48 protein-coding genes are annotated in these 57671 nt (G+C 64.1%); 26 read left to right on the top strand and 22 right to left on the bottom strand.

Annotated elements, in window-relative coordinates; all coding sequences use genetic code 11:
• Nucleotides 1–354: 354 nt before the first annotated feature.
• The 5 genes from RBB31_RS15570 to RBB31_RS15550 all read right to left on the bottom strand — a co-directional run bounded on the left by RBB31_RS15570 (nucleotide 355) and on the right by RBB31_RS15550 (nucleotide 6343).
• The gene (locus tag RBB31_RS15570; RefSeq protein ID WP_306130225.1) at nucleotides 355–1710 is read right to left on the bottom strand and encodes a TRAP transporter large permease subunit; all 1356 of its coding nucleotides are present in this window, start codon (nucleotides 1708–1710) and stop codon (nucleotides 355–357) included.
• Nucleotides 1711–1715: 5 nt separating this feature from the next.
• Nucleotides 1716–3038, bottom strand: a complete 1323-nt coding sequence (locus tag RBB31_RS15565) for a TRAP transporter small permease subunit (RefSeq protein ID WP_306130224.1) — start codon at nucleotides 3036–3038, stop codon at nucleotides 1716–1718.
• 66 nt (nucleotides 3039–3104) lie between these two features.
• On the bottom strand, nucleotides 3105–4205 hold the full coding sequence (dctP, locus tag RBB31_RS15560) for a TRAP transporter substrate-binding protein DctP (protein ID WP_103762274.1): 1101 nt from the start codon (nucleotides 4203–4205) through the stop codon (nucleotides 3105–3107).
• Nucleotides 4206–4385: 180 nt separating this feature from the next.
• On the bottom strand, nucleotides 4386–5351 hold the full coding sequence (locus RBB31_RS15555) for an ABC transporter ATP-binding protein (RefSeq protein WP_306130223.1): 966 nt from the start codon (nucleotides 5349–5351) through the stop codon (nucleotides 4386–4388).
• On the bottom strand, nucleotides 5348–6343 hold the full coding sequence (locus tag RBB31_RS15550) for an ABC transporter ATP-binding protein (RefSeq protein WP_306130222.1): 996 nt from the start codon (nucleotides 6341–6343) through the stop codon (nucleotides 5348–5350). The genes RBB31_RS15555 and RBB31_RS15550 overlap by 4 nt, the downstream gene beginning before the upstream one ends.
• A 158-nt stretch (nucleotides 6344–6501) precedes the next feature.
• On the opposite strand from RBB31_RS15550, the gene RBB31_RS15545 reads away from it, so the two are divergent.
• Nucleotides 6502–6669 carry a hypothetical protein gene (locus tag RBB31_RS15545; protein ID WP_306130221.1) on the top strand — a complete coding sequence of 56 codons (168 nt, stop codon included), beginning with the start codon at nucleotides 6502–6504 and terminating at the stop codon, nucleotides 6667–6669.
• A 38-nt stretch (nucleotides 6670–6707) separates the two neighbouring features.
• On the opposite strand, the gene RBB31_RS15540 is transcribed toward RBB31_RS15545, so the two are convergent.
• The 3 genes from RBB31_RS15540 to RBB31_RS15530 form a co-directional block, all read right to left on the bottom strand.
• A complete protein-coding gene (locus RBB31_RS15540) occupies nucleotides 6708–7664 on the bottom strand; it encodes an ABC transporter permease (protein WP_306130220.1) in 957 nt (318 codons plus the stop codon).
• Entirely contained in the window at nucleotides 7664–8650 is a 987-nt protein-coding gene (locus RBB31_RS15535) for an ABC transporter permease (RefSeq protein ID WP_306130219.1), read from the bottom strand. The genes RBB31_RS15540 and RBB31_RS15535 overlap by 1 nt, the downstream gene beginning before the upstream one ends.
• A 97-nt stretch (nucleotides 8651–8747) precedes the next feature.
• The gene (locus RBB31_RS15530; protein ID WP_306130218.1) at nucleotides 8748–10328 is read right to left on the bottom strand and encodes an ABC transporter substrate-binding protein; all 1581 of its coding nucleotides are present in this window, start codon (nucleotides 10326–10328) and stop codon (nucleotides 8748–8750) included.
• A 219-nt stretch (nucleotides 10329–10547) separates the two neighbouring features.
• Here RBB31_RS15530 and RBB31_RS15525 point away from each other — a divergent pair, with 219 nt between their 5' ends.
• The gene (locus RBB31_RS15525; protein ID WP_306130217.1) at nucleotides 10548–10694 is read left to right on the top strand and encodes a DUF2256 domain-containing protein; all 147 of its coding nucleotides are present in this window, start codon (nucleotides 10548–10550) and stop codon (nucleotides 10692–10694) included.
• Here the strand turns inward: RBB31_RS15525 and RBB31_RS15520 are convergent.
• From RBB31_RS15520 to katG, 4 genes are all read right to left on the bottom strand, one after another.
• The gene (locus RBB31_RS15520; protein ID WP_306130216.1) at nucleotides 10691–12019 is read right to left on the bottom strand and encodes an AarF/ABC1/UbiB kinase family protein; all 1329 of its coding nucleotides are present in this window, start codon (nucleotides 12017–12019) and stop codon (nucleotides 10691–10693) included. The genes RBB31_RS15525 and RBB31_RS15520 overlap by 4 nt on opposite strands.
• Entirely contained in the window at nucleotides 12016–12414 is a 399-nt protein-coding gene (locus RBB31_RS15515; RefSeq protein WP_306130215.1) for a thiol-disulfide oxidoreductase DCC family protein, read from the bottom strand. The genes RBB31_RS15520 and RBB31_RS15515 overlap by 4 nt, the downstream gene beginning before the upstream one ends.
• A gap of 1 nt (nucleotide 12415) precedes the next feature.
• Complete coding sequence (locus RBB31_RS15510; RefSeq protein WP_306130214.1) at nucleotides 12416–12970, bottom strand: response regulator transcription factor; 555 nt, start codon at nucleotides 12968–12970, stop codon at nucleotides 12416–12418.
• 153 nt (nucleotides 12971–13123) lie between these two features.
• Complete coding sequence (gene katG, locus RBB31_RS15505) at nucleotides 13124–15343, bottom strand: catalase/peroxidase HPI (RefSeq protein WP_306130213.1); 2220 nt, start codon at nucleotides 15341–15343, stop codon at nucleotides 13124–13126.
• A 187-nt stretch (nucleotides 15344–15530) separates the two neighbouring features.
• Here katG and RBB31_RS15500 point away from each other — a divergent pair, with 187 nt between their 5' ends.
• On the top strand, nucleotides 15531–16430 hold the full coding sequence (locus RBB31_RS15500; protein ID WP_306130212.1) for a hydrogen peroxide-inducible genes activator: 900 nt from the start codon (nucleotides 15531–15533) through the stop codon (nucleotides 16428–16430).
• Here RBB31_RS15500 and RBB31_RS15495 read toward each other — a convergent pair.
• Together RBB31_RS15495 and RBB31_RS15490 are read right to left on the bottom strand one after the other, a co-directional pair.
• Entirely contained in the window at nucleotides 16424–20674 is a 4251-nt protein-coding gene (locus tag RBB31_RS15495; protein ID WP_306130211.1) for a translocation/assembly module TamB domain-containing protein, read from the bottom strand. The two genes, RBB31_RS15500 and RBB31_RS15495, sit on opposite strands and share 7 nt — an antisense overlap.
• Nucleotides 20674–22467, bottom strand: a complete 1794-nt coding sequence (locus tag RBB31_RS15490) for an autotransporter assembly complex family protein (RefSeq protein WP_306130210.1) — start codon at nucleotides 22465–22467, stop codon at nucleotides 20674–20676. The genes RBB31_RS15495 and RBB31_RS15490 overlap by 1 nt, the downstream gene beginning before the upstream one ends.
• Nucleotides 22468–22839: 372 nt before the next feature.
• On the opposite strand from RBB31_RS15490, the gene RBB31_RS15485 reads away from it, so the two are divergent.
• The gene (locus RBB31_RS15485; protein ID WP_306130209.1) at nucleotides 22840–23910 is read left to right on the top strand and encodes an AI-2E family transporter; all 1071 of its coding nucleotides are present in this window, start codon (nucleotides 22840–22842) and stop codon (nucleotides 23908–23910) included.
• Between the two features lie 33 nt (nucleotides 23911–23943).
• Here the strand turns inward: RBB31_RS15485 and RBB31_RS15480 are convergent, their stop codons facing one another.
• Nucleotides 23944–24870, bottom strand: a complete 927-nt coding sequence (locus RBB31_RS15480; protein WP_306130208.1) for an isoaspartyl peptidase/L-asparaginase family protein — start codon at nucleotides 24868–24870, stop codon at nucleotides 23944–23946.
• Between the two features lie 189 nt (nucleotides 24871–25059).
• Here RBB31_RS15480 and RBB31_RS15475 point away from each other — a divergent pair, with 189 nt between their 5' ends.
• From RBB31_RS15475 to RBB31_RS15455, 5 genes are all read left to right on the top strand, one after another.
• Nucleotides 25060–25920, top strand: a complete 861-nt coding sequence (locus tag RBB31_RS15475) for a cyanophycinase (protein WP_306130207.1) — start codon at nucleotides 25060–25062, stop codon at nucleotides 25918–25920.
• The gene (cphA, locus tag RBB31_RS15470) at nucleotides 25907–28549 is read left to right on the top strand and encodes a cyanophycin synthetase (RefSeq protein WP_306130206.1); all 2643 of its coding nucleotides are present in this window, start codon (nucleotides 25907–25909) and stop codon (nucleotides 28547–28549) included. Before RBB31_RS15475 ends, cphA begins: the two co-directional genes overlap by 14 nt.
• A 65-nt stretch (nucleotides 28550–28614) precedes the next feature.
• Nucleotides 28615–29913, top strand: coding sequence for an acetyl-CoA carboxylase biotin carboxylase subunit family protein (locus RBB31_RS15465; RefSeq protein ID WP_306130205.1), 1299 nt, complete (start codon nucleotides 28615–28617; stop codon nucleotides 29911–29913).
• Between the two features lie 183 nt (nucleotides 29914–30096).
• Nucleotides 30097–32109, top strand: a complete 2013-nt coding sequence (locus RBB31_RS15460) for a CocE/NonD family hydrolase (protein ID WP_306130204.1) — start codon at nucleotides 30097–30099, stop codon at nucleotides 32107–32109.
• A 541-nt stretch (nucleotides 32110–32650) separates the two neighbouring features.
• The gene (locus RBB31_RS15455) at nucleotides 32651–35284 is read left to right on the top strand and encodes a phosphoenolpyruvate carboxylase (protein WP_306130203.1); all 2634 of its coding nucleotides are present in this window, start codon (nucleotides 32651–32653) and stop codon (nucleotides 35282–35284) included.
• 5 nt (nucleotides 35285–35289) lie between these two features.
• Here the strand turns inward: RBB31_RS15455 and RBB31_RS15450 are convergent, their stop codons facing one another.
• Complete coding sequence (locus RBB31_RS15450) at nucleotides 35290–36120, bottom strand: LysR family transcriptional regulator (protein ID WP_306130202.1); 831 nt, start codon at nucleotides 36118–36120, stop codon at nucleotides 35290–35292.
• 106 nt (nucleotides 36121–36226) lie between these two features.
• On the opposite strand from RBB31_RS15450, the gene RBB31_RS15445 reads away from it, so the two are divergent.
• From RBB31_RS15445 to RBB31_RS15365, 17 genes are all read left to right on the top strand, one after another.
• Nucleotides 36227–36826, top strand: coding sequence for an amino acid synthesis family protein (locus RBB31_RS15445; RefSeq protein ID WP_306130201.1), 600 nt, complete (start codon nucleotides 36227–36229; stop codon nucleotides 36824–36826).
• Entirely contained in the window at nucleotides 36798–37586 is a 789-nt protein-coding gene (locus RBB31_RS15440) for an alpha/beta fold hydrolase (RefSeq protein ID WP_306130200.1), read from the top strand. The genes RBB31_RS15445 and RBB31_RS15440 overlap by 29 nt, the downstream gene beginning before the upstream one ends.
• A complete protein-coding gene (locus RBB31_RS15435) occupies nucleotides 37583–38497 on the top strand; it encodes a flavin reductase family protein (RefSeq protein ID WP_306130199.1) in 915 nt (304 codons plus the stop codon). Before RBB31_RS15440 ends, RBB31_RS15435 begins: the two co-directional genes overlap by 4 nt.
• Nucleotides 38498–38499: 2 nt before the next feature.
• Complete coding sequence (locus tag RBB31_RS15430; RefSeq protein ID WP_306130198.1) at nucleotides 38500–39534, top strand: LLM class flavin-dependent oxidoreductase; 1035 nt, start codon at nucleotides 38500–38502, stop codon at nucleotides 39532–39534.
• Between the two features lie 8 nt (nucleotides 39535–39542).
• Nucleotides 39543–41021: an aldehyde dehydrogenase gene (locus tag RBB31_RS15425; protein ID WP_306130197.1), complete on the top strand. Its 1479-nt coding sequence runs from the start codon at nucleotides 39543–39545 to the stop codon at nucleotides 41019–41021.
• A 111-nt stretch (nucleotides 41022–41132) separates the two neighbouring features.
• Nucleotides 41133–42050, top strand: a complete 918-nt coding sequence (locus RBB31_RS15420) for a diacylglycerol kinase family protein (RefSeq protein ID WP_306130196.1) — start codon at nucleotides 41133–41135, stop codon at nucleotides 42048–42050.
• Nucleotides 42047–42871, top strand: coding sequence for a metallophosphoesterase (locus RBB31_RS15415; protein ID WP_306130195.1), 825 nt, complete (start codon nucleotides 42047–42049; stop codon nucleotides 42869–42871). The genes RBB31_RS15420 and RBB31_RS15415 overlap by 4 nt, the downstream gene beginning before the upstream one ends.
• Nucleotides 42872–43195: 324 nt before the next feature.
• Nucleotides 43196–44368 carry an ABC transporter substrate-binding protein gene (locus RBB31_RS15410; RefSeq protein ID WP_306130194.1) on the top strand — a complete coding sequence of 391 codons (1173 nt, stop codon included), beginning with the start codon at nucleotides 43196–43198 and terminating at the stop codon, nucleotides 44366–44368.
• A gap of 92 nt (nucleotides 44369–44460) precedes the next feature.
• Nucleotides 44461–45243 (top strand): ABC transporter ATP-binding protein, encoded by a 783-nt coding sequence (locus RBB31_RS15405; protein WP_306130193.1) that lies wholly within the window; start codon nucleotides 44461–44463, stop codon nucleotides 45241–45243.
• Nucleotides 45240–45947, top strand: coding sequence for an ABC transporter ATP-binding protein (locus RBB31_RS15400; protein WP_306130192.1), 708 nt, complete (start codon nucleotides 45240–45242; stop codon nucleotides 45945–45947). Before RBB31_RS15405 ends, RBB31_RS15400 begins: the two co-directional genes overlap by 4 nt.
• Entirely contained in the window at nucleotides 45948–46958 is a 1011-nt protein-coding gene (locus RBB31_RS15395; protein WP_306130191.1) for a branched-chain amino acid ABC transporter permease, read from the top strand. It begins immediately after the preceding gene.
• Nucleotides 46955–48253: a branched-chain amino acid ABC transporter permease gene (locus RBB31_RS15390; RefSeq protein WP_306130190.1), complete on the top strand. Its 1299-nt coding sequence runs from the start codon at nucleotides 46955–46957 to the stop codon at nucleotides 48251–48253. The genes RBB31_RS15395 and RBB31_RS15390 overlap by 4 nt, the downstream gene beginning before the upstream one ends.
• 267 nt (nucleotides 48254–48520) lie before the next feature.
• Nucleotides 48521–49318 (top strand): sterol desaturase family protein, encoded by a 798-nt coding sequence (locus RBB31_RS15385; protein ID WP_306130189.1) that lies wholly within the window; start codon nucleotides 48521–48523, stop codon nucleotides 49316–49318.
• Between the two features lie 75 nt (nucleotides 49319–49393).
• Nucleotides 49394–49765, top strand: coding sequence for a hypothetical protein (locus tag RBB31_RS15380; protein WP_306130188.1), 372 nt, complete (start codon nucleotides 49394–49396; stop codon nucleotides 49763–49765).
• A 58-nt stretch (nucleotides 49766–49823) separates the two neighbouring features.
• Nucleotides 49824–50018, top strand: a complete 195-nt coding sequence (locus tag RBB31_RS15375) for a hypothetical protein (RefSeq protein WP_306130187.1) — start codon at nucleotides 49824–49826, stop codon at nucleotides 50016–50018.
• A complete protein-coding gene (locus RBB31_RS15370) occupies nucleotides 50015–50320 on the top strand; it encodes a DUF6166 domain-containing protein (protein WP_306130186.1) in 306 nt (101 codons plus the stop codon). The genes RBB31_RS15375 and RBB31_RS15370 overlap by 4 nt, the downstream gene beginning before the upstream one ends.
• Nucleotides 50321–50607: 287 nt before the next feature.
• The gene (locus tag RBB31_RS15365) at nucleotides 50608–51297 is read left to right on the top strand and encodes a GntR family transcriptional regulator (protein WP_306130185.1); all 690 of its coding nucleotides are present in this window, start codon (nucleotides 50608–50610) and stop codon (nucleotides 51295–51297) included.
• On the opposite strand, the gene RBB31_RS15360 is transcribed toward RBB31_RS15365, so the two are convergent.
• The 6 genes from RBB31_RS15360 to RBB31_RS15335 form a co-directional block, all read right to left on the bottom strand.
• Complete coding sequence (locus tag RBB31_RS15360) at nucleotides 51278–52420, bottom strand: NAD(P)/FAD-dependent oxidoreductase (RefSeq protein WP_306130184.1); 1143 nt, start codon at nucleotides 52418–52420, stop codon at nucleotides 51278–51280. The two genes, RBB31_RS15365 and RBB31_RS15360, sit on opposite strands and share 20 nt — an antisense overlap.
• Nucleotides 52410–53726, bottom strand: a complete 1317-nt coding sequence (locus RBB31_RS15355) for a TRAP transporter large permease subunit (RefSeq protein ID WP_306130183.1) — start codon at nucleotides 53724–53726, stop codon at nucleotides 52410–52412. Before RBB31_RS15355 ends, RBB31_RS15360 begins: the two co-directional genes overlap by 11 nt.
• Before the next feature lie 3 nt (nucleotides 53727–53729).
• Nucleotides 53730–54245, bottom strand: a complete 516-nt coding sequence (locus tag RBB31_RS15350; RefSeq protein ID WP_306130182.1) for a TRAP transporter small permease subunit — start codon at nucleotides 54243–54245, stop codon at nucleotides 53730–53732.
• 76 nt (nucleotides 54246–54321) lie between these two features.
• Complete coding sequence (gene dctP, locus RBB31_RS15345) at nucleotides 54322–55401, bottom strand: TRAP transporter substrate-binding protein DctP (RefSeq protein WP_306130181.1); 1080 nt, start codon at nucleotides 55399–55401, stop codon at nucleotides 54322–54324.
• Nucleotides 55402–55834: 433 nt separating this feature from the next.
• Nucleotides 55835–57118, bottom strand: a complete 1284-nt coding sequence (locus RBB31_RS15340) for a TRAP transporter large permease (protein ID WP_306130180.1) — start codon at nucleotides 57116–57118, stop codon at nucleotides 55835–55837.
• Complete coding sequence (locus RBB31_RS15335) at nucleotides 57111–57638, bottom strand: TRAP transporter small permease (protein ID WP_306130179.1); 528 nt, start codon at nucleotides 57636–57638, stop codon at nucleotides 57111–57113. Before RBB31_RS15335 ends, RBB31_RS15340 begins: the two co-directional genes overlap by 8 nt.
• Between the last annotated feature and the right edge of the window lie 33 nt (nucleotides 57639–57671).

The raw sequence follows: 57671 nt of genomic DNA, 5'->3' as shown, positions 1-57671 counted from the left end.
GACAAAATCCCTGCGCTGCAGTGAGACGCGTTGAAACCCGTTGAGATGTCGCGAGACGGATTTTGAGTTTCTGGGAGACGACCCAATATCTTTAATATCAACTGTTTAGCCGTCGCAGACTCACTCAGATTGCCTCACGCGTTCTCAAGGCGTCGCAAGCTTATGAGATCATAGCAGAGGATTGAAAATCCTCGTGTCGGTGGTTCGATTCCGCCCCCGGGCACCACTTTTTCCAGATTTGAAGGAGTGATACGCTCGTTGAGCGCGTCGCGTGGCAATTGGCGTTTCATGGATGCGAAAACGGCCCCCGCAGTGCGGAGGCCGTTTGAGAGGCCGGCGAGTTTCGGCCCGGTATCAGCCGTAGATCAGCCTTGGCAGCCAGGTGATGATCTGCGGAAATACCATGCAGAGCACCAGCCCGACGATTTGCAGGAACAGGAAGGGCAGGGCCGATTTGAAGATGTCCGTCATCGGGATTTCCGGCGGCGCCACCCCGCGCAGGTAGAAGAGCGCGTAGCCGAAGGGGGGCGACAGGAAGCTCATCTGCATGTTCACCAGATAGAGCACGCCGAACCACAGAACCAGGTCCTCGGGGCTGTCAAGGCCGAAGGCGGCCGCGCCAAGCGCCTTGATGATCGGCACGAAGATCGGCACGCAGAGCAGCAGGATGCCGACCCAGTCGAGGAACATGCCGAGGATCACCAGCAGGATCTGCATCAGGATCAGGATGCCCCAAGGGCCGAGGCCGGTGGCCGCCAGCGCGTCCTGCACGAATTGTTGCCCGCCTTCCAGAACGTAGAGCCCGACGAAGATCGTGGCGCCGAACATGATCCAGATGACCATGGCCGAGGCCTTGAGCGTGGTGGTGCAGGCCTCGCGGATGGTGGGCCAGTCGAGCTTGCGGTGGATGGCGGCGACGATGAAGGCGCCGAAAGTGCCGATGCCCGCGGCCTCGACCGGCGTGGCGACGCCCGAGAAGATGATGCCGAGGACCACCGCGACCAGCGTGATGGGGGCGGCCATCTTGCCGATGAGTTGTACCTTTTCGCGGTTCGAGACGCGCTCCTCGACGGGGATGGCGGGGCCGAGGGCCGGGTTGATGTAGCTGCGCATGACCACATAGGCGATATACATGCCCGACAGCATCAGGCCGGGAATGACCGCGCCGATGAAGAGCTCGCCCACCGATTGCTCGGCCACCACGGCGTAGATGATGGCGAGAATCGAGGGCGGGATCAGGATGCCCAGCGTGCCGCCGGCCATGATCGAGCCCATGGCGATCTTGGGATCGTAATGCCGTTTCAGCATGGCGGGCAAGGCGATGATGCCCATGGTCACGACCGCCGCGCCGATCACGCCGACCATGGCAGCGAGGATCGTCGAGGCGATGATGGTGGCCGCGGCCAGCCCGCCCTTGAGCCCGCCCATGACCTTGTAGATCACGTCGAACATGTCGTTGATGATGCCCGCCCTTTCCAGCATCGCGGCCATGAAGATGAAAAGCGGGATCGCCGAGAGCTGATAGTTGGTCATCAGCGGGAAGATTCGGCTGGGCACGATGTTGAGCGCGCGTTCATCGCCGAGGATGAACAGGAAAACGCAGGCCAGGCCGCCGGTGACGAAGGCCAGTGGCAGGCCCGCCATCAGCAGCGCCAGAAGGCTGCCGAACATGATGAGCGTGAGCCACGCGATGTCGATTTCAATACCCATGTGCCTCAGTTCCCCCGTGCGATTTCACGGATGTCTTTCGACAGTTTCGAGATGCCTTGCAGGACGAGCAGCAGCCCGCCCATGACCATGACCCATTTCATCGGCCAGAGCGGCACTTCCCATTCGTTGAAGCTGATCTCGCCCCAGCGGATGTTGGGATTGGTCCACTGGTCGAGGCCGAAGCCCGAGACCATCTCGCCGAAGGTGATCTGGCCGCGCGCCCAGTCGGAGATGACGGCGTTGCCCGACGGCACCGCGATGGCGTCCATGGCGAAGATCCAGGAGGTGACCAGCAGCGTGCCGGCGAAGATGAAGAAGAAGATCGAGGTCAGCAGGTCGACCCATGCCTTGTTCTTTTTCCGCATCGGGGCATAGAAGATGTCCACGCGGACGTGGGTTTCGGTCAGCATCGCGTAGGCCCCGGCGATAAGGTACTGCATCCCGAACATCAGGTACATCGCCTCGTGCGCCCAGTTGGTGGGCGAGCCGAAGACATAGCGCGCCAGAACCTCGTAATAGTAGACGAAGACGGCGATCACGGCCCAGTAGGCCACGAACTCGCCGCAGAAGAGCGAGAGGCGGTCTATCCAGTTCTCGGCATAGTCGCTGTCGTGTTTGGGGCCTTCCTCCTGCTCGTGGGCGGCGAGGGCCTTTTCGGTCTCGGACACTTCCTCGGGCGGGATCTGCCGGTTCGCGCGGCGCACCAGCATGGGCATCAGCAGCAGGTCGATGGCCAGAAGGGCGAGGATGGCGTAGAAGGCGTAGCCTGCGGCGTTGTCCCACCAGGCGCGGGCGCGGAACGCCTCGACCTGTTGCGGGCGGATCTCTTCCAGCGAGGCCTGGGCCTCCTCAAGCCGGGCCGCGCCGCTGTCTAGCGTCTCCTTCGCCCGGTCCAGGCGGCGTTCGGCGGCGCGCTGGGTGAAGCTGCCTTCCTCGGCCTCGTCATAGGCGGCCTGAAGGTCGGGCAGGTCGGCACGGGCCTCTTCGACGCGGCCCTGTTCGCGGTCGATCACCCTCTGGGCCACGCGCAGCTCGTTGTCGAAGCCCGACAGGATGGTGCGGGCGTCCTGGGTCTGCGCGTTGGCGTAGAGGATGAACAGGAAGATCGGGATGAAGACCAGGCCCCACAAGCTCTTGAGATAAAAGCGGTGCAGGCCGAGGATGCCGCCGGTGACGGCGATCATGTAGGCCAGTGGCAGGGTGTAGCGTTTCTCTTCGGGCTGTGGTCGGCGCGACAGGATCATCGCGATGATGGGGAAGATTATCAGTCCTACCCAGTACAGCCAATGCGGCAGCGTGAAGCTGAGCCCCGGCATTACGGTCCTCACTCGTTGAAAGCGTTGAAAAATGCCGCCCGCGGGCACGTGGCCCCCGGGCGGCGGATCGGTCGGGGATCAGAGCTTGAGCTCGAGTCCCTCGGTCAGTGCCGGGTCGACATAGCCCAGCGAGCCGGACTGCATGTAATCAAGCTGAATCTTGAAGACACGGGCGGCCTGCGGGTCGCGGTTGGCGTAGTCGAACCAGATCGGCACGGCGACCTCTGTCATCAGGGCCACGTCGTCTTGTGACAGGCGGGTGACCTCGGTGCCGTCGGCCTCGAACTTTTCCCAGGCTTCCTGGTCGGCGGCCTGGATCGCGGCGTGGTGCATGTCGGAATAGACATGGGTTTCCATCTCGACGAATTGCTTCATCTCGGGCGAGAGGGCCTCCCACGCGTCCATGCCCACGGTGATGTCCATGGTGTCGACCGGCTGATAGAGCGACATGAAGCCCGGAGGGCCCATGACGATGTAATCGGTGACCTGGCTGAAGCCGAGGGCGTAGTTCACGGCGGGGCCCACGTAGTCGGCCACGTCGATGGTGCCTTTCTCCAGCGCCGGGAAGATTTCCGAGCCGGGCAGAACCGTGGTTTCGGCGCCGATCTCGTTGAAGATCTCGGCGACCATGCCGCCGGGCAGGCGCATCTTGCGGCCGGCGAAGTCGTCGATCGAGCGGATCGGAACCTTGGAGTGGATGATGTTCGGGCCGTGGTGCACGGGGCCGACGAAATGCAGGCCCTGTGCGGCGTAGAGCTCGCGCGCGATGTCGATGCCGCCGAGGCCGTAGTAGAACACGTCGAATTCATGCGGGTTGCGCATGCCGAGCGGGATGGACGTCAGGAACGTCGCCGCCGGAATGATGCCCTGGGCGTAGATGGTGAAGGGGTTCACAGCCTCGAGCACGCCGTTCTTCACCGCGTCGTAAAGCTGGAAGTCGCCCACGACGTCATTGGCGCCGAAGGGCTGGAACGTCAGTTCGCCGCCGGTTTTCTCGGCGATGGTGCCGCACCAGTCGCGGAAGATCTGAAGTCCGGCGCCGCCGGGCCAGCTTGTCTGGATTTTCCAGGTGGTGCCGTTGGCCTGAGCGCCTGCGACATGGGGCGCGGCCAGGGTGGCGGCACCCGCACCGGCAATCGTGCGCAGCGCGTTGCGCCGCGTGGTCAATTTGTTGGTCATGTGTTTCCTCCCATTCGTGCCGGTCCTGTATTTTCAGGTTTCCGACGCTTCCGAGCGTAATGGCAAACCGGCAAATTGGTAAAGTGATATTTCCAATATGCGGTAATGGCGCAAAATGTCCTGCCTTGAAAACAAGGTCTGGCGCGCGGGGCGGAGGGGGCGCCTCGGCCTTCGGGTCTCTTATTCCGCCCGGTGGCAGGCGACGCGGGTCTGGCCCAGAAGGCGCATTTCGGGGCGTTCCTTGCTGCATCTGTCGATGGCGATGGGGCAGCGCGGGTGGAAGGCGCAGCCCGATGGCGGGTTGATCGCGTCGGGAATCTCGCCCTTGGGGGGATCGACCTCGCGCCCGAAGGCATCCATGCGGGGGGCCGCATCGAAGAGCATCTGCGTATAGGGATGCTTGGGGTCGGTGAAGAGCGCCTCGCGGGGGGCTTCCTCGACCAGGCGGCCGAGATAGAGTACGCCGATGCGGTCGGCCATGTGGCGCACGACGGTCAGGTCGTGGCTGATGAAGAGATAGGTAAGGCCGAATTCCTCGCGCAGGTCGGACATGAGGTTGAGGACCTGGCTTTGAACCGAGACATCAAGCGCCGAGGTGGGTTCGTCGCAGACGATGATCTTGGGTTCGGAGGCGAGCGCGCGGGCGATGCAGATCCTCTGGCGCTGACCACCGGAGAACTCGTGCGGGTACTTGGAGGCGTCCGCCGCCGAAAGCCCCACCTGTTCCAGCAGGCGTTCGGCAAGGCCGGATGTCTCGCCGCCCTTGGCCGCGACGGGTTCGGCGATGATGTCGCGTACCCGCCAGCGCGGGTTGAGCGAGGCGTAGGGATCCTGAAAGATCATCTGGATCTCGTCGCGGACGGCCTCGATCTTGGCGGCGTCGGTTTCGGTCGCCAGATCGGTGCCGTTGATCTTTACGCTGCCCTCGGAGGGGGGCGTGAGGCCGACGACGATCTTGCCGATGGTGGACTTGCCAGAGCCGCTTTCGCCCACCAGCGCATAGACGCTGTTTTCCTCGATATCGAAGGAGACGTCGGACACGGCCGTCAGATACGCCTTGTTCAGCCGCTCGATCACGCGGTTGAGCCAGGGTTTCGAGACGTCGAAGCGGCGGGTGAGGTTGCGGATGGAGATCAGGGCGCTCATGCGACGGTGTCCTCCTTTTGCGTGGTGCCGAGGGGGAACCAGCAGGCGGCGCGGCCATCGCAGGCCTGAAGGCTGGGGCCCGGATCGCGGCGGCATTTGTCCTGCGCGTATTCGCAGCGGGGATGAAAGGCGCAGCCGTCGGGCAGGGCGCCCAGGCGCGGCATCGCGCCGGGGATCTGTTTCAGGCGCTTCTGGCCCACGCTGGCGAGCGGCGTGGAGGCCATGAGGCCCGCGGTATAGGGGTGGTGCGCGTTGGTGATGACCTCGCGCACCGGGCCAAGTTCGGCCAGGCGGCCGGCATACATGACGGCGACGCGGTCGGCGGCCTCGGCGATCACGCCCATGTCGTGGGTGACCAGCATGACGGCGACGCCGCGTTCGCGGCAGAGGCGTTTCAGAAGCGCCACGATCTGGGCCTGGACGGAGACGTCGAGGGCGGTGGTGGGCTCGTCGGCGATGACCAGTTCCGGTTCGGCGCAGAGAGCGAGGGCGATGACGACGCGCTGGCGCATGCCGCCGGAAAACTCGTGCGGGTAGCTGCCGATGCGGGCGGAGGCGGCGGGGATGCCGACCTCGTCCAGCGCCGCGATGGCGCGTTTGCGGGCCTCGTCCTGGCCCACGTTCAGGTGTTCGGTAATGGTTTCGGTCAGCTGGTCGCCGATGGTCAGCAGCGGGTTCAGCGACGTCAGCGGGTCCTGGAAGATCATGCCCATATGCTTGCCCCGCAGGCGGCGCAGCCTGGCGCGGGGGATGTCGTGGATCGGCTCGCCCTTCAACAGGACCTCGCCGCCGGTGATGCGGGCGGGCGGGTCCAGCAGGCCGATCACGGCGTTGCCGGTCATGGATTTGCCCGCGCCGGATTCGCCCACGACGCCCAGGATCTCGCCGGCGCGGATGTCGTAGCTGACATGATCGACGGGGCGCAGGATGCCGTGGCGGGTGGGGATTTCCACGGTCAGATCGCGGACGGAGAGGGTGGGGGTGTCGGTCATGCGGGGCGACCTTTCGCAGGCTTCACGGAGTGTTGCCCCGGCTTTTCGGGACATTCGGGCGGCGCACTGTATCTTAACCAGTGGGACGTGCGCGCCGTTGCATGATGGCGGAAGGCGCTGAAAGCGCCGACGAGGCGCGGGCCCGAAGGAGGTGTGTCATGTGTTTGACCAGCGAAGCGTTTGCGCTGTTCCTGACGACAATCGGTGCAAGCATATTGTCGACGGAGGCAGGCACGGTGACGGTGCACGCCACCGAAGGCGACATCGCATGGGTCGCAGTGGGCGACCGTTGGTGCATCGACGAGGCCGACGACGAGGCGGAGTGACCGCGGGGGGCGGCCATGGATATGCGGCGGCGAGACCGTCATCTGAGCCTCGGGTTCAGTGCATCACGCAGCCAGTCGCCCAGAAGGTTGATCGACAGCGCCAGCGCCAGCAGGGTGCCGGCGGGGAAGAGCAGGATCCACCATTCGCCGGAGAACATGAACTCCTGCCCGATGCGGATGAGCGTGCCGAGCGAGGGTTTCGTAGGGGGCGCGCCGACGCCGAGGAAGCTGAGCGTGGCCTCGGCGATGATGGCCAGCGCCAGCGAAATCGTGGCGATGACCAGCACCGGGTTCAGCACGTTTGGCAGGATGTGCTTGAGCATGATGACGAAGGGCGAGCGTCCGATGAGGCGGGCGGCCTGGACGTATTCCTTGTTCTTTTCCACCAGCGTCGTGCCGCGCACGACGCGGGCGAACTGCACCCAGTCGGAAAGGCCGATGGCGAGGATCAGTACCCAGATCGCCATCTGGTCGCGGTAGGCGGGGGGCGTGATGCCCTTGGCGATGCCGAAGATCAGCATGGCCACGAGGATGGCCGGGAAGGTCAGCTGCACATCGGCGATGCGCATGATTATCGTCTCGGTCCAGCCGCCGACATAGCCGGCGAGAAGTCCAAGCGTGACGCCGATCAGCATGGCGAGGAACACCGCCGCGAAGCCCACGAAAAGCGAGATCCGCATGCCGTAGAGGATGGTGGAAAACACGTCGCGGCCCTGGTCGTCGGTGCCCAGAAAGAAGGTGTCGCCGGTAAAGGCGTTGGGCTCGCCCGGAGGGGTGAAGCCGTTCATCAGGTTCAGGGACGCGGGGTTGAACGGGTCGAAAGGCGCGATGAGCGGCGCGAAGATGGCCGAAAGGATCAGGATCAGCACGACCGCAAAGGAGGCGACGGCCACCGGAGCGTGCCGGAAGGACCAGATGAAGTCGCTTTCCCAGATGCGGCGGAAGCGGCTGTCGCGGACTTTCGGCGCCGGGGGTGTGATGGGGGTATCGGTCATCAGTGGCCTCCTGCAGCGCTACGGTCCACGCGCAGGCGCGGGTCTATGGCGAAATAGAGCATGTCGACAATGAGGTTGATGCCCACGAACATGACGGAGATCATCATCAGGTAGGCGGCCATGACGGGGATATCGACGAACTGGATCGCGTTGATGAAGAGCAGGCCGACGCCGGGCCACTGGAACACGGTTTCGGTGATGATGGCGAAGGCGATGATTGAGCCCAGCTGAAGCCCGGTGATGGTGATGACGGGCACCAGCGTGTTCTTCAGCGCGTGGCGGAAGTTGATCGCGCGTTCGCGAATGCCGCGGGCGCGGGCGAAACGGATGTAGTCCATGCGCAGCACCTCGAGCATTTCGGTGCGCACGAGCCGCATGATCAGGGTCATCTGGTAGAGGCCCAGCGTGATGGCGGGCAGGATGAGTGCCTGAAGGCCGGACTTGGTGAGAAAGCCGGTGGACCAGCCGTTGACCCAGGTCACCTGCCCCCGGCCGAAGCTGGGGAGCCAGCCGAGCTCGACAGAAAAGACGTAGATCAGCAGGATGCCGATCAGGAATGTCGGGAGTGACACCCCGATGAGCGAGGCGGTCATGATTACGTTGGCCGATATCCCCCGCCTTCGGATTGCAGTGTAGATTCCGAGTGCGATGCCGCCGACCAGCGCCAGCAGGCCGGACACGAAGGCGAGTTCAAGCGTGGCGGGCAGGCGTTCGATCAGGATGTCGGCCACGGGCCGCCCCTGCCGGTAGCTGAGGCCGAAATTGCCCTGCACGGCGTTGGTCAGAAACTTGTAGTACTGAACGACGAAATTCTGGTCGAGGCCGAGTTCGGAGCGCAGGCGTTCGATGTCGGCGATGGTGCGTTCCTGGCCGAGCATGTTGTCGACGGGATCGCCGACAAAGCGGAACATGGCAAAGGCCACGAGGCCCACCACGAGAAGCACGAGCACGGACTGGGCCACGCGCCGGATGATGTAAGCTAGCATGTTTCGTCCCCGAAGCGGTCGTCACGCGCGGTTGTTTTGCTGGCTGTGACGGCGGGGGGGGGGGGCGGGCGGCCCCGGGAGGCCGCCCGCGATTGGCTTAGTTCATCTCGAAGAACTTGAACTTGGGATCGTCCTCGGGGCTGACCTCGGTGCCGACCGCGTCGGTCATGCCCCAGTTCAGCACCTGGTGGTGGATCGGGATGTAGAGCTGTTCGTCCTGAACCACCTGCCAGATCTCGTTGATCGTGGCGTTGCGTGCCTCGAGATCGGTCTCGGAGGCGAGGCTGACGATCTTGGCGTCGATATCGGAGTTGGAATAGCCCGTGCCGTTCCAGCTGCCGCGTTCGCCGCCACGGGTGTGGACGAGGAAGTTGAAGATGTATTCCGAATCGTAGGTCGGAACGCCCCAGCCCAGCATGTAGAAGTCCGTCTCGCCGTTTTCGATGAGCGGGAAGTGCTGTGCCTTGGGCTTGGCATCGAGGTTCACGGTGACGCCGATCTGCGCCAGCATTCCGACGGCGGCCTGGCAGATCGCCTCGTCGTTGACGTAGCGGTCGTTCGGGCAGTCGAGCTGGATGCTGAAGCCGTCGCCATAGCCGGCCTCTTCCATCAGGGCCTTGGCGCCTTCGATGTCGGTGGTGGCGCTGCTGTCCATTTCCTCGTTCCAGCCATTGACGAAGGGCGGGGCGATCATGCCCGCGGGCTGGGACTGGTCGCGCATGACGACCTGTTTGATGGCGTCGCGGTTGATGGCCATGGACATGGCCTTGCGCACCTTGGCGTCGGCCAGCGGGTTGGCGCCATCGACGTCGTCGTTTTCGATATCATCGGCGCCCATGTTCATGCCGAAGAAGATCACGCGGTTCTGCGGCGCGGTCTTGACGACAAGGCCTTCGGTGTCGCCGACGCGGCCCAGATCCTGCACGGGCACGTCCTGGATGAAATCGACCTCGCCCGACAAGAGCGCGGCCACGCGGGTGGCGGCGTTCTGGATCGGGGTGTAGACGATTTCGGTCACGTCGAGCGCGAACTCGTCCTTGCCCCAGTAGTTCTCGTTCGCTTCCAGCACGGTTTTCACGTCCGGTTCACGGCTGACGAGGGTAAAGGGGCCGGTGCCGTTGGTGTTGGAGGAGGCAAAGGTGGTTTCCCCGCCTGCCACGTCCTGCACGGCGACGGCGTCGTTTTCCTCGGCCCAGCCCTTGTCCATCATGAAGAGGTTGGTGAGGTTGGCCGGAAGGATCGGGTTGGGACCGTCGGTGACGAATTCCACGGTGTGGTCGTCAACGGCGCGGACCTCGGTGATCGAGGTCAGCAGTTCCTTCATCGCCGACGTTTCCGACTTGGCGCGGTTGATCGAGAAGACCACGTCCTCGGCGGTGAAGTCGGCGCCGTCGTGGTAGGTCACGCCCTCGCGCAGGTTGAACACCCACACGTTCGGGTCGCCTTCCTTGGGCGCCCAGTCGGTCGCCAGAGCGGCCTGAAACTCGCCCGAGTGGTCGCGGATGATCAGCGGCTCGTAGATCTGGTGCGAGAGGGTGTGCGTCGGCCCCTCGTTCTGGGCGTGGGGGTCGAGCGTGAGCGAGTCGCCCGCGCGGGCCCATCGCAGCGTTTCGGCCGAGGCACCGGTCATCGCCGTGGTGGCGAGCAGAGCGGCGGCAAGGACTGTCTTGGTTTTCATGAATATCTCCCTGGATATCGCCCGGGTTGATCCTCGGGCTGATCGGGGGATGATAACCGAGTGTTCCGGCGCTGCAAGCAAACGAATGGCAAGATGCCTTCACGTCACTTGAAAAACGGAAGGTGAAACGGCCATGACGTGCGCGTTGGGGCGTGATCGTGCCCTGTTCCGTGCTATTTGAGTGCGATGCCAAGGATCGGGAAACGTCAGGCGAACGCCATGAAAACGCGTCGAAAATCGGATCTGCCGACGAAGGTCTGCGCGGCGTGCGGCCGGCCCTTCGCGTGGCGCAAGAAGTGGGAAAAGGTCTGGGACGAGGTCCGCTATTGTTCGGAGCGGTGCAAGCGGGCGCGGGGCAAGGATTAGGCGAAGCGCGCAAGAATTGGGTCGAGATCGACCTTTGCACCCAGACGTTCGGCAAGAAGGTAGCAGCCCAGCACCTTGCGTTGCAGCAAAAGCGTGTCGGTGGGCGGCGCGTGGATGTCGACCTGTTCGTCGGCCAGAAGCAGCCCCTCGTGGCGCAGGCGGGCCAAGAGGCCGCAGGTGGCGAAATCGAGCGTGCCGCCCTGACGCAGCGGTTCGGCGGCAATTCCGAAAAGGCGCAGGATATGCGCGCGGTCGGTATCGGACGTGTCCGAATCGACGAGGCCGATGGCGATCATCGCGTCCCAGGCCGCGGCATCGTCACCGCTCAGCGCGGCGTTGAAAAGGGCGCGGTAAGTGTCCACTCGGTCCGGGGCGAATTCCAGCGTGGCGCCGAAATCGAGCAGGACGATCTGGCCCGTGTCGGGCTGATAGCGGTAGTTGGCGAAGTTGGGATCGGTCTGCATGTCGCGCAGTTCGAAGAGCTCGCGCAGGGTGAGCGTGATGAGCGCTGTGGCGATGCGGTCGCGGGTAGGCTGATCCATCCCGACAGTTGATTCGATGCTGCGACCGTCGACATAGCCCATGGCCAGGATGTCGCATGTGCTGAGGTCGTCATGGACAACAGGCAGGACGAAATCGGGGTCATCCGCGAGATGCGCGCGAAAGCGGTTCAGGGCTGCGGCCTCGCGCGCGTAGTCGGTTTCCTCGTGCAGCTGCGCGGCGGCATCGGTCAGCAGGCCGTCCGTGTCGAAACTGGCGGGCATCATGCCGGAGCGGCGCAGGAGCAGGCCGAGGTTGCGCATGTCGCTGTCGATGCTGTCGCGGATGCCGGGATATTGCACCTTGATCGCAAGGTCGCGGCCATCGCGGGTCTGCGCCCGGTGGACCTGTCCGATGGACGCAGCGGCAATCGGGTGCACGTCGAAGTGTTTGAAATGGCGCAGGAAATCGCGGCCCCAATTGGCGGCCAGCACTTTCTTCAGCTGCGCGGGCGGCATGAACTGGGCGTCGGCGCGCAGGCGGGCGAGGATGTCGGCAAGCTCGGGCGGGAGCATGTCGGCGGTTTCCATCGACAGAAGCTGGCCCGCCTTCATCGCCGCGCCGCGCATGTTTGCCAGATGATCGGCGACGCGGGTGACGTTGGAGGGCGTCATCAGCAGGTCCTGCAGTCGGGGTCTGCGCCCGCGCAGCAGTTCCCATCCGCCGTTTGTGACGACATTGCCGGCCAGCGCCGTCGCCATGCCGCCGGTCCGTGCCATGCGCGAAAAGCGCCCGGTGGGCACGCGGGCGGCACGTTTGCGGTCGGGCGGGTTCTGGTCGTTCATCGCGTCCCCTCGGCGCGGTTCTTCAGCCGTGGGCCAAGGTAACGGACAAGCGCCGGACGCAGGCGCAGGAAGGCGCTATAGGCCAGTTCGGCCACCGGCACGACGCCGGGGATGCGCGAGAGTTTGGCGAGGTGGTGCCAGCCGGGCAGGCGCTTCCAGACCTCGAAAAAGCCAGCGGCGCCGGACACCAGCGTCCCGTCGGGGCGGCGGGTGTGGAACCGGCCCATCGCCGCCTTGCGGTCGAGATCGGGTGCCGGGGCATCGCCGCAGCGCGAGATGTCGGTGAAGTCGATGCGGTCCGCCCGGTCGCGTTTGCGGTAAAAGCCGATTTCGGCACGGCAGAGCGGGCAGGACCCGTCGTAGTACACCGTCAGCTTGTCCGGCGGTTTGGGCATGTCAGCCCGGGTCCTTGCCCAGTTCGGGTTCTCGCTTGAGGATCCGCTGAAGCGTGCGACGGTGCATGTTGAGCAATTGCGCCGTCTTGGTGATGTTGCCGTCGGTGCGTTCCAGAAAGCGTTCGATATGCACGCGCTTGGCCTCTTCCGGCGAAATGGGATTTTCGGGCGCGGGAGGCTGGACCCCTTCGGCGGCCAGCAAGGCGTCGACGATCTCGTCCCCGTCGGCGGGCTTGGCGAGGTAGTCGATCGCGCCAAGCTTGACCGCTGCGACGGCGGTGGGGGTGTTGCCGTAGCCGGTCAGCACGAGGGCGCGGGCCGACTTGCGCTGCTTCTTGAGCATCTCGATCACCTCAAGTCCGGAGCCCTCGCCGAGATGCAGGTCGATGATGGCGAAGGCCGGGGGGCGAGCCTCGATCGCGGCGGCGGCCTCGGCCAGGGTGGCGACCGGGATCGGGTCGAAACCGCGGCTGGCCATGACCTTGGACAATTGCTCGCGGAAGACATCGTCATTCTCGACGATCAGGAGCGTGGTGTCGTTGGGTAGCTTTCTCATATCATCCTCTCTGCACGGGATACGTGCGGGGGGCGTGACCGGATGACTGCCGGGGCGGGGGTGCGACAGTTTGCGCAGGGGGTGGCCCGAAACGCCGACGGCGCCCCGGGAGACCCCGGAGCGCCGCCTGTTTTCCTTTCGAATACCAACCGATCAGCCCGGCTGAACCCTGTCGGCGTCCATGACCTTGGCCCATGCCTTGACGAAGTCCTTGACGAACTTGCCCCCATTGTCGGCCTGGGCATAGACCTCGGCCTGGGCGCGCAGCTGCGAGTTGGAGCCGAAGACGAGATCGCAACGGGTCGCGTCCCATTTCTTGTCGCCGGTCTTGCGGTCCTTGCCGATGAAGGTCATGCCCTTGTCGTCGGTGGCTTCCCAGACGGTGCGCATGTCCATCAGGTTGACGAAGAAGTCGTTGCTGAGCGTACCGACGCGGTCGGTGAAGACACCGTGCGCGGTGCCCCCGTAGTTGGTGCCCAGCATCCGCAAGCCGCCGATGAGCACGGTCATCTGCGGTGCCGACAGGCCCAAGAGGTGGGCGCGGTCGACCATCAGTTCCTCGGCCGAGACGGTGAAGTCGCCGGCGAGGTAGTTGCGGAACCCGTCGGCCTGCGGCTCCATGATCTCGAAGGACGCGGCGTCGGTCATCTCGTCGGTGGCGTCGGTCCGGCCCGGGGTGAAGGGCACGGTGATGTCTTGACCGCCGGCCTTGGCCGCCGCTTCGACCGCTGCATTGCCGCCGAGGACGATCAGGTCGGCCAGCGAGATCTTCTTGCCGCCGGAGGCGGACGCGTCGAAGTCCGACTTGATGCCTTCGAGGACCTTGAGGACCTTGGCCAGTTGCTCGGGCTGGTTGACCTCCCAGTCCTTTTGCGGGGCGAGACGGATGCGCGCGCCGTTGGCACCGCCGCGCATGTCCGAGCCGCGAAAGGTCGAGGCCGAGGACCAGGCGGTGTAGGCCAGTTCGGAGACCGAAAGGCCGGAATCGCGGATCTTGGCCTTGAGGGCGGTCACGTCGGCCTCATCGACCAGCGGATGATCGACCTCGGGGACCGGATCCTGCCAGATCAGCACTTCGTCCGGCACCTCGTTGCCGAGATACATGTTGCGCGGGCCCATGTCGCGGTGGGTCAGCTTGAACCATGCGCGGGCGAAGGCGTCGGCGAACTCGTCCGGGTTGGCATGGAAGTGGCGCGAGATCTTCTCGTATTCCGGGTCCATGCGCATCGCCATGTCGGCGGTGGTCATCATGATGTGCTGATCGCGTTTCGACGGATCCTCGGGATCGGGCGCCATGTCTTCGGGCTTCTGGTCCTTGGGCTGCCATTGCCACGCGCCGGCGGGGCTTTTGGTCAGTTCCCATTCGTAGCCGAAGAGCACGTCGAAATAGCCCATGTCCCACTTGGTGGGGTTGGGCGTCCATGCACCTTCGAGGCCGGAGGTGATGGCGTCGCGGCCCTTGCCGGAGCCGTAAGTGGAGAGCCAGCCGAAGCCCTGTGCCTCCATCGCGCCGCCCTCGGGCTCGTTGCCCACATGCGAGGGATCGCCCGCGCCGTGAGTCTTGCCGAAGGTGTGGCCGCCCGCCGTCAGTGCCACGGTTTCATAGTCGTTCATCGCCATCCGGGCGAAAGTTTCGCGGATGTCGCGGGCCGAGGCCAGCGGATCGGGCTGGCCGTCGGGGCCTTCGGGGTTCACGTAGATCAGGCCCATCTGCACGGCGGCAAGCGGGTCCTCGAGGAGGCGGTCGCCGGAATAGCGGCTGTTGGGTTTGTCGGAGGTGGCGAGCCACTCGGTTTCCGAGCCCCAGTAGACGTCTTCCTCGGGCTCGAATACGTCCTTGCGGCCGCCGCCGAAGCCGAAGATTGGGCCGCCCATGTCCTCGATCGCCATGTTGCCGGCGAGGATCATCAGGTCTGCCCAGGAAATGGCGTTGCCGTATTTCTGCTTGATCGGCCAGAGCAGGCGACGGGCCTTGTCGAGGTTGCCGTTGTCGGGCCAGCTGTTGAGCGGGGCAAACCGCTGGGTGCCCGAGCGTGAGCCGCCGCGGCCGTCGGAGGTGCGGTAGGTGCCCGCCGAGTGCCACGCCATGCGGATGAAGAAGCCGCCGTAGTGGCCATAGTCGGCGGGCCACCAGTCCTGGCTGTCGGTCATCAGCGCCTTGAGGTCTTTTTTCAGCGCGTCCATGTCGAGGCCCTTGAAGGCTTCGGCATAGCTGAAATCCGGGCCCATCGGGTCGGATTCAGGGGTGTTCTGATGCAGGATCTTGAGGTTCAGCTGGTTCGGCCACCAATCGCGGTTGGACCGGACGCTGAACCGGGTCGCACCATGCATGACCGGGCATTTGCCGGAGTTTTCGAGATCGTTGCCGTCCATTGAGTCTCTCCCAGATATTGCTGTCTGACTGCGCCCGATGCCTGTGAGGCGGGCGGATTGCTGCGTGAGAAGACGTAAGCATTGCCGCGCGTGATGCAACGCGGGAATCGTTTCTCGGCGCTGACCATATCAAGGGATTTCAATGAGAATAAGTTGCATTTATTCATCGGATTGATAAATTAAATTTATGAAAAACCTCTCGCTGAAACAGTTGCGTTATTTCGAGGTGCTGGCCCGGGTGGGGCATTTCGGGCAGGCCGCCGAGATCTGCGCTGTCACCCAGCCGGCGTTGTCGGTTCAGATCAAGGCGCTGGAGGCGGCGGCGGGGGCGGCGCTGTTCGAGCGTACGACGCGGGAGGTGCGGCTGACAGGGTTCGGGGTGGAGTTCGCCGCGCGGGTGCGCGAGATCCTGCGGTCGGTGGACGAATTGTCGGATCTTGCGCGCAAGGCCCAGGAGGGGCTGGGCGGTCGGCTGAGGCTGGGGGTGATTCCGACGATCGCGCCCTATCTTCTGCCGCGCTTTCTGACCCGGCTGAACGCGGCGTTTCCCGATCTGGACGTGCAGGTGCGCGAGAGCATCACGCCGCGCCTGATCGCGGAGCTGGGCGAGGGCGGGCTGGATATGGCGATCGTGGCGCTGCCTGTTTCGGAGCGGTCGCTGGAAGAATGCCCGGTCTTCGAGGAGCCGATGGTCCTGGTGCGGCCCGAGGCCGAGGCGGAGGCGCCGGTGCCGGAGGTGACGGCGCTGCACACCCGGCGGCTGTTGCTGCTGGAGGAAGGGCATTGTTTCCGTGACCAGGCGCTGGCCTTTTGCAATATCCCCGGCGGCGGGCCGCGCGACGGGCTGGAAGGCACATCGCTGTCGACATTGGTGCAGATGGTGGGCGCGGGAATGGGGATCACCCTGATCCCCGAAATGGCGGTGCAGGTGGAAACCCGGTCGGCCCCGGTGTCGGTGGCGCGGTTCCGCGACCCGCAGCCGATGCGGCAGGTCGGCATGGTCTGGCGCAGGACCAGCCCGCTGGCCGAACGGTTCCGGGTCGTCGCAGATCTGCTGGCGCCGGAGGCGCCCGCGCCGGCTCAGTAGTCCTTTTCGAAGAAGATGCCGACGCCGGTGTTGCCGGTGGTGCTGGTCGAGCCCTTGACGGTCAGGTTGCGCCCGATGTCGAGGTTGAGGTTGATCTCCTGGTTGCCTTCGCTGTCGGCGGTGACCTCGGAATAGAGGTTCTCCGACAGGTAGGCCCCCGCGGTCACCTGTGTCGCGCCGTCCTCGGAGGTCGAGATGTCGAGATCGCTGAGGCCGAGGGCGCCGCGAATGTCCAGACCGCCAGAGCGTTGGCCCGAAAGGGTGGCGGCGGCGGCGACGAGCTGGGCCGCCTGGAAGGCCGAGATGTCGTCGAGCCCCCGCCCGAAGAGCAGCCGCGCGACGGCCTCGTCCTGGGGCAGGTCGGGGACGGATTCGAAGGTCACGGAGGGCGAGCTTGCCAGCCCCTCGATGATGGTGCGCACGAGGATGCCGTCATTTTCCGTCTCGGCCACGAAGCGCAGGTAGGGGTCGAGCGCGCCGCGCAGGTCGATCACGCCCTCGGTCAGCTCGATGCGGCGGCCCAAGATGTCGAGCCGGCCCCGGATCAGTTCGAAAAGGCCGCTGGGCACGACATCGGCCGTGGTCCCCTGAAGCCGGACGCGGCCACCGAGTTCGGCGTCGAGGCCGCGGCCGCGCACGAAGATGCGGTTCGGCGCGTTGATGACCAGGTCGAGCGGGAAGGCGACGGGGGCGCTGCTTTCCTGGCCGATGATCCCGGCGCGGGCGCGGGTCCGGCGCACGTCGGCCGGTTCGCCCACATGGGTGATCTCGGGAATGTCGCCCGGGGTGCGGGTGCCGCTGCCCGAGGGCACGCGCAGTTCGGTCCGGCCCAGGTTGACCGTGCCGCCGATGGTGGCGCCGCCGGTGAGCGGGCCGTTGATGCCGACCTGGCCGGAAACGGTCGTGGTGTAAAGGTCGGGATCGGTGACGACGAGGTCGTTGAGCGCGGCTTGGAGATTGGCGTTGAAGGGAGGCGACAACGTGATCGGGCCGCGCACGCGAAAGTTGCCGCCGGTGCCCATCGAGGCGGTGATGTCGGTTTCGGCCCGGCCCGAGGCAAGGCGGACGGCGCCGTTGATGCCTGTAATGGCGGTCGAGAGCCTCGGCAGGGCGAATCGACCGTCGGAGATGTTGATCACGCCCGACAGCGACCCCAACGTCGGCGGTCCGTTCACGCTGAGGTCGAAGTTGGCGAGACCCGCGATGGAGCGGGGCGCGAGGAACGGGTTGGCCAGGGCAAGCGGCGCGGAGCCGTTTACGTCGAGATTGAGGCTGTTGCCGTATCCGTTGATCGAGCCGTTGACGCGGGCATTGGTGCCGCCGGGGCCGGTGGCGTCGAGCGATACGCGGATCTGCTCGCCACGGCGGTCGACGATGGAGACCGTGCCGTTGGCCGAGACCGCGCCCGGGAAGGCGGGCACGAAGATGCCGAGGTCGGCCAGCCGGGCCGACACGTTTACAGGCGCGCCGGGACCGCTGCCTTCGGCATCGACCGTGAGGCGGGGCGTCTGGATGTCGATGTAACGGATGCCCGGGGCGTCCTCGCCCAGAGCGACGGAGGCGCGGGCGTCGATGCTGCCGGCGATCAGCTGATCGAGTTGAGCGATGCCGGTGCGCAGGTTGGAGCCGTCGATATCGGTGGTGATGTCGAGCGTGCGACCGCGCACCTGTCCGGAGCCTTCGAGTGTCATGTCGAGCGTACCGGTGAGCGGGCGATCCAGCAACGGCGCGAGGCGTGACAGATCGCTGGCGCTGAGGGTCATCTGACCTTCGACCGGCAGGAGCGTATCCTCGGGGTAGACCGTGCCGGAGGCCGAGAGCGTCGTGCCCGCGCCCGAGGCGTCGAGTTGCGATATGGTGACGGGACCGCCTTTTTCCCAGGTGGCGGCGGCGTCGAGCGTGGCGGGGCCGGACATGCGCGGTTCGATCCGGGCGAGATCGGCGATCTCCGCCTTCACTGTCAGTTCGCCATCATCGGAATCGAGCCGGCCCGAGGCGTCGGCCTCGAGCGCCGGGGTGCGGACCGAGAAGCGTTCGAGCACGGTGCCGTCGGTGTCGCGCTGCGCGGCGATGGACACTGTGCCTGCGCCTTGCATCAGGGCATCGACGCGCGGCTCACCGATTTCGATATCGTTGGTTTCGGCGTCGAGCACGATGTCGAACGCGCCGCCGCGGATGCGGCCGGAGCCTTCGAGCACCACTGTCGCGGCGCCGTCGAGGTCACGGCCGGCAAGCTGGGCGAAGCGCGAGAGGTCCTGCGCGGCGAGCGTCACCTTGCCCTCGGCGGGGAGGTTGGGGTCTTCGGGAAAGACCGCGCCGCTGCCGGTCAGTGTGGCATCCGCCAGGGTGGCCTCGAGCGCGGAGATGTTGAGCGCGTCGCCTGTGCTCCAGTTGACGGATGTCGTGAGCGTGGCAGGGCCGGAAAGTGTCGGCTCGACCTGGGCCACGTTGTCCAGCCGTGCCTCGATATCCAGCAGACCTTCCTCTGCGTCGAGCCGGCCCGACGCGTTCGCGGCAAGGGCCTGTGTCTGGATCGTGAGGCGTTCCAGCACGGTGCCGGTGGTGTCGCGCCGCGCGGCGAGCGACAGGGTGCCCTGGCCGGTCATCAGTGGATCAAGGCGCGGCTGGCCGATGGCCAGATCGTTGGTTTCGGCCTCGAGCTCGATATCGAAGGATCCGCCCAGAAGCGTGCCGGTGCCCTCCAGCGTGGCATTGGCGGCGCCGGAGATATCCTGGTTCGAGATGGCTGCAAAGCGCGAGAGGTCGGCGGCGTTTAGCGTTGCGTTGCCAGTGAAGGGAAAGCCGTCTTCGAGACTTTCCAGTTCGCCGGTGGCAGTGAGGGTGACATTGCCGCTTTCCACCTCAAACGCCTCGATGACCAGGGGCTGGTCCTGCTGCCAGTCGAGGGTCATGGTGCCGGAAGGCGCGGTGCCGATGGCCTCGGCCAGCGCGGGATCGGAATGGTCCACGCCTTCGGCGTTGAAGGTGATGTCGCCGGAGAAGGACCTGTCAGGGGCGTCGGTGATCTGACCCGTCCCGGAGAGCGTGGCGCGCTCGACGCTGAGCCCGTCTTGCAAAAGGTCGACGATCTGGACCTCGGCCTGCCAGGCATCGTCCTGCGCGGCGTCGAAGCTGGCATTGAGCCGGGCATTCTGCAGGGTCGTGGGCGCGCCGGAGACGGGCAGGCGCACGACCTCGCCGTCGTCGCTGCCGATACGGCCCTGCAGTTGCAGCGTCTCGGGCCAGCCGGAGGCCGACAAGGCCAGGTTGCCCTCAAGCTCCAGCGCCTCGGACTGGATCGCAAGCTGATCGAGCACGAGACGTCCGCTGGCCTGGGTCTGGCCGGCGACTTCGAGGCTGGTGGTTTCGCCGAAGAAGGGTTGGAACTGTTCCTCGAAGAGCGGGCGAAGGTCGCCGTCGAGGTCGGCGGAGAAGGTGTAGCCTTGCGTGTCGTCACCGTCGATGGCGCCGACATTCACGGCGCCGCCAAAGCGCCGTTGGCCATCGGAGCTGAGCGCTATACGTGCGGTGTAATCGGACAGGGGCGCCTCGCCCGTCACCTGAAGGCGCAGGGCCGGGGTGTCGGGGATGCCGAGGAGCGTGGCCACGATACCGTCACGGCCCTCCTGGAAATCGAGGTCGAGGGAGAGAACGCGGGTTTCGTTGGAAAACGCGCCTTCGAACGTCAGGCTGTCGTTGCGGTCGAGGCGCTGGATGGCGAGATTGGCGGCGCCGGCGCCGTCGGCGAGTGTGACGTTGCCTTCGAGCGAGAGCTGCGCAGGTTCGCCCAGCACCGACTCGCCCAACTCGATACGCTCGATCTCGACCAGTTCGACATTCACGGACACGGGGAGTTCGGGCAGGGCGAACTGCGTCGCCTCGGCGTCATCGGGGCTGACGCCTTCGCCGCCGGCGGGAAGGCGTTCGAGAATGATCTCGGCCGCGGTCAGTTCCTCGACCTCGAGCCGGCCACCGAGGAGGGCGGAGCGGGACCACACGAGCGAGGCGTCGCGCATGGTCAGCCATGTGCCGTCCTCGTCGGCGATGGTCAGGCTTTCCAGTGTGGCGTTGGAGGACAATGCGCCGCTGAAGCCGGTTACCGTCACGTCGCGGCCCGCGCTGGAGAGATTGTCCTGAAGCCAGTTCTCGATGAACGACTTGTCCTCTTCCTCCTGGTCCTGAGCCAGCAGGGGCGCGGAGAGACCGAAGGTGAAGATCAGAAGAAGGGAAAGCAGTCGGCGCATCAGAATGCCTGTCCAATACCTATGTAGAACTCGTAATCCTCGCCCGCGTCGCCGTCGAGCGGAGTGGCCACGTCAAGGCGGATCGGGCCGATGCCGGTGTCGTAGCGGATGCCGAAACCGGCGCCGGAATGCCAGTCACCGTCTCCGCCGCCGAAGCTGTCGCGGCCGACAAAGCCGGTGTCGGCAAAGCCCACCACCTGCCAGGAATCGGCCACCCGGGCACGGACCTCGCCCGAGAGCGCGAGGAAGGACCGCCCGCCGCTGGTGTTGCCGCCGCCCAGATCGACGCCGAGCGACTGGTAGGGCTGGCCGCGCACGGTGTTGGAGCCGCCCGAGAAGAACAGCATCTCGGGGGGGACGTCGAGCAGGGACGCACCTGTGACCGAGCTGATCTGGGTGCGCCCGGCCAGCACGATCGTGTCGTTTTCGCCGAAGCCCACATAGGTCCGGGCGTCGGCATAAAGGCGGAAAGCCGGGTCGCCTGCATCGAGCGCGAGGAACGGCGTGGCCTCGAGGCCGACATAGAACCCTTCGGTGGCGTCGAGCGGTTCGTCGCGGTTGTCGAAGGTCAGTTTGCCCGGCAAGAGCAGGAGTTGATTGGTGCGCGAGCCGAGGTCGTCGTCGATTTCGGCATACTGGTATGTGATGCCGATCTCGCCTTCGAGTTCGTCGGAGAAGATGTGTGACACGCCGCCGCCGACCTCGAAGGTGCGCTGGCGGTAGTCCTCTTCGTCCACTTCCTCGGCGCGGGCCTGGAGGAACGCGGTGGTGTCGGGCGTGAAGGTTGCGGGACGCTCGAAGCGGGCGGAGAGGCGATAGTCGATGCCGCCCGAGTCGCCGCCTATGCCGCCGACCTCGCCCTCGATCCGCAGGCGTTCGGCGCCGCCCAGAAGGTTGCGGTGAAGCCAGAAGCCGCTGAGGGTGAGACCTTCGAGCGAGGCGATCTCGGCGCCGAAGCCGATGCGGCGGGGCTTGGCGTCGAGCACCTCGGCCTGGATGTCGAGCGTGCCGTCGGGATTGGGCACGGCGGCCTCGTTCAGCACGACCGAGCGGAAGGCGCCGGTGCGGCGCAGGCGCTGGCTGGCGTCTTCGAGTTCCTCGGGAGAGAACACCTTGCCCGAGGGCAGGCCGGCGATGGCGCGGATGCGGTTGGCGCGCACGGCGCTGGGCCGGGTGATCACCAGGTCTCCGAAGCGCAGGCGGGGACCGGGCGCCAGGCGGATCTCGGACGCGACGGTGGCGTTGCGATGGTCGGCGGTGATCGACTGGCCGTCGAGTTCGGCCTTGGCGTGACCGGCCTCGCGCCAGCCGGTGACGCCGGCCTCTGCCGTGTCACGTATGACACTGGCGGAGGCGCGCTGGCCGCGGGCGTAGCCTTCGGGCAGTTCGGATTCGGGCGCGACCGGGCCAATGGCGGCGCGCGAAAACGTGAAGGGCGAGCCGGGCTGGACGATGACGACGACGCGGTTCACACGGCTGGGCCCGGCGATGGGCGAGATATCCGCCGCCTCGCGCCCGTCGACGCGGATGCTGACCACACCGCCATAGAACCCAGCGTCGTAAAGTGCGCCGACCATCCGGGCATAATCGGCTCTGGCCGCGGCAAGGATGTCCTGGGTGGTCGCGTCCTCGTCCTCGGCGGTTTCGACGGTGAGGGAGGATTTGCTGAGATACTCGGCCATTTCCGGCGGAGCGCCCCGGACCTGGACCGTCGCCTCGACAGCCAGGACCGGACGGGTCAGCAGCAGGGACAGGATGAAGAACCAGGGCGCGACGCGACGACACTTGAACAACAGGGCAGCTCCGTTTCCGGGGCCCGCGGCGGGCCCAAGGCGTGAAGATGAAGACCGCAAGCGTCGGCGACCATTCGTCGCCACAGGCAACCCCCATCACGAGCCAAACTAGAGCGAGCAGTCCGGTATTCCCAGCAGGAAAGTTCATTTGTAGGGCGATTGGCCGCAATGAATTGCGCGATTGGCGAGATTTTTCCGAACCGGTGTTGACGCGGCCCTGTGGCTGACGCCCTTCTATGTTCGGGCGAAGTCGCGCAGGGGGAACGATTGCCCATGGCCGCGAGAGGGAATATGACGTCAGGCAAGATAAGGGATTTCGACGCGTTGAAGGGGCACGTGGGGGACTCGCAGAAATATTCTCAGGTCCGGACGGTGGCGTTGGTTATCATTGCCTTCGCCGTGGTTCTGTTTCTGTTGGTACAGGCCCGGTTCATCCTGATCTCGCTGGCGGTGGCGGTGATCCTGTTCACGCTGACCTCGGACGTGATCCGGCTGATCGCGCGGCAGAGAATCGGGCGGTTCCGCATCCCCAGCTGGCTGGCCTCGATCGTGGCGCTTCTGCTTATCTCGACCGCGCTGCTGCTCTTGTCGTCGATCCTGCTGGCGCAGTTGAACACCGTTCTGGGCACGACGTTGTCCTATGCCGAGCGGGCGCCGTCGGCGATGGCGTCGCTGTTCGCATGGATGGGCGAGGACGTGGAGCGCGCCGTTCTGAACTCGCTCAACAGCGTCGAGGTCTCGGGCTATGTACGGGCCGTGGCGGGGCAGGCGGGCAGCCTGATGCAGGGCACGGTGCTGGTGATCCTGTTCTTCGGGTTCCTGTTTGCCGAGCGGATCTGGTTCGGCACCAAGATGTTGAACTTCTTCGATGATCCGGCGCAGGCGGAGCGGGCGAACCGGATCTTCAACTCGATCATCCACCGGGTGAATTATTACCTGCTGATCAAGACGCTGGTCAGCGTGATCACAGGGGCGATGGTCTATGTGGTGGCGATGCTCTTTGACATCGAACTGGCGCTGTCGCTGGGCATCCTGACATTCATCCTGAACTACATACCCAATATCGGCTCGATCGTGGCAACCGGCATGGTTGCGCTGGTGGGCTATGTCGAGACCGGCGAGGCGTCGGTGACGGCGGGGTTGTTCGTGATCACCGGGGTGATCCAGTTCGTCAACGGCAACGTGATCGACCCGTGGCTGATGGGGCGGGCGCTGCGGTTGTCGTCGTTCGGGATCATCATCAGCCTGGCGTTCTGGGGCGCGGTCTGGGGCATTCCGGGCATGTTCCTTTCGGTGCCGATCATGGTGATGCTGCTGGTGATCTGCAGCCATGTGCCGGATCTGCGGAAAGTGGCGGTGCTGCTGTCGCGGGAAGGTCTGCCCGAGGACGACCGCGAACTCGACCGCCTGAACGAGGAGATCGAGAGCCGCAGGGCATCCTGACCGGGCCGGGGCGCCGGGGCCGGCGGCCGGGCGTCAGTAGATGAAAGTTTGCGGTGCCTGTCCCTCGATGCTCTGGCCGCGATACATGCCTTCGCAGTTGAAGGGCATGGTGACGGTGCCGTCCGCGCCGATGGCGATGAGGCCGCCTGAGCCGCCGATGGCCACCAGATCCCGCATCACCACCCGCGCGGCCGCGTCGGTCACGTTCTGAGCTGCCAGCCGGATACGGGCGTCGATCTCGTGCGCGACGGAGAGACGGATGAACGCCTCGCCATCGCCGGTGGCCGAGACGGCGCAGCTGTCATTGGCGGCGAAAGTGCCGGCACCGATCAGGGGGCTGTCCCCTATGCGCCCGGCGCTTTTGGCGGTCATGCCGCCTGTGGAGGTGGCGGCGGCGAGGTTGCCGGCGCGGTCGCGGGCCACGGCCCCGACGGTGCCGTGACGGCGCGAGGGGTCGTCGTCGAGCGTGCCGTCGGCTTCCATGCGCAAGGTTTCCTGAAGCGCGTCCCAACGCTCTTGCGTGAAGAAATAGCCTGTCTCCTCGAACGCGAGGCCGGCGTCGCGCGCAATAGCGAGCGCGCCTTCACCGGCCATCAGGACATGCGACGTGCGCTCCATCACGGCGCGAGCCGCCTCTATGGGGTTGCGTGGGCCGCAAATACCGGCGACGGCCCCGGCGCGGCGGTCGCGCCCGTCCATGAGAGCGGCGTCCATCTCATGCGTGCCCGCCCGGGTGAAGACCGCGCCGCGCCCGGCATTGAAGAGCGGCTCGTCCTCGAGCGCGCGCACAGCGGCGGTGACCGCGTCGAGAGCGGTCCCGTCGGCGGTAAGCACCGCGTCGCCCGCCGCCAGCACGCGCGCGAGGGCCGCGTGACAGGCCGCTTCACGTGCCTCGCTCATCTCCGACCGGGGCAGGACCCCGGCGCCACCGTGAATCGCCAGTGCGAATCCGTCGCTCATCTCTCGCTCCTGCCTTGTTTTGCGCCGTTTTGGCGAATTCTGGTTGCCAAGAATCCCACATAGCGCGGGATTCGTGACGTTGCGACCGCTTTTGCTGTTGCGGGCCGTGGTTTACGTGACATTCTTGTGAACGGGATGGTAATGTCTACTACATATAGATAGTAGTCCAGTGATGAACGGAGCAATTCGATGGACATGTCGGTGAAGCCCAGCCCCCGGGGTAAACTCGTCGCGATTGGCGGCGCCGAGGATAAGTCCGCCAAGGCGGCGATTTTGGGGCGCGTGTTGAAACTTTCGAACAGGGAAGCACCGGTGGTCGGCGTGATCACCACGGCCAGCAGCATCCCCGACGAGGTCTTCCCCGCCTACAAAGAGGCCTTCGACGCGCTGGGCGCGTCCGAGGTGCTGGATATTCGCATCCGCGAGCGGTCCGACGCCGGCGACTCCAAGATGGTCGAGATGATCCGCAAGAGCGACGTTCTGTTCATCTCCGGCGGCGACCAGATGCGCCTGACCAGCATCTTCGGCGCATCGAAGGCGCTGGAGGCGATTCGTTCCATTTATCACGAGGGCGCGGTTATCGCGGGCACCAGCGCGGGGGCGGCCTGCCAGTCCTCCACGATGGTCTATGGCGGCAGCGCGATCGACAGCCTGCGCAAGGGCGCGGTCAAGATGAGCGCCGGGTTCGGCCTGATCGAAGGGGTCATCATCGACACCCATTTCCTGGAGCGCGGGCGGTTCTCGCGGCTGATGGAAGTGGGGGCGACCAACCCCGAATATCTGGGCATCGGGCTGGGCGAGGACGCCGCCGTATTGTTCGAGAACGGTGTAATCAAGGCCTTTGGACCCGGTCATGTAATCCTCGTTGACAGTTCGAGGATATCCAGTTGCAATGTATTCGACTTGTCAGACGGTGAGGCGGTGAGCGTCCACAATGTCGTGATGCATGCGCTGGTCGAGGGTGATGGATACAACCTGGCGGACCGGCGGGTCCTGAGTGCCAAACAGCTTGGGGCCGAGAGCCTGGAGCTGAAGGATGCGTATACTTGAACACCGTGCGCTGCGCGGACCCAACTATTACAGCCGCTACCAAGCGATCTACATGCGGCTGGACATCGAGGAACTGGAAGACCGGCCGAGCGACAAGGTCGACGGCATTGCCCAGAACCTTGCAAGGCTGATCCCGACCATACAGGAACACCGCTGCTCGGTGGGCGTGCCCGGCGGGTTCTTGCAACGTGTCGAGGCCGGCACATGGGCCGGCCACATGGTCGAGCACGTGGCGATCGAGTTGCAGAACATGATCGGGTTCTCGGTGGGCTACGGCAAGACCGTCGACAGCTATGACAAGGGTGTCTACCACGTCGTCTATCGCTATCGCGACGAGGCCACGGGGCTGGCCTGCGGCGAAGAGGCGGTCGAGATCGTCCAGGCGCTTTACGATGGCAAGGACGTGGACCTGGAGCCGGTGATCGACCGGCTGAAGGAAGTGCGGGACGCCAACGCGTTGGGCCCGTCGACCGGGTCGATCGTGAACGCCGCGAAGGCGCGGAACATTCCGTGGTACAACCTGACCGAGGGCACCAGCTATACGCAGTTGGGCCACGGCGTGAAGCAGCGAAAGTTCCAGGCGACGGTGACGGACGCATCGGGGATCATCGGTCACTCGATCGCCGACGACAAGGAATGGACCAAGCAGGTGCTGGCCGACGCCGGCGTGGCCGTGCCGAAAGGCTATATCGGCTATAGCTGGGAAGAGGTGAGAGACGCCGCGGAGTGGATCGGCTGGCCGGTCGTGACAAAGCCCCTGTCGGGCAATCACGGGCGCGGCGTGACCACCGACATCACCAATGAGGAAGAGTTGAAATCGGGCTACGAGGCCGCGCTGGCGCGCTGCCGGGACGATTACAACGCCGTTATCGTGGAAAGCTACATCAAGGGCGAGGACCACCGCATCCTGGTGATCGACGGCAAGCTGGTCGCCGCCGCCCGGCGGCGCCCGGCGCATGTAGAGGGTGACGGGACCTCGACGATCCAGCAACTGATCGACGAGGAAAACAAGGACCCGCGCCGGGGCGTGGGCCACGAGAACCTGCTGACCCAGATCCACGTGGACGAGCAGACATTGCGCCTGCTGGAGCAGGCGGAGCTGACGCTGGACTCGGTGCCGGAGAAGGGCGAGATCATCTATCTGAAATCCACCGCCAACATCTCGACCGGCGGCACGGCGACGGACCTGACCGACGAGGTGCACCCCGAGATCAAGTTCTCGATGGAACGCATCGGACGGCTGGTGGGCCTTGATATCATCGGGATCGACATGCTGGCCGAGACCCTGACCAAGCCGCTGGACCAGCAATCGGCGGGCGTGGTCGAGGTAAACGCCGGGCCCGGTTTCCGGATGCACATGGCGCCGACGCATGGCAAACCGAGGGCGGTCGGCGAAGCGGTAGTCAACATGCTGTTCCCCGATCCCACGGATGACGGGCGTATCCCGATCACGGCGATCACCGGCACCAACGGCAAGACCACCACGACGCGCCTGATCACCCATATCCTGCGGCAGGCGGGCAATTCGGTGGGCATGGGCTGTACCGGGACGATCGAGATCGACAATCACGTGATCCTCAAGGGCGACTATTCCGGGCCTGCCGCCGCTCATGCGGTACTGCGTGAGCCCACGGTCGAACATGCGGTGCTGGAGGTGGCCCGCGGCGGGATCATGCGCCGGGGCCTCGGCTTTGACGAATGCGATGTGGGTGTTCTGCTGAACATTGCGTCGGACCATTTGGGCGAGCGGGATATTCACACGCTGGAAGAACTCGCGCGGTGCAAGACCGTTGTGGTCGACGCGGTGAAGAAGATCGGCGGGTTCTGCGTGCTGAATGCCGACGATCCGCTGGTGATGGACCAGGGCACCTACTGGGCGCGGGGCGAGATCATCTATTTCACGATGAACCCCGACAACCCGGACCTGAAGGAACATCTTGCCGACCACAAGATGGTCATCACCGTGCGCCAGGGTCGGATCGTGCTGTTGCGTGGGCAGGTCGAGGTCGAGGTGGCGGCGGTCAACGATGTGCCGATTTCGTTCGAGGGGCACGCGCCGTTCAACGTGCAGAATGCCATGGCGGCCACCGCCGCCGCGCTGGCGCACGGGCTGGAGATCGACGATATCCGCGCGGGGCTGCTGAGCTTCCACCCGACGCCGGCGCAGATGCCCGGGCGGACCAACTATTTCGAGGCCGACGGCGTGAAATGCCTGATCGACTATGGCCACAACGTGCCCGCGCTGGAGGCGTTGGAACCGCTGGTCAACGGCCTTGGGCAGCAGCGCAAGATTGCTGTTGCCACGGCACCGGGCAACCGCCGGGACGAGGACCTTTCGGCGCTGGGCGCGCAACTGGCGAAGATGTGCGATGCCGTCTACGTTTACGAGACCGACGCGCGTGGCCGCAGCGAAGGCGAGACCGCCGGGCTGATCGAGAAGGGCGCGAAAGACGCGGGCTCGGCCGGGACTGTCGAGATCATCATGGATGAGCAGGCGGCGATCGACCGGGCCATTGGCGAGGCGAAGCCGGGCGACTTCCTGTTGCTGCTGGTCGACGACATCGAAGGTGCGACAGAGCGTCTGAAGGGCCGCAGCTATGGGGCGCAATCGGACCTTGGTCAGACCTGAGCCGCGTGCGCGCAATTGACGGGGAACAACGCCGCCGAATTGGCGTTGAGCGCTGAGGGAGTGATATGACAAAAAACGTTTTCGTCGTCGGAATGAACGAATTGAACGCGGCGCGACTGAAGCGCCTTCGAGGCGTCGAGGACGTGTCTTTTCACCCGCTTCTGACCTCTGCCGAGGTCTCGGACACGCAAATTTTCGACATTCCCGATATGCTGCGCCGGGCCGAGGAGACGCTGGACGCCTTCGCCGGATCGATCGACGCGATCGTGGGCTATATCGATTTTCCCGTATCCACCATGCTGCCGCTTTTGTGCGAGAAATACGGTGTGCGGAACGCGTCGCTGGAATCGCTGCTGAAATGCGAGCACAAATACTGGTCGCGCAAGGTGATGGCCGAGGTCATCCCAGATCACGTGCCGAACTTCACCGCCTTCGATCCGTTCGACGACGAAGCACTGTCGAAGATCGGCGAAGCCGGCCTGCGGTTTCCGTTTTTCGTGAAGCCGATCAAGTCGTCGGGCTCTCGGCTGGGGTTCCGCATCGACAGCCCGGAGGATTTCGCCTATGCCACCGAAGCCTTCCGCGCCGAGATCAACGAAATTTCCGAGCCGTTCAACTATATCCTGAACAAGGCGAACCTGCCCGAGGACGTGAAGGCCGTTGAAGGCCATTACTGCATGGCCGAGCGCGTCATTGGCGGCCGGCAATGTACCGTCGAGGGATATGTGCACGAAGGCGAGGTGGTGCCCTACGGCGTGGTAGACTCGATCCGCTATCCGCAGGTGCTGAGCTTTTTCTACTATCTCTACCCGTCCACCCTGCCGCCGCGCATCCAGGAGCAGATGGCCGAGATCACCAAGACGGTGATGAAGCATATCGGCTATGACAATGCCGGGTTCAACATCGAGTATTACTGGGACGAGGTGCAGAACCAGATATGGCTGCTGGAGATCAACACGCGCATCGCGCAATCGCATTGCGACCTGTTCGAGATGGTCGACGGGGTCAGTCACCAGCAGGTGACGGTGGACCTCGGCCTGGGCCGCAAGCCGGACATGCCCAAGGGCGAAGGGCCTGAAACCGTGGCGGCGGAGTTCTTCTACCGGGTGTTCTTCAACGACGCGACCGTCGCGCGCGCCCCCTCGCGTGCCGAGGTCGAGGTCGCCGCCGAGCAGGTCGAGGGGACGCGGATCACCTCTTATGTCAGCAAGGGCTCGAAGCTGTCGGAGCTGCCGGAGCAGGACGCCTACAGTTATGCGGTGGCGTCGGTCTGGATGGGCGCGCAGAAACAGTCGAAGCTGCTTTGGAATTACGAGCAGGTGATGAAGAAGCTGAACTACGAATTCACGGATATCGTGGAGTAGGGCGGCGGCGCGCGGGATATCTGGCCTGGCGCGTCGGCGCGATGGTTCCGGGAGTTCCGTAACGTCGAGATCCCGGGTCCAGGCCCGGGATGGAAAGTGCACGTGGCATCGGCTGGACATCCGGTGGCGTGGGCGATACCCGGACGCCCGAATGCCCATGCCCCTGATACCCGAGCCGTTTTCATGAAAATCGACCACCCGCTGCCGCAGACCATCCGCGAGATCGAGCACCTGCAAATCCCCCTGCCGGACGGAACGCGGCTGGCCGCGCGGGTCTGGATGCCGGAAGGTGCCGAGGCGCGGCCGGTACCGGCGATCCTGGAATACATCCCCTATCGCAAGAACGACAAGACGCTGGAGCGCGACCATGCCCGTGCGCCCTGGATGGCCGCACAGGGCTATGCCTATGTTCGGGTCGACCTGCGGGGGACCGGCGAATCCGAAGGCCTGATGACGGACGAGTACACCGAGACCGAGCTGCAGGACGGCTGTGACGTGATCGCGTGGATCGCCGCGCAGGGCTGGTGCGACGGCGGCGTGGGCATCGTCGGTATTTCGTGGGGTGGTTTCAACGGGCTACAGCTTGCCGCTTTGCGCCCGCCGGCGCTAAAGGCGGTGGTGACGATCTGCTCGACCGACGACCGCTATGCCGATGACATCCATTACATGGGTGGCACGGTGCTGGGCGATCACCTTTCCTGGGCGTCGGTGATGTTCGGGATCAACACGCTGCCTCCCGACCCCGCGCATGTGGGAGACCGCTGGCGCGCGATGTGGGAAGAGCGTCTGGACGGATCGGGCCTGTGGCTGGAGAACTGGATGCAGCACCAGACCCGGGACGATTTCTGGAAGCATGGATCAGTCTGCGAGGATTTCTCGGACATCGAGGTGCCGGTCTATGCCGTCAGCGGCTGGGCCGATGGGTATTGCCGGGCGGTGTTCCGGCTGGTGGAGAACCTGAAAGGCCCGGTCAAGGGGCTGGTGGGGCCGTGGGCGCACCGCTATCCGCATCTGGGCGAGCCGGGGCCGGCCATCGATTGGCTGAGCGAGGAAGTGCGCTGGTGGGACCAGTGGATGAAGGGCCGCGACACAGGGATCGCCGACGAGCCGCCGTTGCGCGTGTTTCTGCAGGATCACGCCAGGCCGCAGACGCATTACGACAGCCGGGAGGGTGCGTGGATCGACCTGCCAGCCTGGCCCTCGCCCGAAATCACGCGGGAGGCGTTTGCGCTGGACGCGGAGGGTGGACTTGGAAAAGGCGGCAAGGACGGTATCCTGGATGTATGCTCGCCGCTTTGGGTCGGTCGGCATGGGGGAAAGTGGTGCTCTTACGGGCATCCAGGCGACCAGCCCGGGGACCAGCGGCGAGAGGATGCCGGAAGCCTGACCTTCGAGACCGCGCCGCTGGACGCGGACCGTCACATGGTGGGCGATGCGAACCTGGTGCTGACCTTCAAGGTCGACCGGCCCGTCGCGCAGGTGGCGGCACGGTTGATGGACGTGGCGCCGTGCGGTGCGGCGACGCGGGTGAGCTATGGCCTGCTGAACCTGACGCATCGCGGCAGTCATGAACATCCCGAGACGCTGGTGCCGGGGCAGTCCTATACCGTCACGGTACCGCTGAAGCACGTGGCGCAGACCTTTCGCGCGGGGCACCGCATCCGGCTGGGGCTGTCGACCAGCTATTTCCCCATCGTCTGGCCTGCGCCCGAGCCCGTAACGCTGAGCGTAGTGACGCCAGAGAGCTGGCTTGAGCTTCCGTTGTGCGATGCGGTGCCGGAGGCGGTCGAGGCGGCCTTTGGTCCGGCGCGGGCGGCGGAGCCGCTGGAACTGGACGTGGCGCGGGCGCCGGGCGCGACCTGGCAGCTTTTCGAGGATGTCGACACCGGGCGTCTGGGCATCGAGGTGACGGACGACGAAGGCGCCGCGACGATCATCCGGCAGGATTTCTTTCACGGCGCAAGAGGGCAGGAGCGATATTCGATCCTGCCCGTCGATCCGCTCTCGGCCGAAGGCGAGACAAGCTGGACCCACGAGATGCGGCGCGACGACTGGAGCGTGAAGACGGTCACCCGGACGCGCATGACCTGTACCGCCACGGATTACCTCGTGACGGCGCGGCTGGAGGCGTTCCTGAACGGTGAATGCATCCGCGACCTTGATTGGAATGTTCGGATTCCGCGCAATCACAACTGAGTATGGTGTGACCGGGGCCACCTTGACCGGCGGATGTCGGGAACGGCCGCGGTGCGCTGCCACGTAGGGATCAACGCGCCTTCCGACGACCGGGCCCGGGCTTTCATCGACGCCTTGACCTTGTGAGGTCCGCCCCGGCACGAGCGGCGGTTTCGATGCATTCACTGGTCAGGCGCCAGTGTTGGAAGAGAGTTGCCTTAGGTCGATTCCCTGGCCGGGGGGGCGTTGGTGGTGCGTCCACGTCTCTGCCTACCCGGTTGGGGAGGACTTCAAACTCAAGTGTAGGTAGTCAGCCTCGGGCGTGCTGTGGCACTTTGCCGGCTTGGGTCATCCTGCGAGGCGGGTGGATTCACGCTGTGTTCTGTCGCAATTCCGAAGTCCGGCGCCGGACAGGATTGGTAGGATCGCGACAAGAAGGGAGGGAAATCATGTTCGAGGGATGTGCCAGAAGGTGCTGTGACCAAAGAAAAAAGAGCCTGGGCGAACATCTTGCCGGCAAGACCACTGAGGACTCCGGTCGAGTGACGCGGGGTGATCCTTGATGCTCTCCGCGCTGTTGAATGCGGCCTGTGACGTGGCGGATGGCGAGAGCTATGCCGCCGATCTGCGGCGTGAGCTTTTCACACTTTGGGGCCAGGTGTTGAAACGGCGCGCGCCGCATGTGGCGGAGTGGGCGCAAAGCGATACCGAGCATGTCATCCCAGCGGGGCCCGGCGCGGTGCCCTATCTTCAGGCGCTGAACATCTGGTTCCAGCTTTTGCGCATCATCGAGGAAAACGCCGCGATCCGGGACCGGCGCCAGATCGAGACGCAAAGCGGGGCGGAGGCCGTTCCCAGCAGTTTCGCACAGGCGTTGGCGCGCGAGGACTTAACCCCCGAACGCTTTGCCGAAATATCTCAGAGCCTGTCCGTCGGTCCGACCCTGACGGCGCATCCGACGGAAGCCAAGCGCGTCACGGTGCTGGAGATTCACCGCCGGATATATCGCAACCTCGTCTCGTTGGAGGCGCAACGCTGGACCAGCCGGGAACGCGCCGCGATCCTGTCGGATATCGAGGGCGAGATCGATCTTTTGTGGATGACGGGGGAGTTGCGGCTGGAGCGCCCCGACCTCAGCGACGAGATCGAGTGGGGGCTTCAGTTCTTTCGCGACGGAATTTTCGATGCAGTGCCACAGGTGTTCGAACAGTTCGAGCAGGCGGCCGCGCACAGGTTCGGTACGTGCGATGCGCTTTCCCCTTGCATCCGCTTTCATTCCTGGATCGGCGGCGACCGCGACGGCAATCCGAACGTGACCGCCGACAGCACCGCCCATGCGCTGAAGCGGGCGCGCGATGCGGTGATGAACATGTACAAGGAGCACCTGCGGATTGCGGTTGAACGCTTGAGCATCAGCAACAGGATCGTGCCGCTTGACCCGGAGGTGCAGGGCGAGATGGAACGTCTGGCTTCGTTGTCGCCGAACCGGGAGCGCAACCCCAACGAGCTGTTCCGGCAGGCGATATCGGCGATTTTGCATCGACTGGAGACGTATCGGCACATCAGCCATTTCACCGCCGACCTCGAAGTCGTCGAAAAGGCGCTTGCCTCGGTCGACGCCGTGCGACTGGCGCGCCGCTACATCCGTCCGATCCGGTGGCGGGCCGCGGTGTTCGGCTTCAGCATATTCACGCTGGATATTCGCCAGAACTCCACGGTGACCACGGACACCATCGCCGAGATCTGGCGAGGCCGGGACAGCGGCGAGGTGCCGGAATATGGTGATCCCGCTTGGTCGAAGCGGTTGCGGGCGGAGCTGGCCGAACCGAAATTGCCCGAGCCCGACCCGAATGCGCTGTCGGATCAGGCCGTTGAGCTTCTCAAGCTGTTGAACCTGATGTCGAAGCGCCAGTACGGCCCGGATCCCGCCGCGATCGGCCCGTTCATCCTGTCGATGACCCGTTCCTCGGACGACCTGTTGGGGGTTTTCCTGCTGGCCCGTTACGCGGGCTTCGGCGCCGAGACGCTGGAGTTGAAGGTCGTGCCGCTGTTCGAGACGATCGACGACCTGCGCGCGGCGCCGGAGATCCTTGTCGATCTGTTGAAGGTTCCCCTCGCGAAACGCAGCCTGACGCGGGACGGGCCCGCGATCGAAGTCATGCTGGGGTATTCCGACAGCAACAAGGACGGCGGCTTTGTCTGCTCGACCTGCGAACTGGACCAGGCGCAGCGCAAGATCACGCGGGTTCTGGCGTCGCAGGGCCTGAAGCCTATCTTCTTTCACGGGCGCGGCGGGTCGGTCAGCCGGGGCGGCGCACCGATGGACCGCGCCATTGCGGCCCAGCCGACGGATACCGTGAACGGCAGAATGCGCCTGACGGAGCAGGGCGAGGTCGTATCGGCCAACTACGCCAACCGCGGGACCGCGGCGGCGCATCTGGAGCTTCTGGCCTCGAGCGTGCTGAAGCATACGGCGGATTCAAACGATCCGCCCCGGGCGCCGGAATTCAACGACGCGCTGGATGCCCTGTCTGGCCTGTCGCAAACGGCTTATTCCACGCTGCTGCACATGCCCGGCTTCATCGACTATTTCCAGCAGGCCAGCCCGGTGGAGGAACTGGCCATGCTCAAGATCGGTTCGCGGCCCGCGCGGCGGTTCGGGGCGGCGTCGCTGGATGACCTGCGGGCCATTCCATGGGTTTTCGCGTGGTCGCAGAACCGGCACCTGATCACGGGCTGGTACGGTTTCGGCTCTGCCATGGAATCCTTTCGCAAATTCCAGGGCACGCGCGGGGAAGAGACACTTTTGGCGATGTTCGGGAAGACCAAGCTGTTCCGGCTGATCGTGGACGAGGTGGAGAAATCGCTGTTTCAGACCGATCTGGACATCGCGTCGGACTATGCGTCGCTGGTGACGGACGAGGACATCCGGCAGCGTGTGACCGAGGCCGTTCGCAGGGAATACGAGCTTGCCTGTGAGGGGATCATGTTCCTGACCGGGGAAAAGACCATTGCGGCGCGGTTTCCGCGCATGAGGGCCCGCTTCGACCGGATACGCCCGGGTCTGGACCGGATCAATGCGCTTCAGGTGGCGTTGCTGCGCGATGTGCGGTCGCGAGAGGAACCGAACCGGGTTTCCATTCCACTGCTGCAATCCATGAACTCGATCTCTTCGGGCCTGGGCTGGACCGGCTAGGCCGGTCAGTGCAGCAGAGAGTCGCGCAACGCCGCGGCCTGCCATTTGTCGCTGGTTATGGACAGGTGGTAACCTTCCTGGCTGGGGACCGACGCTGGATGCGCCTGGGTGACAAGCCCGGTTTCCAGCGCGTGCCGCGCCAGCCATGCATTCACCAGGGCCACGCCGTTGCCGTGGGCCGCGAGGTGGAGCGCCATGCCGTAGGTGTCGGTGTAGATGGACGCGCCCGGCACCGTCTCGGTCTGTCTCGACCAGGCCTGCCAGCCGGCGGAGGTGCCGACGGTTTCGATAAGCGGCAGGTCCTGCACGCCGCCCTCCAGCGTCGGGGCCTTCACGGCGATGAGGTGATCGGGCAGGATCGCCTCGGCCTCGGGACCGGCCTGTTGCGCGGAGCCGAAGCGTATTTCGACATCGGCGCGGGTGGAGTGAAAGTCATCCGGCCAGATTGCGCTGAGGATCCTGACCTCTGTTTGCGGGAAGCGGTTTCGGAATTCCGTCAGGCGAGGGGCGATCTTCCAATGAGCGACGCTGATCGAGGCGGCTATCGTAAGCAGGTTGCGGGCAGGGCGCGTGTCCATCCCGACCATGGCGCGTGACAAGGCCTGAAGCGGCGCGTCGACCTCTGGCAGGAGGCGGCGGCCCGCATCCGTCAGGGCCAGTCCTCGTGCGTGGCGAATGAAAAGCTGCACACCCAGCCGGGTTTCCAGCGACTTGATCTGCTGGCTGACCGCCGACTGGGTCAAGCCGATTTCCTCGGCCGCCGTGGTGAAGCTGAGGTGGCGTGCCGCGGCCTCGAACGAGCGAAGCCAGTTGAGAGGAGGAAGGGATTTCGTCATTGGATTAGCCAGCCATAAGTAGTGTTAATGGCTATGGGCATAATCCCTTTGTTTGTCAAAAATTTCCTGTCTTCCTACCGTGTGTCAGGAAGAAAAGGATGACGCGATGTCCCCCGAAATCAGGAAAATTGTGACGTTTGATGAAGAGGTGCTTGTCGAAGGATACCGCCCCGCCAGCACGCCTTGGCGCATGTTCGCGGTCGCGTTCGTGTTGCGCAATCCTTGGGCGAGCCGCTTTGTCGAAGACCTCGGTCCGGAAATTCGCGCGTACGGCCCCGCCCTTGGCAGGATGATGACCGACCGGCTGATCGGCCTTGCCGGCAGCGGCGCGGCGATCGAGGCCTACGGAAAGGCGGCTGTCGTGGGTCTTGATGGCGAGATCGAGCACGCGTCGGGGCTGATCCACACCCTGCGGTTCGGCAATTTCTACCGCGAAGCGGTCGAGGCCAAATCCTACCTTGCATTCACCAACACGCGTGGTCCAGCCAATGCGCCGATCATGGTGCCGCTGATGGACAAGAACGACGCCGGGCGACGCTCGCATTACCTGACCATTCAATTCGCGATCCCCGATGCGCCGCGCGATGACGAGGTTGTCGTCGTTCTTGGCGCCGCCTTGTCCGGTCGGCCGCACCATCGGATCGGGGACCGCTACCAGGATCTGAAGGATCTGGGCCATGACGTCGACAACCCTGCATCGGTCTGAGAGTGCGGGCCTGTCCGTGCTGGAGGCAGGCAAGGGGCGCCCCGTGGTGCTGTTGCATGGCGTCGGTCTGAATGCCCTGGCGTGGGGTGGGCAGATCGACGGTCTGAGCCGTGAGTTTCGCGTGATTGCGCCCGATATGCCCGGCCATGGGCAAAGCGCCTGCCTGAGCGCCCCGGTCACGTTATCGAATTATGTGGAGGCGGTTCTTCCGCTGCTCGAGGGTTTGTCCGAGCCTGCGGTCGTCGCAGGCCATTCAATGGGGGCGCTGATCGCGCTGGAGATTGCGGATCATTCACCGTCCAGCGTTTGCGCGGTTGCCGCGCTGAACGGGGTCTTCGAGCGTGCGCCGGAAGCTGCCGCGGCGGTGCAGGCACGCGCCGGCAGCCTGGACGGCGTGCGGAACCCGGACCCGGTCCCGACGCTTGGACGGTGGTTCGGCACGCAAAGTTCGCCCGAGCGGACCGCCTGCGACACGTGGCTTCGCGCGGTGGATCCCAAAGGGTACAAGATGGCCTACGCTGCCTTTGCCTTCGCCGAGGGTCCGAGCCGCGGGACACTGCGTGCTCTGGCCTGTCCGGCGCTTTTTGCCACGGGCGCGCGGGACCCGAATTCGACACCGGCGATGTCGCGGGCGATGGCGGAGCTTGCGGAGGATGGACGCGCGCTGATCGTTGAAGATGCCGCACACATGATGCCGATGACACATGCTGCGGAGGTGACGACGGCGCTGGCCGTTCTTGCGCGGGAGGTGTGGTCATGACCGATCTGGACACACATGCGCTACGCCGTGCCTTTGGCAGTTTCATGACCGGCGTAACTGTCGTGACGAGCCGGAACGCGGCGGGGGAACCCGTGGGGTTCACGGCCAATTCCTTTGCGTCGGTGTCGCTCGATCCGCCATTGTTGCTGGTGTGTCCGGGCAGATTCCTGTCGTCCTATGAGAGTTTTGCGAGCTGTGGGCATTTCGCCGTGAACGTCCTTGCCGAAGGGCAGGAGGACGTTGCGAATACGTTTGCCAGCTTCAAGGGCGACCGCTTTGCGCGGGTTCCGCATCGAGAGGACGCGCTTGGCAATGTGCTTGTCGACGGTACGATTTCGCAATTTTCGTGCCGGACGCATGAGGTGGTCGAGGCCGGGGATCATGCGATCCTAATCGGCGAGGTGAAGGCGTTCAGCCATGAGCCCGGGCGCGGCCTTGGCTATGCGGACGGCCGTTTCTTCAGTCTGGGCCTTGAGCGTGCTGCGCTGGAGCCGTCGGGACATACGGCGCTTTATGGCGCGATCATTGGCCAGGGCGACAACGTGCTGCTTGAAGCGACCGACGCCGGGTTTCGACCGCCGCAGGTCGTCGCGGAGGATCGTGTGAACACGCGCGAGCGCCTGGTGCAGGACCTGGGGCGCCGGGGACAGGCAGTATCTCTCGGGCCGGCCTATTCGGTGTTCGACGACTGCAAGGCTCAGTGCTCGTACTTCCTGGCGAGGGCCACGGGCGGGGACGGCGCCGGTTTCACGAGATGTGCCGTCGCCGACATTCCGGATCTGAAATTCGCGTCATCCGCGATCCGCGACATGATGATGCGATACGCGGTCGAGACGCGGACCCGCAGCTTTGGCCTTTACATCGGCGATGCGCGGCGTGGCGACGTGCACCAGCCACAAGAAAGGATCTGAGTATGGACTTTTCGCTATTCGTGCACATGGAGCGGCTGACGGAGGATCAATCGCACAAGCAACTTCATGACGAGATGATCGACCTGTGCAAGATGGCGGATGACGCGGGAATGCGCGCTGTCTGGACGGGCGAGCATCATGGCATGGAATTCACGATCGCGCCGAACCCCCTGATGTCGCTGGTGGATATCGCGCATCACACGAAGAACGTGAAGCTGGGGACCGGGACGGTGGTCGCGCCTTTCTGGCATCCGATCAAGCTGGCCGGTGAGGCCGCGGCTGCGGACCTGATGACAGACGGACGCATTGAACTGGGGATCGCGCGAGGGGCCTATTCCTATGAATACGAACGCCTGATGCCGGGCCTGGACGCGTGGGAGGCGGGTCAGAGGATGCGCGAGCTTGCGCCGCTGTTGCCGCGGCTGTGGGCCGGTGATTGCGCTCATGAGGGCGCGTATTTCAGCTTTCCGGCCACGACCGCCGCGCCGAAGCCGGTGCAGGAGGGCGGTCCGCCGATCTGGATCGCGGCCCGCGACCCCAACAGCCACGAATTCGGCGTGCATAACGGGTTCAACATCCAAGTGACGCCGCTGTGGCAGGGGCTGGACGAGATCGTCACGCTGAAGCAGCGGTTCGATGCGGCCTGCGACAGCCATGATGGCCCGCGACCCAAGATCATGCTGCTGCATCACACCTATGTCGGGTCCGACGCGGATGACGTCGCGCTGGCGGCGCGGGAGTTGTCCCGGTTCTACTGCTATTTCGGCGCATGGTTTCAGAACAAGCGCCCGGTCGAGAAAGGTCTGCTCGCGCCGCTCACAGAGGAGGAGATGGCGGCCAACACGTTGATGAGCGCCGAGAACATGGCGCGTGACCTGACCATTGGAACGGCGGATGATGTGATCGAGAAAATCAGGAAATACGAAGAGCTTGGGTATGATGAGTACTCGTTCTGGATAGACAGCGGGATGAGCTTCGACCGCAAGCGAGCCTCGCTCGAGCGGTTCATCGAAGACGTCATGCCGGCCTTCAGTTGAGGTGCAAAATGCAAAGCAAACCACATTTCCAGCTATTCATCGACGGGACGTGGGCCGAGGGTTCTGACGGCCAGACCATGGTATCTCAAAATCCTGCGAACGGGGAGAATTGGGCCACGTTTGCCTGTGCCTCTGCCGAGGATGTGGATCGTTCCGTGAACGCGGCGCGACGGGCGCTTGAAGACCCGGCGTGGCGCGACATGACCCAGACGCAGCGGGGCAAGCTTCTTTACCGGCTGGCGGACCTGATCGAAGAGCACGCGCCGGAGCTCGGCCGGATCGAGACGACCGATAGCGGGAAGCTGCTGGCGGAAACCGCGAGTCAGTCCGCCTATGTGGGCGACTACTACCGCTACTACGCCGGATTGGCGGACAAGATCGAGGGTGCGGTTCTGCCGATCGACAAGCCGGACATGCATGTCTTTACCCGCCGCGAGCCAATTGGCGTCGTTGCTGCGATTGTGCCCTGGAACGCGCAGATGTTCCTGACCGCGACGAAACTCGGACCTGCGCTTGCCGCCGGTTGCACTGTCGTCCTGAAGGCGTCCGAGATCGCGCCTGCGCCGATGCTGGAATTTGCCCGGCTGATCGAGAAGGCGGGGTTTCCCAAGGGGGTTGTCAGCATCATCACGGGAGATGCCGAGAACTGCGCCATACCGCTGACGCGCCATCCGGACGTGGACCGCATCGCGTTTACCGGCGGTCCGGATGCAGCGCGGCACGTGGTGCGCAATTCTGCCGAGAATTTCGCGGTCACGACGTTGGAACTGGGGGGCAAATCGCCCATCCTGGTGTTCGAGGACGCCGATCTTGAAGGGGCGGCGAACGGTTTGATCGCGGGCAATTTCGGAGCGTCGGGGCAAAGCTGCGTGGCCGGAACGCGCGGGCTGGTGCATCGGTCGGTGCTGGACGAGGTGGCGGCACGGATCGAGGACAAGATGAAAGATGTGGTTGTCGGCGATCCGCTTGATCCGGGAACGCAGATCGGTCCGCTTTGCACCGGCGACCAGCTGCGCAAGATCGAGGCGACGCTGGCCGCCGCCGTTTCCGGCGGCGCGAAGATCCGTTTCGGGGGTGCGCCGCTCGATTGTCCTGGAAACTACATGGCGCCGACGCTGGTCGAGTGCACTGACGCCGATACGGAAACGCTCAAGGTCGAGATGTTCGGCCCCGTCATGTCACTCTTGCCGTTCGACACGGAGGAGGAAGCCATCGCGCTTGCCAACGGCACGCCTTACGGTCTGGGCTCGGGCGTGTTCACGGAGAACGTGGCCCGGGCGCATCGCGTTTCGGCGCGCCTGAAGGCCGGCATTTGCTGGGTGAACACCTATCGCGCCGTCTCTCCGATTGCGCCCTTTGGCGGGTTCAACCAGTCGGGCTATGGCCGCGAAGCCGGGCTGGATGCGATCCGCGATTATACCTGCACGAAAACCGTCTGGATCAATACGTCGGACGCGCCGATGGCCAATCCGTTCGTGATGCGGTGAGATATCCGCCTTCGCAGGAACAGATACCGGTGTTGCGCAGTTGTGTGTTCTGAGGCCCCGTGGAAATGACAGGGGCGGAATGAAGCGTTCCGGGAACCTGCGAAAGCCCTTATGTCATATGTAGTTATTCTCAATTCCGATTCCGGGAAGGGCGGCCGCAAACCGGGCGCCGAGGATATCCGATCCCTTTTCGAGGCGCATGGCGTGTCGGTGACGATCATAGACGTCAAAGGTGGCGACGATATCCCGGCAAAGGTCGCGTCGGCGATCGAACAGCCCGGCATCGAGTGCGTCGTGGCGGCGGGCGGTGACGGGACGATCTGCGCCGTGGCCGGGGCGCTGGCCGACAAGCGGGTCGACCTTGGTGTTCTGCCCTTGGGTACGTTCAACTATTTCGCGCGGCGTTTCGGCATTCCCGAAGATGTCGAGGAGGCGGTCGACGCGGTGTGCCGCGGACGAAAGGAGACCATCAACCTTGGCTGCGTCAACGGGCGCGTCTTCATCAACAATGCCAGCATAGGTTTGTATCCAGCCATATTGAAGCAGCGGGAAAGTATCTATCGCCGCTGGGGTCGTTCAAGGCTCGCGGCCTATTGGTCGGTCGTTGTGGCCATGATCACGGTCTATCGTCCGCTGACCATGCGCATCGAGGTCGATGGCAAGCTGCGCAGCGCGAAGGCGCCCACGGTGTTCGTCGGGATGAGCGCGTATCAGCTGGATGAATTCGAGATAGAGGGAGCGGACGCGGTACGGGAGGGCAAGTTCGCGATATTGCTTGCGCCCGATTGTGGCCGCTACATGCTGATCTGGAAAGCATTGCTCGTCGCCTTGCGGGACGTTCGGAAAGGCAGGGATTTCACGTTGTTGACCGGTGAGAGAGCGACAGTCGAAACCAGACGATCCACGCGGGACGTCGCCCTGGACGGAGAGCGCCGGCGGATGAAGGGCCCGTTCGAGTTCAGCATCCTGAAGGACGCGCTCCAGGTCCGCCTGCCTGACGCCGCCAGCCGATCGGACGCCGCGGAATGATCCGCCTAGTGCAGATCAGCGACCTGCATTTCGGCAGGGAAGACCCCGACCTTTTGGGCCCGCTCAGAGAGGCCGTTCAGGACGCGGCACCGGACCTTGTCGTCATGGCCGGCGATTTCGTCCAGCGGGCCCGGGCATCGCAATTCCGGCCGGCGGCGGAATTCATGGAGACACTCGGCCATACATGGTTGGGCGTGCCGGGGAACCACGACATTCCGCTCTACAATCTGTTCCTGAGGGCAGTGGACCCGTTTCGGCGGTACCGACGCTGGATTTGCGAAGAGCTCGAGCCGAGCGTCGACTTCGGGGACGTCAAGGTCGTCGGGGTGAACACGACCGACCCTTTTGCGCATCAGCGCGGGCGTATAGATTCAAGCGACGTGCAGAGAGTGGGCGATGTGATTTCATCCCGCCGGGGACGTCTGACCGTTGTCGCCGCGCATCATCCGTTTCACCATACCGCGGACATCGAGAAAAAGCTCATGGTCGGTGCCTCGGAGGCATTGGAGCACTGGGCCGATTGCGGGCCTCATATCATCATGTCGGGTCATCTTCACCAGTGGCTTGTCGAACCCTTCGTGCGTCGGAAAGGGGCCAACATGACGTTGCAATTGCACTGCGGCACAGGCCTTTCGACACGGCGGCGCGGACATGCGAACGATTTCGCGGTGCTGGATTGTGATGCAGAAGATGTCACCGTGACGCGGATGGTGGCCGAGGACGGCAAGTTTCTGATGTCCGGGCGCACCAGATACGAGGTCGGCGACCACGGCTGGGAACGACGGGGCGCGCAGATCGAGCGAAGGGTGGCCGAGGTTTAGCGGTGGACGCCGCTCGCCGGAATCCGCACCGTCAGGCCGGTCGTTTCTGCAAGTGAAGCTGTGCAACCGGGCCTTCAGGATGGCCTCGTAAGCCGAAGCCCCTTGCGGCCTTATGGATGTTGCGGGAGACGGCGGCGTTGCGGATCCGCAAGAGCGAAAATCACGCTTGGGAGTTGCGGTTGACGGTCCGTGACGGCAACGTCGCGTCATCGAATTCAGTGTGGGTGGAATCATCTGCTGTGATATGCATACTCACAGAACGAGATATTTCTGACCAGCAAACACAGGGAAGGTCAAACAATGAGAAAACTGTCTGCCATATTAATGTCGGCCGCATTCTCGGCGGCCGTCGCAACAGGCGCTTCCGCGCAGGAGCCGGTAAAGATCGGTATGCTTCAAGGTTTCACCGGCCCGACCGAATCTCTCGTCAAACCGATGGCTCTGGGGGGCGAGATGGCTATTCAGGAGGTCTCGGACAGCGGCATTTTCCTCGGAGGCCGTGAGGTGATCTCGGTGCGCGGCGACAGTACCTGCATCGATGCCGCCGCAGCCACAACTGCGGCCGAACGCCTGGTCACGTCCGAGGGCGTTCACGGGATCAACGGCGCTACCTGTTCAGGTGCGACCACGGCGGTTCTCAACAACGTCGTGCGGGCGAATGGCATTGTCATGGTCTCGCCGTCGGCGACCTCGCCGGCGCTCTCGACGATCGAAGATGACGGCTATTTCTTCCGTACCGCTCCGTCGGATGCGCGCCAGGGCCAGATCATCGCCGATATCCTCGAGCGCCGCGGCATAAGCTCGGCCGCGATGACCTACACCAACAACGACTACGGCAAAGGCCTTGCGGAAGCCATCCAGGCGGCGTTCGAGGCCAATGGTGGTGAAATCACCGCCGTCGCGGCGCACGAGGACGGCAAGGCCGACTACTCGGCCGAGGTCGGTACGCTGGCATCGGCCGGAGGCGAAGTGCTGATCGTGGCAGGATACCTCGACCAGGGCGGCAAGGGCATGATTCAGGCCTCGCTCGACACGGGTGCCTTCAACAAGTTCGTGCTGCCGGACGGGATGGTCGGCGAAGCGCTGACCGCTCACTTCGGCGACGCGCTGGACGGCTCGATCGGGACCAATCCCGGCACCGACAGCCCCGGCGCCTCGATGCTGGCCGAACTGGCCGAAGGCAAGGACTTCCAGGGCGACGATCCCTACGTCCCGGAGGCATACGACGCCTCGGCGTTGATCCTGCTTGCGATGCAGGCGGCCGATTCCACCGATAGCGCGGTCTACAAGGACAAGATCACCGAGGTGGCGAATGCTCCGGGTGAAAAGATCTTTCCGGGTGAACTCGCGAAAGGTCTTCAGATTCTCGCCGATGGTGGTGACATCGACTATGTCGGCGGCACTGCGCTGGAGCTTATCGAGCCTGGCGAGTCCGCCGGCAGCTTCCGGGAAACCGAAGTCAAGGATGGGAAGTTCGAAACCGTGCAATACCACTGACGGTACTGCACAGGGTCTTCCGCTTTCTCCTGAACGGTTGGGGATATTGATCCCCAACCGTTCAATCTTTGCCCGCAATCTGGAATGATTGAATGATCAAGGTCGAAAACGTCGCCAAGAACTTTGGCGGCATCCGAGCTGTCGATGGCGTCTCGCTGTCGATCGAGAAAGGGTCAATCACTGGCCTGATCGGGCCGAACGGTGCCGGCAAGACGACGCTTTTCAACATCATCGCAGGGGTCTTTCCGCCATCCTCGGGCAACATCTACCTCGATGGCGAGGACGTCACGAACCTGCAGCCGCACGAGCTTTTCCACAAGGGCTTGTTGCGCACCTTCCAGATCGCGCACGAGTTTTCGACGCTGACCGTCCTGGAGAACCTGCTCGTCGTTCCCGGTGAGCAACCCGGCGAGCAGCTGCGGCACAGCTGGTTCAATTTCAGTCGGGTGAAGGAAGTCGAGGCGAAGAACCGCGAGCGCGCGCTGGAGGTGGTCGAGTTCCTTGAAATCGCCCATCTGAAAGACGAACTGGCCGGCAACCTGTCGGGGGGGCAGAAAAAACTTCTGGAGCTGGGCCGCACAATGATGGTGGACGCAAAGATCGTCTTTCTTGACGAGGTAGGCGCCGGGGTGAATCGCACCTTGTTGAATACCATCGCCAAGTCGATCCAGCGGCTCAACGAGGAGCGCGGCTATACGTTCTGCCTGATCGAGCATGACATGGATTTCATCGCCCGACTGTGCGATCCGGTCATCGTCATGGCCGAGGGAAAACTCCTTGCCCAGGGCACGATCGACGAGGTGAAGAACAACGAGGAGGTCATCGAGGCCTATCTCGGTACGGGCCGCAAGCACGAGCGGAAGGCGCCAGCATGAGTTTCCTGAGCGCGACCGGAATGACGGGGGGATACGGCGGCGCCGATATCATTCACGACTGCACCATCACGGTGGAACGGGGCGAGGTCGCCGTCGTCGTGGGCCCGAATGGCGCCGGAAAGTCGACGGCGATGAAGGCAGTCTTCGGCATGCTCGACCTGCGCGAAGGCAAAGTCACGCTGGACGGCAAGGACATCACCGGCCTCGCCCCGCAGGACCGGGTGCCCCAAGGGATGGCGTTTGTTCCGCAGAACCGGAACGTGTTCGTTTCGTTGACCGTGGAAGAGAATCTCGACATGGGGGCGTTCATCCGCGAAGACGGCGAGATCGCGCAGACTAAGGAGCAAGTTTTCGACCTGTTCCCGATCCTGGCCGAAAAGCGGAGCCAGCCGGCGGGCGAACTCTCGGGCGGTCAGCGCCAACAGGTGGCCGTCGGCCGCGCTCTGATGACGCGCCCTGATCTTTTGATGCTCGACGAACCGACCGCCGGTGTGTCGCCTATCGTGATGGACGAGCTGTTCGACAAGATCCTGGAGATCGCCAGGACCGGCGTCGCGATCCTGATGGTTGAACAAAACGCGCGCCAGGCGCTGGAGATCGCCGACCACGGCTTTGTCCTCGTCCAGGGCCGCAACCGATTTACCGATACCGGCGAAGCGCTTCTTGCCAACGAGGAAGTGCGCCGGTCCTTCCTGGGAGGTTGAATGGAGATATTCAACGCGCTCGCACTGTTCGCCAACTTCGTCGTCGTTCCGGCGACGGCCTATGGAGCACAGCTTGCCCTTGGAGCGCTTGGCGTCACGATCATCTTCGGAATTCTGAAGTTCGCCAATTTTTCGCACGGGGAGTTGATGTCGTTCGGGACGATGATCACCATCCTCGTCACGTGGTTTCTTCAGGACATGGGGGTCGGGATCGCGCCTTTCCCGACCGCGCTGCTTGCGCTGCCTGTCGGCATACTGGCGGCGATCGCCATGGCGTTGCTGGCGGATCGAATGGTGTTTCGTTTCTATCGACGGCAGCGTTCTAACCCCATCGTGTTCGCCATCGTCTCGGTGGGCGTGATGTTCGTTCTGGCCGGGCTGATCCGCATCATCATCGGGCCTGCCGATCAGAGCTTCGCGGACGGGCAACGTTTCATCATCGGGGCGTTCGAGTCGCGCGAGATGCTTGGTATCGACGAAGGCATCGCCATCAAGCAGAGCCAAGTCATAACTGTCGTCGTCGCCTTCATCGTCGTCGTCTGGCTGTTCTGGTTCCTGCAGAAGACACGCTCGGGAAAGGCCATGCGTGCTTACTCCGACGACGAGGACCTGGCGCTGCTGTGCGGCATCAATCCCGAGCGCGTGGTCATGATCGCGTGGGTCATCGCCGCAGCTCTCGCCGCTATCGCCGGCACGCTCTATGGCCTGGACAAAACCTACAAGCCTTTCATCTTCCTGCAGATCCTGCTGCCGATTTTCGCCGCGACGATTTTGGGCGGGATCGGGCAGCCTGTGGGGGCGATCCTGGGGGCCTTCATCGTCGCCTTTTCCGAGGTGATGGTGACCTATGCCTTCAAGAAGTTCCTGGCCTACCTCGGCCCGGCTGACTGGGCGCCGGAGGGGCTCGTGCAGCTGTTGTCGACCGATTACAAGTTCGCAGTCTCCTTCATCATTCTGGTCGCGGTCCTGTTGATCCGACCGACCGGCATCATCCGGGGGAAAGTGATATGACCCAAAGGGTTGCAGTGCTCTACAGCCTCATGGGGCTGGTTCTGATCTTCGTCGGCTTCTACCAGAGCTGGAACGTCGCCTTCGGCATCTTCAATCTCTGCGTCATCTCCGCGGTCATGGCGCTTGGCGTCAACATGCAGTGGGGCTACGCGGGTCTCTTCAATGTGGGTGTCATGGGCTTCACCGCCCTGGGCGGGCTGACTGCGGTGCTGATTTCCATGCCGCCCGTCACCGAGGCCTGGGCCGTCGCGGGCGGTGACATCGCGCTGTCGCTGCTGAGCCTGGTCGGCACGGTGGCGGCGATCATTTTTGCACGCCGCGCTGTCTCATCGGTTCTCAGGTTGCCTGTAACGCTGGTGCTGCTGGTGGCCGGCTACTTCGTCATCGGGCATTTCTTTGGTCCGGCGACCGACGCGATCGAGTCGATCGATCCCGCACTGAGCGGATATCTTGGGGGCGCAGGTCTGCCGGTTGTCCTGGCCTGGCCGATCGGCGGCCTGGCCGCGGCCGGTGCGGGCTGGTTCATCGGTCGTATCGCGCTGGGTTTGCGCGCCGACTACCTGGCAATTGCCACGCTTGGCATCGCCGAAATCATCATCGCCATCATCAAGTACGAGGAATGGCTGTCCCGTGGCGTCAAGAACGTCACCGGCATCCCGCGGCCGGTTCCCTACGAGGTCGATCTGGTTCAGCAGGAGTGGTTTGTCGGACTCGCCGACTTTTTTGGCGCCGCGGATGTCGCCGACGCCGCAGGTCTTTTCGTCAAGCTGTGTTACGCCGCGCTGTTCGTGACCGTGCTCGCGATCATCATGTGGTTCGCGGAACGTGCGCTGCACTCTCCGTGGGGGCGCATGATGCGCGCCATTCGGGACAACCGCGATGCCGCAGCGGCAATGGGAAAAGACGTCAAGGCGCGACACCTGCAGACCTTCGTACTTGGCTGTTTCACCTGCGGGGTCGCTGGTGCGATGCTTACGACGCTGGATGGGCAGTTCACACCGACGAGCTATATCCCGTTGCGATTTACCTTTCTGGTCTGGGTCATGGTGATCCTTGGCGGCTCCGGAAACAACTGGGGCGCTGTTCTTGGAGGGTTCATAATCTGGTTCCTGTGGGTTCAGGCCGAGCCGTTCGGAAACTGGTTCATGGCGACGGTGACCTGGCCGTTGGGAGACAATTCCGAACTTGCGCAGCATTTGATCGGTGGGGCGGCCTATATGCGGTATCTGATGATGGGCGCTATTCTGCTCATCGTCATGAGGTTCGCACCACGGGGCCTCATACCTGAAAAGTAGCGCTGACGCGTTGAAGCTGCGCCCCGGTGCCGTTTTGTCACCGCCCTGGCATGTCGCGCATGCCGGGGCCAACCTGAGCCTGCAGAGGCCTTACTCAAGTCATTTTTGAAATCCGCGTTGTCCGCCAGCCAATTCCGGTGATGCGACGGTCTCCGACCCCCCGTATCTGATCGATCGTACGATTGCGCAGAGGCAAGCAGACTGCCGTTGACATAAACATATTTCTAATATATCAGACATAGCGAAATGGTATATCGGAGGCTGAACATGGAACTTCAAGACACCAACATGACCGAACGCCAGCGCCAGTACCGGGCCAACTACCGGCAGCGCGTTGCGGGCTGGTACAATGGTTTCCTGCATATCGTGATCATCTATACGATCGGGCTGACCGCGCTTTATATCTATACCGCCAACCTCGACGAGGTGACGCCTTTGGAATGGCTGACGGTGCCGCTGGTCTTTTTGTTCTGCAACTTCTTCGAATGGTGGCTGCACCGCTACGTGATGCACCGGCCGTCCAAGAACCCGGTGGCTCGAGCGGTCTACAACCGGCATACCCTGCAACATCACCAGTTTTTCACCGAGGTGGAAATGCGTTTCGCGGACCAGAAGGACTATCGCGTGACGTTCTTTCCGCCCTATGCGCTGGCGGCCTTCACGCTGATCTCCATCCCCGGCGCGATCGTGATGGGCTGGCTGTTCACGGCCAATGTGGGCTGGCTGTTCATCGCCACCACGACCTCGATCTACATGATTTACGAGTTCATGCATTTCTGCTGTCACGTCGAGGAGAACTGGTTCGTGCGCAACATGCCGTTCATCAACACCAACCGCCGCCACCACACGGCGCATCACGACCAGTCGCTGATGATGGAGCGCAACATGAACCTGACTTTCCCGATCATGGACTGGCTGTTCGGCACGTCGGACCTGAACCGTGGCCTGATCGGGCACCTGTTCAACGGCTATGACACCAGGCACGTCCGCAAAGACATGCGCAAGGTGTCCCGCACGCCGGTGCGCGGTAAGAACGAGGCGACCCCCGCGACACCCGCCGAGTAGACGGCCCCTGTCCGGCCCCCCGAGCGTGGGGGCCGGGCGGCGCCTAGACACCCCCGGACAAAACGGAGCATTTACATGGCCAATATCGAGCCGAATATCACCGCAGCCTTCATCTTTGCGCTGTTCGCCTGCGTGACCAGCCTCGCCGCCATCGTACTGACCGGGGTTTTCCCGCTGTCGACGCGGCCCGAGTTGAAGCGACCTTTGGGCTTTGCGCTGGTGGTGGCGAACTGCGTGCTGCTGGGCGCGGTACTGTACCTGACCTTTGGCTTTGGCCTGACCGAGCTGCGCTGGACCAGCGTGGTCATCATCGCCGGGTTCGCCCTGCTGTTCATGCCTGGCCTGTTCAACGTGTGGCCGAGCCGCTGGCGCGACGGGACCGTGGGCCTGACGGTGGTCATGGCCGGCCTGGGTGCCTCGGCCTGGGCGCTGGCCGGCATGGCCTGAGCCAAGGTCGCGGGTCGGGGCAGGCCCCGGCAAACACTATCAGAAGGAGGAGGCTGAGATGCCCGTCATGATCAAGATCGCGCTGTCCACGCTGGTGGCGCTCGCGGCCATCGGGGGATGGTTCTATATGGGACACCTGGGGCAGACCGGGCCGCAATGGGCCATTGTCTTTCTCGGGCCTTTCAGCGTTGGGTCGCTCTGGATCTTTCCGGAAGTGATGCGGTCCAAGGCCGATGCGCGGAGGAAATCATGAAGACATATCTGGGAGATCGGACAATCGACGGCGTGGTCGTGACCGTGGACGGGCAGGACCTGCCGGATTACGCCGAGGTCTGCAAGTTCACCAACGCGGGTTTCGAATGGAGCTTCGAGGGAGTGGCGGCGACGCAGTTGGCCTTTGCGCTGATCTACGACGTGACCGGCGATGCGGGGCTGGCCAAGCGTCTGGCCGAGCCGTTCATGCGCGAGGTCACCGCGAATTTCGGCAACGACTGGGAAATGACCGATGCGGATGTCCGCGCCGCGGTGATCCAGGTGCAGCCGGAGCAGGCGTGATGGCGCAACTGGACAGCTGGAAGGCGGGACGTTACGGCGTATGACCCCGCAGCGTGCTGAACATTTCATTCCGCCATGCGGCGGGCGCCGTGCTGCGCGATGACGAACGCGGATGCGAAGGTCGGCTCGGTCGCGGCGCGATCGTCAAGGTCCGCGCCGCGGTGGCGTTGTGACCCGCCGGGAGTGCGCCCAAGCCTTGCGGCATGGGGCGAAGCACCGTAGATTTTCATATAGCGATAAAACATCCACCGCCGACCGCGACGGTCAAGGCCAGAGACAGGCAGAGTATGAACAGAGATTCCGAGAACGTGTTGGAGAAAGGCTCTCCTGGCGCGCGCAAGATCGACGCCATGACGCTGACTGACCGTGCCTACGAGATGATCGAGACACGGATCGTGGCGCTGGACCTGGAGCCGGGGCAGGTGCTGTCTGAATCCCAACTGGTCGACGAACTGGGCATCGGGCGCACCCCGGTGCGCGAGGCTTTGCAGCGATTGGCGGCCGAGGGTCTGGTCGTGGTGATGCCCCGGCGTGGCGTCATGGTCTCCGAGATCAACATCGCCAAGCAGTTGCAGCTGCTGGAGTTGCGGCGCGAAGTGGAGCGGCTCTGTGCCTGCAAGGCGGCACAGAGGGCCACCGAGGCAGAACGTGCGCAATTCGAGGCTCTTGCCGCCAAGCTGGCCGCTTCGGCGGAGGCAAGAGATTACGATGCCTTCATGCAGCTTGACCTGGAATTCAACCGGGCCGTCCTGGCCGCTTGTCGCAACGAGTTCATCGAACGGTCGATGCGGCGGATGCAGGGACTGTCACGGCGGTTCTGGTTCCAGAATTACCGCGTGGCGCTTGACCTCGAACGCTGTGCGAACCTTCACGCGGACGTTGCGCGCAAGATCTCCGAGGGGGATCAGGCGGCGGCGGGCGAGGCGTCGGACAGGCTGATCGACTATATCTACGAGTTCACCCGCGCGACCCTTTGAGGCGTGGCGCGCGGAGCAGTCTGCGGTATTTCCCGACAAAGAGGTCACGGCCCTTTGCAAGACGTGTCAGCACGTCGCCTGGGCCGCGCATGGTGCCGGCCCAGGCCATCGGGCCGGGCAGGGGAAGATGGCTGGCGCCAAGGCGTGAGCCGGTGGGCACCAGCATCGGGGCATCGCGCCAGGGCGTGTAGGGTGCCAGGGTGTCGAAATGCGTGCCCTTGGCGGCCGCACGCAGGGTTTTCGACAGGTACGGCGTTTGGCGAAGCGTACCGACGATGGTCATCGCGTCGCCGGTGGCGGCCATGTCGCCGCCCGTGAACAGCCCCGGCAGGGCGCCTGGCGCGGGCCGCAGCCACGCGTCGGTCACCACGCGGCCTGCGCCATCAAGGCACACCGAGGGCAGGGCGGTGAGGAGGTCGGTTCGAGGCATTGCGCCGAGCGCGGGAAGCACGAGGTCTGCCGCCACGACCCGCCCGTCAGAGAGCGCCAAGGGACCGTTCTGTGCTCCTTGACCCGGCGCGATGCCGGGAGCGGTGCTGTGCGTAACGACCTCCACCCCCAGCCGATGCAGGCAGCTCAGGAGCGCGCGACCCAGCCGCTCCGGCTGGTCAGGCATCGGGTGCGGACCGGCGGCAATCAGGGTGATCTGGGCGTCGGGCCGGGCCGCCGCGATTTCTCCGGCGAGTTCGGTGCCGACCGCGCCAGCGCCGACAATGGCGATATGCCGGGCCCCGACGATGCGGGCCGCGAGCGTCCGGTGTGCGGCGAGAAAGGCGTCGAGATCTTCCGCGGAGGATTTGAAGGGCAGGGCGTAGGACGAGCCGGTGGCCACGAGGGTGAAGTCGCTCGTTACCTCTGAGCCGTCCGCGAGGCTCGCGCCTTCGGAATGAAGTGTTGAGACGCGGCCCCGGATGACGCGCCCTTCGCGTAGCAGCTTGTCATAGGGGATCGTAGCGGCCGCCAGAAGGTCGGGTGCGACCAGGGCACGGATCATGGCGGGAGAATGCAGGAAGGCCGGCTTGGGCTCGACCAGGGTGACGTCCATCACCCGGTCGAGCCGGCGGGCCACGTCGCAGCCGACATATCCGCCGCCCACGACAAGGAGCTTTCGCCTAGAAGCCAAGGACTTTCTCCGGCAGCCAGAGCACCATCTGAGGGAAGGCCATTACCAATGCCAGCGTGAAGAGCTGAAGGATGATGAAGGGCACGACCCCCTTGAACATGTCGGGCATGGTGATCTCCGGCGGTGCGATGCCGCGCAGGTAGAAGATGGCCGGGGCCATCGGCGGCGACAGGTAGCTTGTTTGTATCACGATCAGGAAGAGGATGCAGAACCAGACCGGATCGAAGCCGAGCTGCGTGACGATCGGGATGAAGACCGGCAGGAAGATCAGAAGGATCGAGATCCATTCCAGCGCAAAGCCGGCGATGAAGACGATGACCAGGAACACAGCCAGCGTGGCCCAGGGGCTGAGATCGGAGGCGGCGATCAATTCGGTCGTGACGCGGGTGCCGCCGGCGCCGACGAAGACGCCCGAGAACATCGAGCCCGCCAGCAGGATCATGAGGATCATCGACGTGACCTTGACCGTGTTCAGCAGCGCGAGGCGCAACGTGCTCCAGCTGAGCGTGCGGTAGACTGCCGCCAGGATCACCGCTCCGAAGGCGCCCATCGCCGCCGCCTCTGTCGGGGAGGCGAGCCCGAGCATGATCGAGCCCAGCACCGCGAAGATCATCAGCGCCGCCGGCAGGAAGGCCGTGAGCGTGATCCAGAGCCGTTCCCCCAGCGTCGGCAGATACTCGTCGTCCGAGACCAGCGAGCCGTCCTGCGGCCGCAGGTAACAACGGCCCATGATGTAGAGGATGTAGAGCGTCGCCATGGTCAGGCCCGGGATGATCATGCCGATGAAGAGGTCACCGACCGATACGTCGGCGATCGGCCCCATGATGATGACGACAACGGAGGGCGGGATGATGGTGCCCAACGAGCCGCCGGCGCAGATCGTGCCGGAGATGAGGCCCTTGTTGTAGCTGTGTTTCATCATGACCGGAATGGCCAGCAGGCCGACCACGGTCTCTGTCGCGCCGATCACGCCGGTGGAGGCGGCGAAGATCACGCACATGAAGATCGTGCCGACCCCCAGCCCGCCGGGCAGGCGGCGGGTCCAGATGTGGACCGCGTCGAAGAGGCGTTCGGCGATGCCGGATTTTTCCAGCATGGTGCCCATGAAGACGAAGAGCGGCACGGCGGCGAGCACGAAGTTGCCCGCGACCTCATCGATCTTGTCGATGAACTGGTAGATGACGGTGTCGCCGAAGGTGATGTAGCCGAAAATGGTGGCCACGCCCATCAGCGAGAAGGCGATCGGAAACCCGGTCAGCAGGATCAGTAGCAGGACCGGGAACATCCAGAGTGCGAGGTATTCCATGGCTCAGGTTTCCTTCGCGTCGGGGGCAAACAGGACCTGAAGGCAGCCGAGCGTCTCGGCGATGGCCTGAAGCACCATCGCGACGAAGGCCGTGAAGAACACCAGGTGGTAGGGCCAGACGACGGGATTCCAGGCGCTTTCGCCGGAGCGTTCGCCCCATTGGTAGGCCTCGATCGTGTAGTGATAGAGCGCGATGGTCAGCCAGATGCCGATGGGCAGAAACAGCAGAAGGTATCCCGCCAGGTCCAGGGCCGCCTTGAGGCGCGGCGAGAAGCGGCAGGCGACAACGTCGATGCGCACGTGCTGGCCGTCGCGCAGGGCGTAGGCCGAGCCCAGCAGGAATGAGGCGCCCATCGCCATGTAGCCGATCTCGTAGGCCCAGATGGTCGGCTGGTTGAAGACGTAGCGCGAGACGACCTCGTAGACCGAGGCGAGGATCAGGGGCACGAGGATCAGGGCCGAGAAATAGCCCAGGACACCACTGATCGCTCCGATGAAGCGGCGAATGGATGAAATCATGTCAGAGTTTCCTGTGGGACGGCGTGGCAGCCCCGGACCCTCGGCGGGTCGGGGCTGCGGCTGTCCGGTCGGGCGTTCAGTTGGACGAGCTGTCCTGCGGCGGCAGGGCCATCTTGCGATAGCTGTCGGCCTCGGACCAGCTGGATTCGAACTCGCGCTGGGAGGTGAGCACGCGCTCGAACCACTCGTTGCCTTCGGCCTGCCGGTCGGCCCATTCCATGCCGAGACGCTTGGCGGCGTCCTTGACTTCGTCTTCCAGGACGATGACCTCGTTGCCGTTCTCGCGGTAGAACTTCAACGCCTTGGCATCCTCGTTGCCGAGGCGCATCCAGCTTTCGAAGGTGACCAGTTCGGCGGCCAGCCTGACCATTTCCTGATCCTGCTCCGACAGCGCCTCCCAGGCGGCGTCGTTGATTACCAGTTCATAGGGCGCGACGGGCTGATGCACGCCGGGTACGACCACATACTTGGCAATCTGGTAGAATCCGGGTGACACGTTTTCATAGAGCGAGCCCCACTCGGTCGCGTCGATGGTTCCGCGTTCAAGCGACGTGTAGACCTCGCCACCGGCCATGGTGACGGGCGAGGCGCCCAGCTCGCTGGAAATCTCCAGCCAGGCTCCGGCGGTGCGCATCTTGAGGCCTTGCAGGTCCTCCAGCGTCGAGACGGGTTTCTTGGAATGCAGGAAAACCTCGGCCGGCCGCATGAAGAGGGGCATGGAAACGAGACCGAAGCGATCCTGGCGGAATTCGGTCCAAAGCTCCTGTCCGCCGCCCTGATAGAGCCAGTGCAGCATGCGTTCGCTGTCCATCGAGCCGGCGAAACCGCCGAAGAGCACGGTGGTCTTGTCTTTGCCCCAGTCGTACCCCATCCAGGTGTGGCCGACCTCGGCGACACCGCGTTTCACGGTGGTGGACACGTCGAGCGCCTTGCCCAGCGTGCCGGCAGGGAAGACCTCGATCTCGACGCGGCCTTCGGTCATTTGCGAAACGCGCTCGGCAAAGGCCTCGGCGCCCAGTTCCATCAGCGGACCGCCGGTGACCGTGGTGGCCATTTTCCATTCGTGCTCGGCGGCGAGCGCGGCGCAAGCCATCAGGCCGCCCGTCATGCTGGCGGCCAGCGCGATGGTCGCGATGCCTTTCTTAAACGGTGACATTGGTTCTCCTCCCTATCTGGTTTCTTGCAGGCTCTGCCCTTCCATACCCTTTGTTTCCCTAGGAACCGTCGATGATGACGAACGCCTGCCGGCGCCGGGGAGCTGCACCGGGGACTCGTAAACGACTTTTGGTCGACGGTCAATATGCAATTAATACGTAACTAATATGTCAGTTGAGAAGCGGGCTGTTTTTGAAAAGCAATATACTGAGTTGTGCAATTAAATACTGCGACCGATGTCAGTGCCGAATGCTCCACCGAACACGCCGAAAACCGATGGCGAAGTAGAAAAAGCAGAGCTGGCTCAGCGGCGGCATGTTGCGGAAGAGGGCCACTAAGACACCGATCAGCCCTGGCAGACTCTGGCGGCACGCCTGTTGGTGGAACGCCTGACGAATTGCAGGCCCACTAAGATACACAGCCGTCGACCGGCGTCAGAAGCCGCTTGCCTTTGGTAGCCAGGCGGACAGGAAAGGCAGGAATGTGATCAACAGCAACGCCACGGCGTGGGCGATGAAGAAAGGCGGCATCTCGCGGATCAAGGTCGACGGCTTGAGCCCGACTGTCGAGGACACGACGAAGATCAGGCTGCCGACCGGAGGCGTCGTCAAGCCCAGCGTCAGGTTGACGATCACGACGATGGCGAAATGATTGGGGTCGATCCCCAGCGCGAAGCTGATGGGTGCGAGAATGGGAACCAGGATCATGACGCCGGGCAAAGGATCCATGAAGAGGCCGAAGACCAACAGCAGAAGGTTGACCGCCAAAAGGAAAACGACCGGTGCAAGCTCCCATGCGATGATCGTTTCCGCGAGAAATTGCGGGATGCTTTCGATGATCAGCACCCAGGCAAAAGCCCGTGCCGCCCCGAGGATGAGCAGCACCGCGCCTGATGTCAGCGCTGCGCGCAGCACGATGGCGGGCAGGTCGCGCAGGCGCAGTGAACGGTAAACGAACATGCCGACGAAGAGCGCATAGAAGACCGCAATGACAGACGCCTCGGTCGGGGTGAAGACCCCGAAACGAATACCGCCCACGATCAGTACGATCAGAATGAGTGCGGGCAGGGCGAACAGCGCGATCCGAGCGATTTCGGCAAGGGAGGGCATCGGCTCGCCGGAGGCATAGTTGCGCTTGCGGCTGACGCGGGCATTTGCCCAAAGGACCATGAGGGTGATGACCAGCCCGGGCAGGATACCTGCCATGAAAAGCGAGCCGACCGAAACGTTCTGGTCCTGCATCGCATAGATGATCATGGTGATCGAGGGCGGGATGATTGGCCCCACGACGGCGCTGGCTATGGTGAGCGCGCTGGCATAAGGGCGGTCGTATCCGCCGTTTTCCATCATTCGGATCATCATCGTTCCGGGACCGGCCGCATCAGCCAGAGCGCTGCCGGAAATGCCGGCGAACATCGCGGAACTGACCACGTTGGCATGTCCGAGCCCGCCGCGCAGGTGCCCGACCAGGGATTGCGCAAGCCTCAGGATAGCCAGCGTCACCGCGCCGCCGGTCATGATTTCCGAGGCCAGAATGAAGAAGGGCACAGCCAGCAGCGGGAAACTGTCGAGGCCCGAGAACATTTCCTTCACCACGACAAGCGGCTGGTAGCTCGAGGCCAGGGTGATCGCCGCGAAAACCGAGATCGCCATCGCGAAGGCGACCGGCAATCCGAGTATCAGAAGCAGGAAGAGCGCGGGGAACAGTATCTCAGCCATTGGCACCGCCGGTGACGGTTTCGTCATCGACACCGCGGGCGTCGAGGCTTTTGTAGGCGCCCGCGGTGATGAGTGGGCGGGCGATAAGCAGCAAATGGAAGATCAGCAATGCGAAACCGACAGGCATGGCCGCATAGACGTAAAGGAAAGGCAGTCGCAGGGCTGGAGTGACCTGAAATTGCATCCGCTGGGCATACTGCCATCCGACATAAACCATGTATCCGAAAAATGCCAAAAGGATCAGGACGATCAGCGCACGAAGTATTTTCTGTCCGGCTGACGGCAGACTGTCCTGCAGGTTCGTTATCGCGACATGGCCACCGATGCGCAGGATCAGCCCTGCGCCTGTGAATGTCAGCCAGATCATCAGGTAGCGCGCAACCTCATCGGCCCAGGGCAGAGAATGCGCGGTAAAATAGCGCAGCGAGATATTCGCGCCCACGACCAGCGCCATTCCCGACAGCATTAGAATGAGAGCCCAGCCGTTCAGCACGACGAATATATGTTCGAGCCGTTTCAAAAAGGCGCCCCCGGAACGTGGGGGGGGGGGGGG

The sequence above is a fragment of the Roseovarius sp. MMSF_3350 genome (assembly GCF_030733425.1).
Classification (GTDB): domain Bacteria; phylum Pseudomonadota; class Alphaproteobacteria; order Rhodobacterales; family Rhodobacteraceae; genus Roseovarius.
The sequence above is the reverse complement of the archived record's forward strand: the minus strand, read 5'-3'. Positions and strand labels throughout refer to the sequence as shown.

Bases quoted from the DNA above. Each gene is read 5' to 3' on its own strand.
- RBB31_RS15410 (WP_306130194.1), top strand. From the start codon at position 43,196: ATGTCGGCCGCATTCTCGGCGGCCGTCGCAACAGGCGCTTCCGCGCAG.
- dctP (WP_306130181.1), bottom strand. From the start codon at position 55,401: ATGTCACCGTTTAAGAAAGGCATCGCGACCATCGCGCTGGCCGCCAGC.
- RBB31_RS15535 (WP_306130219.1), bottom strand. From the start codon at position 8,650: ATGCTAGCTTACATCATCCGGCGCGTGGCCCAGTCCGTGCTCGTGCTT.
- RBB31_RS15340 (WP_306130180.1), bottom strand. From the start codon at position 57,118: ATGGCTGAGATACTGTTCCCCGCGCTCTTCCTGCTTCTGATACTCGGA.
- RBB31_RS15510 (WP_306130214.1), bottom strand. From the start codon at position 12,970: ATGAGAAAGCTACCCAACGACACCACGCTCCTGATCGTCGAGAATGAC.
- RBB31_RS15375 (WP_306130187.1), top strand. From the start codon at position 49,824: ATGCCCGTCATGATCAAGATCGCGCTGTCCACGCTGGTGGCGCTCGCG.
- RBB31_RS15440 (WP_306130200.1), top strand. From the start codon at position 36,798: ATGACGTCGACAACCCTGCATCGGTCTGAGAGTGCGGGCCTGTCCGTG.
- RBB31_RS15515 (WP_306130215.1), bottom strand. From the start codon at position 12,414: ATGCCCAAACCGCCGGACAAGCTGACGGTGTACTACGACGGGTCCTGC.
- RBB31_RS15465 (WP_306130205.1), top strand. From the start codon at position 28,615: ATGACAAAAAACGTTTTCGTCGTCGGAATGAACGAATTGAACGCGGCG.
- RBB31_RS15380 (WP_306130188.1), top strand. From the start codon at position 49,394: ATGGCCAATATCGAGCCGAATATCACCGCAGCCTTCATCTTTGCGCTG.
- RBB31_RS15525 (WP_306130217.1), top strand. From the start codon at position 10,548: ATGAAAACGCGTCGAAAATCGGATCTGCCGACGAAGGTCTGCGCGGCG.
- RBB31_RS15500 (WP_306130212.1), top strand. From the start codon at position 15,531: ATGAAAAACCTCTCGCTGAAACAGTTGCGTTATTTCGAGGTGCTGGCC.
- RBB31_RS15545 (WP_306130221.1), top strand. From the start codon at position 6,502: ATGTGTTTGACCAGCGAAGCGTTTGCGCTGTTCCTGACGACAATCGGT.
- RBB31_RS15495 (WP_306130211.1), bottom strand. From the start codon at position 20,674: ATGCGCCGACTGCTTTCCCTTCTTCTGATCTTCACCTTCGGTCTCTCC.
- RBB31_RS15435 (WP_306130199.1), top strand. From the start codon at position 37,583: ATGACCGATCTGGACACACATGCGCTACGCCGTGCCTTTGGCAGTTTC.
- RBB31_RS15420 (WP_306130196.1), top strand. From the start codon at position 41,133: ATGTCATATGTAGTTATTCTCAATTCCGATTCCGGGAAGGGCGGCCGC.
- RBB31_RS15530 (WP_306130218.1), bottom strand. From the start codon at position 10,328: ATGAAAACCAAGACAGTCCTTGCCGCCGCTCTGCTCGCCACCACGGCG.
- katG (WP_306130213.1), bottom strand. From the start codon at position 15,343: ATGGACGGCAACGATCTCGAAAACTCCGGCAAATGCCCGGTCATGCAT.
- RBB31_RS15460 (WP_306130204.1), top strand. From the start codon at position 30,097: ATGAAAATCGACCACCCGCTGCCGCAGACCATCCGCGAGATCGAGCAC.
- RBB31_RS15455 (WP_306130203.1), top strand. From the start codon at position 32,651: ATGCTCTCCGCGCTGTTGAATGCGGCCTGTGACGTGGCGGATGGCGAG.
- RBB31_RS15400 (WP_306130192.1), top strand. From the start codon at position 45,240: ATGAGTTTCCTGAGCGCGACCGGAATGACGGGGGGATACGGCGGCGCC.
- RBB31_RS15385 (WP_306130189.1), top strand. From the start codon at position 48,521: ATGGAACTTCAAGACACCAACATGACCGAACGCCAGCGCCAGTACCGG.
- RBB31_RS15520 (WP_306130216.1), bottom strand. From the start codon at position 12,019: ATGAACGACCAGAACCCGCCCGACCGCAAACGTGCCGCCCGCGTGCCC.
- cphA (WP_306130206.1), top strand. From the start codon at position 25,907: ATGCGTATACTTGAACACCGTGCGCTGCGCGGACCCAACTATTACAGC.
- RBB31_RS15445 (WP_306130201.1), top strand. From the start codon at position 36,227: ATGTCCCCCGAAATCAGGAAAATTGTGACGTTTGATGAAGAGGTGCTT.
- RBB31_RS15425 (WP_306130197.1), top strand. From the start codon at position 39,543: ATGCAAAGCAAACCACATTTCCAGCTATTCATCGACGGGACGTGGGCC.
- RBB31_RS15390 (WP_306130190.1), top strand. From the start codon at position 46,955: ATGACCCAAAGGGTTGCAGTGCTCTACAGCCTCATGGGGCTGGTTCTG.
- RBB31_RS15475 (WP_306130207.1), top strand. From the start codon at position 25,060: ATGGACATGTCGGTGAAGCCCAGCCCCCGGGGTAAACTCGTCGCGATT.
- RBB31_RS15395 (WP_306130191.1), top strand. From the start codon at position 45,948: ATGGAGATATTCAACGCGCTCGCACTGTTCGCCAACTTCGTCGTCGTT.
- RBB31_RS15415 (WP_306130195.1), top strand. From the start codon at position 42,047: ATGATCCGCCTAGTGCAGATCAGCGACCTGCATTTCGGCAGGGAAGAC.
- RBB31_RS15450 (WP_306130202.1), bottom strand. From the start codon at position 36,120: ATGACGAAATCCCTTCCTCCTCTCAACTGGCTTCGCTCGTTCGAGGCC.
- RBB31_RS15570 (WP_306130225.1), bottom strand. From the start codon at position 1,710: ATGGGTATTGAAATCGACATCGCGTGGCTCACGCTCATCATGTTCGGC.
- RBB31_RS15550 (WP_306130222.1), bottom strand. From the start codon at position 6,343: ATGACCGACACCCCCACCCTCTCCGTCCGCGATCTGACCGTGGAAATC.
- dctP (WP_103762274.1), bottom strand. From the start codon at position 4,205: ATGACCAACAAATTGACCACGCGGCGCAACGCGCTGCGCACGATTGCC.
- RBB31_RS15430 (WP_306130198.1), top strand. From the start codon at position 38,500: ATGGACTTTTCGCTATTCGTGCACATGGAGCGGCTGACGGAGGATCAA.
- RBB31_RS15405 (WP_306130193.1), top strand. From the start codon at position 44,461: ATGATCAAGGTCGAAAACGTCGCCAAGAACTTTGGCGGCATCCGAGCT.
- RBB31_RS15540 (WP_306130220.1), bottom strand. From the start codon at position 7,664: ATGACCGATACCCCCATCACACCCCCGGCGCCGAAAGTCCGCGACAGC.
- RBB31_RS15365 (WP_306130185.1), top strand. From the start codon at position 50,608: ATGAACAGAGATTCCGAGAACGTGTTGGAGAAAGGCTCTCCTGGCGCG.
- RBB31_RS15370 (WP_306130186.1), top strand. From the start codon at position 50,015: ATGAAGACATATCTGGGAGATCGGACAATCGACGGCGTGGTCGTGACC.
- RBB31_RS15355 (WP_306130183.1), bottom strand. From the start codon at position 53,726: ATGGAATACCTCGCACTCTGGATGTTCCCGGTCCTGCTACTGATCCTG.
- RBB31_RS15555 (WP_306130223.1), bottom strand. From the start codon at position 5,351: ATGAGCGCCCTGATCTCCATCCGCAACCTCACCCGCCGCTTCGACGTC.
- RBB31_RS15350 (WP_306130182.1), bottom strand. From the start codon at position 54,245: ATGATTTCATCCATTCGCCGCTTCATCGGAGCGATCAGTGGTGTCCTG.
- RBB31_RS15480 (WP_306130208.1), bottom strand. From the start codon at position 24,870: ATGAGCGACGGATTCGCACTGGCGATTCACGGTGGCGCCGGGGTCCTG.